Origin of the sequence: Pleomorphovibrio marinus, from assembly GCF_003347495.1 — a bacterium.
Taxonomy (GTDB): Bacteria; Bacteroidota; Bacteroidia; order Cytophagales; family Cyclobacteriaceae; genus Pleomorphovibrio; species Pleomorphovibrio marinus.
Window position 1 is genome coordinate 115,344 of sequence record NZ_QCXY01000002.1, and the last position, 57,671, is coordinate 173,014.

Annotated in this window: 42 protein-coding genes and 1 pseudogene (2 of these 43 cut by a window edge); 25 read left to right on the forward strand and 18 right to left on the reverse strand. The window is 41.6% G+C overall.

Annotation, left to right across the window (positions count from 1 at the left end):
- Positions 1-207: the 3' end of an OsmC family protein gene (locus tag DB520_RS06510; RefSeq protein WP_114748900.1), read on the forward strand. The gene continues 231 nt to the left of window position 1, outside the view; only the last 207 of its 438 coding nucleotides appear in the window; its start codon lies beyond the left edge, outside the window; its stop codon occupies positions 205-207.
- A gap of 228 nt (positions 208-435) precedes the next feature.
- Entirely contained in the window at positions 436-2,715 is a 2,280-nt protein-coding gene (locus DB520_RS06515; protein WP_114748901.1) for a patatin-like phospholipase family protein, read from the forward strand.
- Positions 2,716-2,720: 5 nt separating this feature from the next.
- Here DB520_RS06515 and DB520_RS06520 read toward each other — a convergent pair whose 3' ends face one another.
- The 5 genes from DB520_RS06520 to DB520_RS06540 all read right to left on the reverse strand — a co-directional run bounded on the left by DB520_RS06520 (position 2,721) and on the right by DB520_RS06540 (position 8,163).
- Positions 2,721-4,739: a cation:proton antiporter gene (locus tag DB520_RS06520; RefSeq protein WP_114748902.1), complete on the reverse strand. Its 2,019-nt coding sequence runs from the start codon at positions 4,737-4,739 to the stop codon at positions 2,721-2,723.
- A gap of 103 nt (positions 4,740-4,842) precedes the next feature.
- Positions 4,843-5,322: an Mpo1 family 2-hydroxy fatty acid dioxygenase gene (locus tag DB520_RS06525; protein WP_114748903.1), complete on the reverse strand. Its 480-nt coding sequence runs from the start codon at positions 5,320-5,322 to the stop codon at positions 4,843-4,845.
- A 222-nt stretch (positions 5,323-5,544) separates the two neighbouring features.
- Positions 5,545-6,849, reverse strand: a complete 1,305-nt coding sequence (locus tag DB520_RS06530) for a hypothetical protein (RefSeq protein ID WP_114748904.1) — start codon at positions 6,847-6,849, stop codon at positions 5,545-5,547.
- A gap of 115 nt (positions 6,850-6,964) precedes the next feature.
- Positions 6,965-7,687 carry an iron-sulfur cluster repair di-iron protein gene (gene ric, locus DB520_RS06535; protein ID WP_114748905.1) on the reverse strand — a complete coding sequence of 241 codons (723 nt, stop codon included), beginning with the start codon at positions 7,685-7,687 and terminating at the stop codon, positions 6,965-6,967.
- A 29-nt stretch (positions 7,688-7,716) separates the two neighbouring features.
- On the reverse strand, positions 7,717-8,163 hold the full coding sequence (locus DB520_RS06540) for an RrF2 family transcriptional regulator (RefSeq protein ID WP_114748906.1): 447 nt from the start codon (positions 8,161-8,163) through the stop codon (positions 7,717-7,719).
- A gap of 337 nt (positions 8,164-8,500) precedes the next feature.
- Here DB520_RS06540 and DB520_RS06545 point away from each other — a divergent pair, with 337 nt between their 5' ends.
- Positions 8,501-9,886: a M14 family zinc carboxypeptidase gene (locus DB520_RS06545; RefSeq protein ID WP_232834870.1), complete on the forward strand. Its 1,386-nt coding sequence runs from the start codon at positions 8,501-8,503 to the stop codon at positions 9,884-9,886.
- 58 nt (positions 9,887-9,944) lie between these two features.
- Positions 9,945-10,490, forward strand: a complete 546-nt coding sequence (locus tag DB520_RS06550; protein WP_114748907.1) for a hypothetical protein — start codon at positions 9,945-9,947, stop codon at positions 10,488-10,490.
- Here DB520_RS06550 and DB520_RS06555 read toward each other — a convergent pair.
- The 7 genes from DB520_RS06555 to DB520_RS06585 all read right to left on the reverse strand — a co-directional run bounded on the left by DB520_RS06555 (position 10,487) and on the right by DB520_RS06585 (position 18,331).
- Positions 10,487-11,278 (reverse strand): tRNA pseudouridine synthase A, encoded by a 792-nt coding sequence (locus DB520_RS06555; protein ID WP_114748908.1) that lies wholly within the window; start codon positions 11,276-11,278, stop codon positions 10,487-10,489. The genes DB520_RS06550 and DB520_RS06555 overlap by 4 nt on opposite strands.
- Positions 11,279-11,302: 24 nt before the next feature.
- Positions 11,303-12,511 carry an MFS transporter gene (locus DB520_RS06560; RefSeq protein ID WP_114748909.1) on the reverse strand — a complete coding sequence of 403 codons (1,209 nt, stop codon included), beginning with the start codon at positions 12,509-12,511 and terminating at the stop codon, positions 11,303-11,305.
- Positions 12,512-13,651, reverse strand: a complete 1,140-nt coding sequence (locus tag DB520_RS06565; RefSeq protein WP_317047750.1) for a mannonate dehydratase — start codon at positions 13,649-13,651, stop codon at positions 12,512-12,514.
- Positions 13,648-14,853, reverse strand: a complete 1,206-nt coding sequence (locus DB520_RS06570) for an alpha/beta hydrolase family protein (RefSeq protein WP_114749398.1) — start codon at positions 14,851-14,853, stop codon at positions 13,648-13,650. Before DB520_RS06570 ends, DB520_RS06565 begins: the two co-directional genes overlap by 4 nt.
- 443 nt (positions 14,854-15,296) lie before the next feature.
- The gene (locus DB520_RS06575; protein ID WP_114748911.1) at positions 15,297-15,827 is read right to left on the reverse strand and encodes a hypothetical protein; all 531 of its coding nucleotides are present in this window, start codon (positions 15,825-15,827) and stop codon (positions 15,297-15,299) included.
- 2 nt (positions 15,828-15,829) lie between these two features.
- Positions 15,830-16,366, reverse strand: a complete 537-nt coding sequence (locus DB520_RS06580; protein ID WP_114748912.1) for a YfiT family bacillithiol transferase — start codon at positions 16,364-16,366, stop codon at positions 15,830-15,832.
- A gap of 105 nt (positions 16,367-16,471) precedes the next feature.
- A complete protein-coding gene (locus tag DB520_RS06585) occupies positions 16,472-18,331 on the reverse strand; it encodes an SLC13 family permease (protein ID WP_198675255.1) in 1,860 nt (619 codons plus the stop codon).
- Positions 18,332-18,676: 345 nt separating this feature from the next.
- Here DB520_RS06585 and DB520_RS27200 point away from each other — a divergent pair.
- Positions 18,677-18,853: pseudogene (locus DB520_RS27200) on the forward strand (Uma2 family endonuclease); the annotation flags it as partial.
- On the opposite strand, the gene DB520_RS06595 reads toward DB520_RS27200, so the two are convergent.
- Together DB520_RS06595 and DB520_RS06600 are read right to left on the reverse strand one after the other, a co-directional pair.
- Complete coding sequence (locus DB520_RS06595) at positions 18,853-21,660, reverse strand: TonB family protein (protein ID WP_114748913.1); 2,808 nt, start codon at positions 21,658-21,660, stop codon at positions 18,853-18,855. The pseudogene DB520_RS27200 and the gene DB520_RS06595 sit on opposite strands and share 1 nt — an antisense overlap.
- A gap of 3 nt (positions 21,661-21,663) precedes the next feature.
- Positions 21,664-22,029 (reverse strand): BlaI/MecI/CopY family transcriptional regulator, encoded by a 366-nt coding sequence (locus DB520_RS06600; protein ID WP_114748914.1) that lies wholly within the window; start codon positions 22,027-22,029, stop codon positions 21,664-21,666.
- Positions 22,030-22,357: 328 nt separating this feature from the next.
- Here DB520_RS06600 and DB520_RS06605 point away from each other — a divergent pair, with 328 nt between their 5' ends.
- Positions 22,358-24,454, forward strand: a complete 2,097-nt coding sequence (locus DB520_RS06605) for a penicillin acylase family protein (protein ID WP_114748915.1) — start codon at positions 22,358-22,360, stop codon at positions 24,452-24,454.
- Positions 24,455-24,457: 3 nt separating this feature from the next.
- Here the strand turns inward: DB520_RS06605 and DB520_RS06610 are convergent, their stop codons facing one another.
- Positions 24,458-25,159 carry an SIMPL domain-containing protein gene (locus DB520_RS06610; protein WP_114748916.1) on the reverse strand — a complete coding sequence of 234 codons (702 nt, stop codon included), beginning with the start codon at positions 25,157-25,159 and terminating at the stop codon, positions 24,458-24,460.
- A 361-nt stretch (positions 25,160-25,520) separates the two neighbouring features.
- Here DB520_RS06610 and DB520_RS06615 point away from each other — a divergent pair, with 361 nt between their 5' ends.
- Both DB520_RS06615 and DB520_RS06620 read left to right on the forward strand, forming a co-directional pair.
- A complete protein-coding gene (locus tag DB520_RS06615) occupies positions 25,521-26,783 on the forward strand; it encodes an NAD(P)/FAD-dependent oxidoreductase (protein ID WP_114748917.1) in 1,263 nt (420 codons plus the stop codon).
- Between the two features lie 73 nt (positions 26,784-26,856).
- Positions 26,857-27,054 (forward strand): hypothetical protein, encoded by a 198-nt coding sequence (locus tag DB520_RS06620; RefSeq protein ID WP_114748918.1) that lies wholly within the window; start codon positions 26,857-26,859, stop codon positions 27,052-27,054.
- Between the two features lie 69 nt (positions 27,055-27,123).
- Here DB520_RS06620 and uxaC read toward each other — a convergent pair whose 3' ends face one another.
- Positions 27,124-28,551 (reverse strand): glucuronate isomerase, encoded by a 1,428-nt coding sequence (gene uxaC / locus DB520_RS06625; protein ID WP_114748919.1) that lies wholly within the window; start codon positions 28,549-28,551, stop codon positions 27,124-27,126.
- Between the two features lie 175 nt (positions 28,552-28,726).
- Here uxaC and DB520_RS06630 point away from each other — a divergent pair, with 175 nt between their 5' ends.
- On the forward strand, positions 28,727-29,647 hold the full coding sequence (locus tag DB520_RS06630) for a sugar phosphate isomerase/epimerase family protein (RefSeq protein ID WP_157971958.1): 921 nt from the start codon (positions 28,727-28,729) through the stop codon (positions 29,645-29,647).
- A gap of 45 nt (positions 29,648-29,692) precedes the next feature.
- Here the strand turns inward: DB520_RS06630 and DB520_RS06635 are convergent, their stop codons facing one another.
- Positions 29,693-31,072 carry a 3-keto-disaccharide hydrolase gene (locus tag DB520_RS06635; RefSeq protein WP_114749400.1) on the reverse strand — a complete coding sequence of 460 codons (1,380 nt, stop codon included), beginning with the start codon at positions 31,070-31,072 and terminating at the stop codon, positions 29,693-29,695.
- Between the two features lie 142 nt (positions 31,073-31,214).
- Positions 31,215-32,168, reverse strand: coding sequence for a sugar phosphate isomerase/epimerase family protein (locus DB520_RS06640; RefSeq protein WP_114748921.1), 954 nt, complete (start codon positions 32,166-32,168; stop codon positions 31,215-31,217).
- A gap of 167 nt (positions 32,169-32,335) precedes the next feature.
- On the opposite strand from DB520_RS06640, the gene DB520_RS06645 reads away from it, so the two are divergent.
- The 16 genes from DB520_RS06645 to DB520_RS06735 form a co-directional block, all read left to right on the forward strand.
- On the forward strand, positions 32,336-35,551 hold the full coding sequence (locus DB520_RS06645) for a UvrD-helicase domain-containing protein (protein WP_114748922.1): 3,216 nt from the start codon (positions 32,336-32,338) through the stop codon (positions 35,549-35,551).
- 1 nt (position 35,552) lies between these two features.
- Entirely contained in the window at positions 35,553-38,432 is a 2,880-nt protein-coding gene (locus DB520_RS06650; protein WP_114748923.1) for a PD-(D/E)XK nuclease family protein, read from the forward strand.
- A gap of 345 nt (positions 38,433-38,777) precedes the next feature.
- Complete coding sequence (locus DB520_RS06660; RefSeq protein WP_232834871.1) at positions 38,778-39,605, forward strand: helix-turn-helix domain-containing protein; 828 nt, start codon at positions 38,778-38,780, stop codon at positions 39,603-39,605.
- 169 nt (positions 39,606-39,774) lie between these two features.
- The gene (locus tag DB520_RS06665) at positions 39,775-40,149 is read left to right on the forward strand and encodes a VOC family protein (RefSeq protein ID WP_114748924.1); all 375 of its coding nucleotides are present in this window, start codon (positions 39,775-39,777) and stop codon (positions 40,147-40,149) included.
- A gap of 978 nt (positions 40,150-41,127) precedes the next feature.
- A complete protein-coding gene (locus DB520_RS06670) occupies positions 41,128-41,643 on the forward strand; it encodes a hypothetical protein (protein ID WP_114748925.1) in 516 nt (171 codons plus the stop codon).
- A gap of 56 nt (positions 41,644-41,699) precedes the next feature.
- Positions 41,700-42,047 (forward strand): hypothetical protein, encoded by a 348-nt coding sequence (locus DB520_RS06675; RefSeq protein ID WP_114748926.1) that lies wholly within the window; start codon positions 41,700-41,702, stop codon positions 42,045-42,047.
- Positions 42,048-42,146: 99 nt separating this feature from the next.
- A complete protein-coding gene (locus tag DB520_RS06680; protein ID WP_114748927.1) occupies positions 42,147-42,365 on the forward strand; it encodes a hypothetical protein in 219 nt (72 codons plus the stop codon).
- A 177-nt stretch (positions 42,366-42,542) separates the two neighbouring features.
- Positions 42,543-43,166 carry a hypothetical protein gene (locus DB520_RS06685; protein WP_114748928.1) on the forward strand — a complete coding sequence of 208 codons (624 nt, stop codon included), beginning with the start codon at positions 42,543-42,545 and terminating at the stop codon, positions 43,164-43,166.
- 692 nt (positions 43,167-43,858) lie between these two features.
- Positions 43,859-45,655, forward strand: coding sequence for a type I restriction-modification system subunit M (locus tag DB520_RS06690; RefSeq protein WP_114748929.1), 1,797 nt, complete (start codon positions 43,859-43,861; stop codon positions 45,653-45,655).
- Positions 45,652-48,729 (forward strand): TrlF family AAA-like ATPase, encoded by a 3,078-nt coding sequence (locus DB520_RS06695; protein WP_114748930.1) that lies wholly within the window; start codon positions 45,652-45,654, stop codon positions 48,727-48,729. The genes DB520_RS06690 and DB520_RS06695 overlap by 4 nt, the downstream gene beginning before the upstream one ends.
- Complete coding sequence (locus DB520_RS06700; protein ID WP_114748931.1) at positions 48,726-50,021, forward strand: restriction endonuclease subunit S; 1,296 nt, start codon at positions 48,726-48,728, stop codon at positions 50,019-50,021. Before DB520_RS06695 ends, DB520_RS06700 begins: the two co-directional genes overlap by 4 nt.
- Before the next feature lie 134 nt (positions 50,022-50,155).
- The gene (locus DB520_RS06705; protein WP_114748932.1) at positions 50,156-51,412 is read left to right on the forward strand and encodes an AAA family ATPase; all 1,257 of its coding nucleotides are present in this window, start codon (positions 50,156-50,158) and stop codon (positions 51,410-51,412) included.
- On the forward strand, positions 51,405-51,959 hold the full coding sequence (locus tag DB520_RS06710; protein ID WP_114748933.1) for an RloB family protein: 555 nt from the start codon (positions 51,405-51,407) through the stop codon (positions 51,957-51,959). Before DB520_RS06705 ends, DB520_RS06710 begins: the two co-directional genes overlap by 8 nt.
- Positions 51,956-55,246 carry a type I restriction enzyme subunit R domain-containing protein gene (locus DB520_RS26970; protein WP_198675256.1) on the forward strand — a complete coding sequence of 1,097 codons (3,291 nt, stop codon included), beginning with the start codon at positions 51,956-51,958 and terminating at the stop codon, positions 55,244-55,246. The genes DB520_RS06710 and DB520_RS26970 overlap by 4 nt, the downstream gene beginning before the upstream one ends.
- Before the next feature lie 230 nt (positions 55,247-55,476).
- Positions 55,477-56,145, forward strand: coding sequence for an Nmad2 family putative nucleotide modification protein (locus tag DB520_RS06725; RefSeq protein ID WP_114748934.1), 669 nt, complete (start codon positions 55,477-55,479; stop codon positions 56,143-56,145).
- 537 nt (positions 56,146-56,682) lie between these two features.
- A protein-coding gene (locus tag DB520_RS06735; RefSeq protein WP_114748936.1) for a hypothetical protein crosses the window boundary here: on the forward strand, positions 56,683-57,671 show its 5' portion. Its footprint extends 106 nt past the window's final position; the window shows 989 of its 1,095 coding nt (coding positions 1-989); it begins with the start codon at positions 56,683-56,685; its stop codon lies off the right edge, out of view.

Sequence of the window (57,671 nt, forward strand, 5' to 3'; positions counted from 1 at the left end):
GAACTAGACACCACTGCCACTGTTACCATAGAAAAGCAGGAAGGAGGTTTCAGTATTACCGGTATTCATCTGAACCTTAAAGGAAAGGTACCGGGCATGGACGAAAAAACCTTCAAGGAACTTGCTAATGCAGCAAAAGAAGGATGTCCTGTAAGCAAGGCACTAAAATCCGTGCCCATCACACTGGATATTTCCTTCAGTTCTTAAAAAAAAGCAAACTAGGATTGTGCCTAAATTATTGGTTTTTCTCATTCTGTGGGGTAACCCTTATAAGGCACAATCCTTTTTTAGGATTTAGTAAACTCCAGACCAATAAAGGATTACCGATATTCCACCTTGGGCAAGTAATATCGGCATAAGGGTGGAAAAAAGAAATATCGCAATTGGATTGCTTTTTCACCAGGTATTGCTGTATATTATTTTTTAATTTGAGGTATGTGGCAAAAGGTAGCGTTTAGTTTTCCGGTTCAGTTGATATTGCTCCACCTACGCAAGAACCTACTTATGGTGGCACTCTGGGCATTGCTTGTCGCCATTGTGCTTGGAGGTTTTGGTAAGGTTTTAGGCATTCCCTATTTGTTTTTGGATCCCGAATACTTGAACCAGGTGTCTTGGTTAGGTTTTTTCGTTATGGGAGTAGGATTAGCCATTTTTACAATGGCTTTTCATATGACTACCTATATCATGGAGGGTAGCAGGTTCAAGTTTTTGGCGATTTTACAAAGGCCTTTCTTGCATTATTGCCTTAACAATGGGTTTTTCCCCATGATTTTTTATACCATATATATCATAGCATTTATCGTGTTTCAGTCCCAAAATGAACTGGACAGCAACTGGGAGATTTTTAAGTTTGTACTCGGCTTTGTGGGGGGGTCTTTCATTACTTACTTGCTTTTGTTTTTATATTTCCAGTCTACAAACAAAGATTTTTTCTTGCTTTTTGCAGATACTGTTGATAAAAGGCTGAAAAAAACCAAAATACCCAGGGCAAATGTGATGAACCGATATAAGGAAGGTCAAAAGCATGAAGGAGAGGTGGGATGGTACCTGGGAACGGATTTCCGTCTTAAAATGACCCGACCTGACTTGGCAAGGTTTGATAGAGGGAAGTTGCTTAGGGTGTTTGACCAAAATCATCTCAACCTATTCATCATTCAAACCGCCCTGATAATAGGAATGATAGGAATAGGCTTATTTAAGGAGGTCTCTTGGTTTCAGTTTCCGGCCGCTGTAAGCGCAGTTTTGTTAATGGCCATAATCACCATGTTATTGGGTGCAGTGAGTTTTTGGCTCAGGGGTTGGACTACCACCTTCTTAATTGCATCGTTGATCCTTTTCAACTATTTTTCCAAAACCTCTTTTTTTAACCGTCCACATGCTGCATATGGCTTGGACTATGATACTGCACCGGCACCATACAACCTGGAAAGGATCTATCAGCTTCTTCATCCGGATACCATAGAAAAAGACATGGGTAATACGTTGGAGATTCTGAACCATTGGAAAGAAAGGCAGCAGGAGGAGAAGCCAAAAATGGTAATCCTATCTACGAGCGGGGGAGGGCAAAGAGCAGCTCTTTGGACCTTGAGAGCCATGCAGGGGATGCAGAAAGCTACCCAAGGCCGATTTTTTGAGCGGTGCCAATTGATCACCGGGGCCTCGGGAGGAATGATTGGTGCTGCCTTTTTCCGGGAACTCTACCTACAGTCTTTAGAAGACCCCAATTTGGACCCTATGGACGAAAAATTTCTTCATCAAATAGCCTCCGATAATTTGAATCCCATCATTTTCACCTTGCTGGTCAACGACTTGTTTATCCGAAGCCAGTACTTTGAATATGGAGGAAGGAAATACCTTAAGGATAGGGGGGGAGCTTTTGAAAATCAACTGAACCGAAATATTAAGGGGGTTTTGGACAAACCCTTGCTTGAATATTGGCAACCTGAATTTGAAGGAAAAATACCCCTAATGCCAATCACTCCATTGGTGATTAATGACGCCAGAAAACTTTTTATTTCGCCGCATTCCATGAGCTATATGGGCATATCACTATCTAGGGCTGGAGGGGTTACGGAAAAAAGCCAAGCCATAGACTTCATTCGTTTCTTTGGACATCAGGATGCCCAAAACCTGCGATTTCTCAGCGCATTGCGAATGGGGGCATCTTTTCCTTTTATCACCCCTAATATCTCACTGCCCTCTGCACCCCCTATGGAAACCATGGATACCGGGTTGGCGGACAATTTTGGGATTCAGGATGCCTTCAGGTTCATGCATGTTTTCAAAGAGTGGATAGCAGCAAATACCTCTGGAGTGGTTTTGGTAGCCATAAGGGACTCAGAAAAAATCACGGAAATAGAGCATAAGGCACCTCCAACTCTTTTTCAAAAAATGATGATCCCCCTACAGAACATTTACCGGAACTGGGACCATGTACAAACCTTGAATAATGAAACTCTGTTCCATTATATGCACGAAAATCTTCCTTTTGCCTTACATAGGGTGGAGTTTGAATATACCACAAAAGAGATGGTAGGAAGGAGAGCGTTACTTGTAGAAGCCACAGAGGGAGGACTTCAACAGGAACTGGAAAAAGAACGGGCATCCTTGAACTGGAGGCTAACTGCCAGGGAAAAGAAAGCCATACTCGAAAACTTTGATAGCAGACAGAACCAAATGGCCCTTAGCGAATTTGTCGAATTGCTCTATCCTTAAATTTTTTAACTTACGGAAACCTCCTCCTCAAAGGCTTCCAGTGCATCTGACTTCCCTACAACGAAAACAATATCACCCAACTTGAGCTTGGTGTCCCCAGTGATTTCGGTTTTGGTTTCGCCTCCTCTTTTTATGGCTACTATGTTTACTTTGGCATTTTCCCTTAGGTTGGTGTCTTTGATGGACTTACCGATATAAGAACCTGAATCCTTTTCTATTTTCAAACTTATGAAATTGATTTCCGGAACATCCAAAGTGACCCCACCTTCGCTGTTTCCTGAAAGCAAACGAAACATCTCATAATTTTTGGACCTTACTTCTTCGGTAAAGGACTGGACGTCCCGCTTCGGAACAAGGTATTTCCCCAGCACCCGGGTAAATATCTCTATGGATGTTTCAAATTCTTCAGGAATCACCTCGTCGGCTCCCAATTGCCGAATGGCCTCGATTTCGTTTACATATCGGGTCCTTACGATGAGAAATGCATTATGATTGTGATGACGAATCTCAATCACTATGCCTTTAGTGGCATCGTTATTGGAAATGGCGACTACTACGACTCTTGCCTTGTGGATATTCACATGTTCCAAAACCGACGGGTTTGCGGCATCCCCAAATACTATGGGCTCCCCATTGGCAGCCTCAGTACGTACAGTCTCTGGGTTCATTTCTATAATGGCATAGGGGATTTTTGCACTCTTTGCTGCCTTTGACAAGTTCTTTCCGTTCAATCCGTAGCCTATGATTATCAAGTGATCACTAAGCTCATCCTTGTCAATTTCTCCCATGGGTACATCCACCTTATCCCCAAAGCGCTTTTTGATTTTAGAAGGTACCGGAATGTTGAGCATCCTACAGGCCAGATCCTCCCTTTTCTTTAAGATAAAAGGCGTTATGGTCATAGTAAGAATGGAGATCGCCAAAAAATATTGATAGGTAATATTATCCAATAACTCATAGCGTAAGCCCTCTTTGGCCAACAAAAGGGAAAATTCACCTACCTGGAACAAGGAAAGCCCTACAATAAAAGCTTCTTTAAAACTGGATCCTATGGATTTGACCGCAATGGTGGTGATGGTGAATTTCACCACGAAAGTAAGAAGTACAAGCGCAATAATGGTAAAAAAGTGTTCAAAGAGAAAACCCACATCAAACAGCATTCCTACTGAGACAAAAAAGAAGCTGAGGAAAATTTCCCGGAATGGGAGCACTTTTCCGGTAGCATGGTGACTGTATTCGGATTCACTGATGATAAGGCCTGCCAAAAACGCGCCTAAACCCAAAGAAAGACCCAATAAAGAAGTGGCGTAGGCCACGGCAAAACAGGTTACGATAATGCTAAGTAAAAACAACTCCTCATTTCTGGTTTTTGCGATCCTGAATAGAAGTTGGGGGATGAGGTATTTTGCACTCAATATGGTAAACAGGATGACCAGGCCACCCTTTAGCGCTAGGTATACCAAAGAAAGCAAAATATTGTCGGATTCACCCGCCAACATAGGGGTAAAAAGTACAAAAGGAACGATAATGATGTCTTGGAAAATGAGAATTGCCAAGGTGGTTCTTCCGGAAATAGTGTTCACTTGGCCTGTTTCCTGAAGGAGCTTTAGCACTATTGCAGTGCTACTAAGTGCAAAAAGGAAACCGAAAAATACCGCAATATTCCAATCGAAATTGAAAAAGGAAGTAAGTGCTGCAGTAGCTACAATAGTAAGGAAAACCTGAAGCGTCCCACCGATAAATACAGCTTTTTTAATGGCCATAAGACTGCGAAGACTAAACTCCATTCCGATCACAAAGAGCAAAAGGATCACCCCAATTTCTGAAAGCACTTCCACGGCAACACTGGCTCCCACCAATGATAGGCCATAAGGCCCTGCAATAGCACCCGTTAGAAGATATCCAATGATGGTGGGCAATTTGAGCCGCATAAATAGCAGGATTACCAACATTGCCAGGCCAAAAATGACGACAATATCGGAAAGCAACGGTATTTCAGCGGCCGCAAGAATCAAATGGATCATGTTTATGGCTAGTTTGACTTGGGTTTTACCAGTAAAATTACAACAAGTTGGCAAAAAGCCTAAATTTTATTTGAAAGGGGTTAGCACTAAGCTAGGTGTTAGATCAATAAGCTAGCCCTAAGCGCTTATAGATGAAATGCATCAACCAGGCCGGGCCAATAAGGAGAAATTGCAGATCTTGGAAAAAGGAGGGTTTCTTTCCCTCTATTTTGTGGCCATAAAACTGGAACACCCAGGATACGAAAAATAGAAACAAGGAGAGGGCCCACAATGGGATTGGGCTTACGATGGTCAGTAAGTTAGCAACCAACAGACACATTGAGGAAAACAAAAACATCCCCAAGGCTAAGGGAGGAGATAATGACATGTAATAGAAAAGCACTATGGCCAGTATCAACGTAGCCCAATTGGCGAAACTGCCCAGTAAGAATGATAGGTTCACAAGTGGTCCAGGAGGGATGCTATAAATCAGTCCAACTATGCTGAAAAATATCAAGGGTACACAAACCCAATGGATTGTTTTATTGGTGGCATTTTGATGACTACTGCCGTATTCCTGTAGTAATTGCTCAATCTTTCTCATATGGGAAAATCTCCATTACAAGATAATAAATTTCCCTGAAAATTTCATAAAGTGTAAAATCAGTGAGCGATGTAAGTTTTGGGGAGATTTCTGGCTGAGGGATGGATGTAGACGGTAGTGCATGATTTTTTTGAACCATAAAAGGCATATCAGGGCATAGGAGAGGTTTTCCTTTCCTTATATGTCCTTATATATCTTATATGGTTTAATTTTTTTGCCCTATTAATGAACCAGTACTGCTTTTTCGGTTTTTGGTGACAACTTTGAAAATGATTTGGAGGGTGTTGCCCTTAAACTTCCCAACCCTATCAAGCCCAATGAAACAGGGAAAAGGGCGGAGGCATAGAAGATTAACTTATGGTAATTAGGGAGGGTGCCCCATTGTTGCCATTGCATTAACCCTTGGGTAAAGAGTAGGAGCTCAGAGAATACAAATGCAGCCAAAAGCAGGGTCCATCCCCATCTGCTTTCCATGGAAGAGGGTAAAATTTTTCTCATCAATAAAATACCTCCCACACCGAAACTTATGGCTCCTAGCATGATAAGGTGGATAAATCCTATTACAAATCCCCTTACCTCATGTGAAGCCGCTGCAGCGTCGGGAAAAACCAATGTCAGTTGGATAAGAGCCTTCAAACCCAAAAATAGAAGTCCTGCATAAAGGATTTTTTCTTCATATACTATGGGGAGGCCGGAGAATGGGAATAGTTTTTTAAAAACAGGGTAAAGTATACTAATATAAGCCAAGAATTGCAGGCTTACCCCAATCGCATTTATGGACAATAACCCCGCTGTGGGAAGGTGCCAGGTGACCGTGAGGGCATATGTACATATCAAGGAAAGATGGAGTGATACCATCACCCAGGGGTTTACCTGAATACGCATGCTCCTTCCTTGAGCCAGATAAACCAGCATTCCCAATAAGGCATAGATAAACCACCCATTAAACTGAAAATGCAAAAACCATTGTACACTCAAGGTATATAGTGGGTGCAATTTCCCTAAAATGGCACCAATGGGAGCAATAGCCCAAAGCCCCAAAGAGGATAGAAGCATCCACCATATACTAAACCGGATCAGGGTCTTATCCAACTTGCCTTTGCTTGACCCCAAGTCTTTTAGAAAATGATAGGCAAAGCCGTAACTGAATAGTAAATGAAGGGTGCTGAACGTGATGCTATATAATCCATAACCCTGAACGGGAAAGCTAGCCATCATCCCGAGCGTGGAAACAATACTTCCTGTAAACAACACCTTGTAGGTTTTTGTCCGGGTCGGGTTCTTGACATATAAACTTACCAAACAACCTGTCACCAGCAAATAGCCCCATCCTAGTAATGCAATATGTGAATGGGCATGCAATAAATGGGTGTACTCAAAATATGGCAAATCACCAATGAAAAAATACCTCATGGCAAGCCCAAAAAGAGACGCCATGAGAAAGAAAAACAATGCCCACCTCATCCATTTGCGGATCAGGCCTTCTGAAGACCACTGATAGGGTTGATTGAGGAGGGCAGTTTTCATCTGATGATAATTTGATTTTTAAAGGCCATATAGCCTGCCCCAAACTCGCTTCGGGGGAATCTCGCAATTTATAATCATCCCTGTGTGTGAGGATCTCGTCCTGCTCGATTTCATTTTATTGCTCGTTCAGTTTTTGGAACAATTCCTTTGTCTTTGGAAACAAAATGTTGTTTTCCAGATGGATATGAGTGTGAAGGTCTTCCTCAAACTCCTTGAGCATGGCAAAGGCAACCCTATAGGTTTGGCAGCCATCCTTTGGGGGTTCGTATCCATTCGACAGCTCCGAAATTTTCCTAAACCGCTCTCCCTCAGTGTCGTGCTCGTGTTCCATCATGGCGATGGGGTTGTCAATATGCCCAAAGTGAGGCTGAGAGAGATTATAGCTGTTCTTGTCGGCCTCTTCCATCGCTTTTACATAGGGAAACAGAACAAGTTCCTCTTTTTTCATGTGCATCGTAAGGGCATCTGAAGCCGCAAAAAACTCCTCTTTGATGGCGTGTAATTCAGGGTGCCTTTCCCCATGGACCATGGATAGTTTAGTGAGGTAAGCCTTTAAAGGTGGGATACTGTTTTCCACGTACTGATGGTGTTGTGTGAGGATGTGGTCTATCAGTTGGCTTAACCCAAAGTTCCTGTAATCCGTGGATCCATTGTTTTCCTGGGATAGTTCTAGGTCATCTAAAAGACTTTCTAAGGAAACCCCATTTTTTTCACATGCTTCGGTGACACTTATGCCACCTTTGCAACAAAAGTCGATACCGTATTTGGTGAAGACTTGGGCAGTTCGGAAGTTGGCGGCCACTATGCCTCCTACTTTTTTTTCAGCGAGAGCGTTCATAATTCAATTAATTAGCGTTTAATATTCTTTTATCTTTTATTAGTTCCTGTTTTTAAGAAACTCAGTCCCGTAATCACCCTGTCGGACACATCTTCTAAGTGGGTGGTCTGGAGCATCCCAGTGAGGTGGTCCCTCACTGCCTTGAACTTGTAGTGCACCGCACAGGGGTGATCTTCTGTGCATTTTTCCAGGCCCAGAGCACATCCTATGAAGAGTTGATCACCATCTATACTTGCAACAATTTCGGCAAGAAATATCTCAGCAGTAGGCCGCTTGATGCAGAATCCTCCATGAGGCCCTTTGGTGGAACTCACCAAGCCGTCCTTTACCAAGTTTTGGAGAATTTTAGCCGTAAAGGCTTGTGGAGAATTTATGGCCTCCGCAATCTCCTTTAAGCCGGTTTTCTCTCCTGCAACTGACCGGGTAGCCATGTAAATCATGGCATTTATTGCATATTTACAAGTCTTTGATAACATGCCTCTTTGTTTGAGTTAGGCAAATGTAGGAAAAAATAAATAAGGATAAAAATATCCTTTAATATTTTATGAAAATTATCTTTTTTATTTCTTACAACAAATCTTAAATTACTATCTGAAATCGAGCCTGTCCTGACGGCAGTCAGGGCATGTCGAGCACGTCACACACCGGGATAATTATCGTAGCGAGATTCCCCCGAAGCGAGTCCCCCTAAACAAGTTCGGGGCAGGCAGGGGCAAGTTATGACCGCTGAAAAAAAATATAAATACATGCAAAGGTATTGCCTACCCCCCAGTAAAAATAAAATAGTGTCTTACTGAAAACTCAAATAAACCCATGCGTAATCTTGTTTTCCCCTTTTGGGTCTTTTCCTTTTTTCTTACGGCAAGCCTCTTCCCATTAGCTGCTACTACTTCTCAGTATCCAACCATTTACTCCCGATACCAGGATTCCCAGCTCATGGACCGGTCAGAGTCCTATAAACTTTTGGAGTACCCAACCCTTGAAAAAGGAAGACTTTTCTTTATGGAAAAAGATACGCTAGACCACCTGGATAGCATAGTACCCGGTTTATCCACGATTGAGCTTTCGGCAGCTATTCCGGCAGGAAACGCCTCCTTTGTGGAGGTAAGCAGGGATACCGTATATTTCAAGCCTGACCTTAGGGACACTGAGGGGCATTGGTTTTATTGGCATTTCAAGGCAAGCGCACAAAAGCAAAGCACCTGGTACTTTAAATGCATGGAGCCCAATACCCTTACCAACAAAGGAGCTGCTTTTAGCAAGGATGGAGGAAGGTCTTGGCAGTGGATTCCCAAAGAGGATCATCTGGGGGAGGACCTTTTCCGGTTTCACTTCACAGTTCCTGGAGAATCCGTACAACTAAGTATGGGAATGCCTTATACGGAAAGTGATTTGAATGCTTTTTTGGCAGGTTTTCAAAAGAATTACTTTTTGCGCCTGGAAACGCTTACCCATACCGCAAAGGGAAGGTCAGTGGAAAAAATCCTTCTGTCGGATTTTTCCAAATCCCCAAAGGTGAAGGTTTTATTTACGGCAAGGGCTCATGCCTGTGAGATGATGAGCAATTATGTGATGGAGGGGATGATCGAGGCGTTGTTGGGGCAATCCAAAACCTTGAAAAACCTATTGAAAAATGCAGAGATAATGATGATCCCATTTGTGGATAAGGATGGGGTAGAAGAGGGTGACCAAGGTAAAAACCGTAGGCCTAGGGATCACAATAGGGATTATGCGGGCGAAAGCATATATGCCAGTACGGCTGCCATCAGGGAGCAGGTTCCAGAGTGGGTAGGTGATACCCCATGGATAGGAGTTGACTTGCATAACCCTTGGATCAAGGGGGAGAACAACGAGTGGATATATCTTGTAGGCAATGCAAACCCAAATGTGGAAAAGGCACAAAAAGAACTTGTCGACATCCTGGTAAAGGAGATCCGGGGACCATTAAAATTTTCGAGGGAGGAGGGGTTTCTTCCATTCGGTACGGCATGGAATACCGGAACCAACTATGACCAAGGCGCATCCTTTGCCCAATGGGCTTCTCAATATGAAGGAAAAGGGCTACTGCTGACCACTACCTTGGAGTTCCCCTACGCCCTCAATCACGGGCAGGTCATTACTGCCGCTACTGCAAGAGCCTTCGGTTCAGACCTGATACATGCATTGGCTTCCTTTCTTGCTCCTTATATCGAGAAATAAATTTGTGTAAAGGAAAAAAAATAGGTTAGTTTAAGGGTTATTTAACCACTAAAGACCGATGATAAAAAAAATCACCCTTCTATTTCTTTGGGTACTTGTATCCTGTACTTCCACAAGCGATCCTGTTAGCAATCCGAAACAAGGATTTTTTGATCAATTGAGTTTACTTTGCGGCCAGTCATTTCCTGGATATATCGCTTTCCCGGAAGGCAGTGATGCTCAATTGCGGATGGAAATCCAAAGTTGCAACGATACCGAAATTCGCATTCCATTTCAAATTGACGAGAATAAATCCAGAACATGGGTGATCCAAATTTCTGAAAAAGGGCTTTTGCTCAAGCATGACCACAGGAAAGAAGACGGAAGCTTAGATGAGCGTACAGATTATGGGGGGTGGGCCCATGATGCAGGAAGTGTGGAGCAACAGTTTTTCCTCGCAGATGCCTACACGGGGAAGTTGATTCCAGAAGGAATAAGTAACCAGTGGTACATGCAGGTTAATAAAGAAAAAAAGGAGTTTGTGTACTATTTGGAAAGAGAGACCGGTCCCAGGTTCAAGGCTGTTTTTGATTTAAGCCAGGCAGTTTGGGGAGAAAAACCCTAAAAAAGATTTCCTTTAAACGTTAGATTTTCAAGTACCAGACCTTGCGCAGGAGCCTTGGGGCTAAGTGGGTGTTTTTCTAAATCTCCCAAAGCAGTCGCAATGTCATTAACCTTTAGCTCCCCCCAGCCAACCATCCATAAAGCATAAGCCATTCGGCGTATCTGGTGCATTAAAAACCCAGGCCCCTCTACCCTTAAAACGTAAACGGGGAAGTCTGCATTTGGGCACCATTTGGGGTACTCCTTTAGCACCTGAAACGTTGAGATTTCTCTCACAAAGTCGGTTATGTTTTTGCCCTGTGTGCAAAATCTCCTAAAGTCATGACGACCCTCAAATGACCTTGCGGCCTCTTTTAGGGAATCCATTTCTAAATGGAGACCTGCATAGGCCAAATAACCCATATAAAATGGATGGGGTTTTTCCCCAAAGGTGAAATAGTAGCCATATCTTTTCTTCTCCACATCCTGTATGATGTTGAAATTTTCGGGAGAGGTGGTGGCGTTTAGGAGTTTCACATCTGAGGGTAGGGATTTATTTGCCTTAGGAATGAACTCATTTATATCCAGCGGCTCTTTAGTATATAGGGCAAAGGCACCATCCAAACTGGAAACACCGCTATCTGTGCGGCTTGCCCCCAAAACGGCGAAGTCTGAATTCCCCAATGTGAACCTTATTGCTCGCTCTAGCACGCCTTGAATAGTTTTCACCCCTTTCTGCACCTGCCACCCATGGTAACGTAGGCCTAGATACTGGATTCGAAAAAGGTAGCAATAGGGTCGGGATTTCATGAATCAGATGGTTTATGAGTGGTTTTAGTGGTCTTTTAAGTTCGGTAAACCCCAGGTTACCAATCCCAACAAAGGCAAAAAAGAACAAATCATAAAAACGAAATCTATACTGGTTTGATCAGCTAAACCTCCTAGCAATGCGGATCCAAGCCCCCCCATTCCAAATGCAAAACCAAAGAACAAACCGGAAATCATTCCCACCTTTCCGGGCAGCAGTTCTTGGGCATATACCAGTATGGCCGAAAAAGCCGATGCCAGAATGACTCCGATAAGGATGGAAAGTATAACCACCCAAAATAGTCCCACGTGTGGAAGCAGCAATGTAAAAGGGGCAGCACCCAAGATGGAAAACCAGATCACATATTTCCTTCCATACTTATCCCCCAATGGCCCACCAAGAAAGGTGCCCACCGCTATCGCGGCGAGGAAAATAAAAAGTAATACCTGAGACTGGGGAATGCTTACAGAGAATTTTTCAATAACATAGAACGTGTAATAACTGGTCATGGAAGCCAGGTAGAAATATTTGGAAAATATCAACAGCAGTAAGATGGCTACTGCCAGATGTACTTTTCTTTTGGGAAGCAAAAGGGCTTGTTTGTCTGCGGCAGTACGCCGGGGCAAAGCTTTCATTTCCAATCGGTGTTTGTACCAGGCCCCCACACGGCCAAGTGCTATAATGGCGATTAAGGCCCCTATTGCAAACCAACGAATATAAACTTGACCATGTGGCATTACAATAACTGCCACCAGCAATGGGCCTATGGCCGAACCAGCATTTCCACCAATCTGAAAAATGGATTGGGCAAGACCCCTTCTTCCTCCAGCGGCAAAATAGGCCACTCTTGCCGATTCCGGGTGGAAGACAGAACTTCCCATTCCCACCAGTCCTACGGCAAAAAGAATACTGGCATATCCCCCAGCCTGAGCCAGGAGAAGCAAACCCAAAAGTGAAAATCCCATGCCAATGGCCAAGGAGTAAGGTTGTGGGCGCTTGTCGGTTATGGTGCCCACTATTGGTTGTAGCAGGGATGCGGTACATTGAAAAGTAAGGGTGATAATGCCTATCTGGGTAAAGGTAAGGGTATAGTTTTCCCGAAGTAGTGGATAGACCGCAGGTATCACAGACTGTACCATGTCGTTCAGCAGGTGGGCAAAACTGATGGTAAAAAGTATGGGGTACACCGTGGCCTGTCTATCCAGGCTAATAGTACTGGTCTTGGTCTGACTCATTTATATGCTTTGTTTTTGCACCCCTTCCATCAATCCACGCATATACCCAATGGCAAAGAGGGTACCAATGGTACTGTAGCCAGGTTTTTCATTGCTGTCCCCTGCCATGGTGGGCACATGGTCGGGTCGAATGGGACCCTTAAACCCGATATCATAATAACATTTCATGGCCTCAAACATATCTGTTTTACCATCATCGTGAAAAGTCTCTTCGAAATTGGTGTTATGACCTTTCACATCCCTAAAATGCACAAAGTGAATGGTTTCCCGCTTTCCAAAATATCGGATGGCCTCAGGAATATCCTCCCCCTCTCCCTCTTTTCCCATGGAGGCAAAACTCCCCTGGCAAAAGGTAATCCCGTTACTTGGACTTGGATACAGGTCTATCAATTTTTTAAAAGCCGCTACGGAATTCATGATTCTGGGTATGCCTCGTAGGCCGTCTACAGGAGGGTCATCCGGGTGAAGGGCGAGTTTCACCCCATATTTTTCAGCCTCAGGAACCACCGCATTTAGAAAATAGTCCAAGTTTTGCCACATCAACTCATGCGTCAGCTCTCCATATTCGGTGATCTTTTCCTGATTTTCAATGTCCTCTATATCAAATGCACTTACCAATGCACCTCCCCTACTAGGACGGTCCATAGTGGTTCTTGCCCAATTAATTACCGGCATCCAGTTGTAGCATATAATGTGGATGTCTTCTTCAGATAGGTTTTTCATCAGGGTAATGAAGTTTTCGATTTCTTCATCCCTGCCGTCTAAGCCTAGCTTGGTCTGGGTGCCAAGACTGGGAGGCCCCTCAATCACTTTTAGCGATAACCCCTCTTTTTCCCATGCCGCCTTTACCCCCCTTATCACTGCCTTTTCCCATGGTTTTGTACCTTTTAGCCCAGCCATGGTCGGATTGATGCCCCCTACCGCTCCCAGCACGTCCATCTGCCGGGCAAGTGCGGTCTTCCTAGGTTCTACACCCCAAAAGTAAGCAAGACACATCTCCATTCCCAAGTCTCTTTCGAAAGTTGGGTTTCTTTTGGGAGTAGTGTAGGTTTGGTTGGCAAGTATGTTTTGACCAGCCAGGGAAAAAGCAGCAAGGGATGCACTTTTTTTGATAAACTTCCTTCGTTGATTTTTCATCATTTCCTCTGATAAAGTTGATCTGCAAAATCCATAAAACGTTCCCAATCGTAAAGCTCCAAATTATGCTTCCCTTCCCTGATATGATGTCCTACATTGGGCTTATGCAAGGGAACTTCCACCTCGGGCAGGCGATCCGGCAAGTTTATGGGGATGCCATAAATTTCATGATATACCCTGCTTCCCAATTTCAAGGAAAGAAACTCCCCTTTTGGGTCCGCCCATTGGTCTTCGGAGGCACTGGCCACATATATGGCCCTTGGGGCAATGCTGGCAATCAGTAAATGCTGGTCTATAGGCAGGGCATCCTCATTGTCGTTGAAATGGTTAAAATTATCTGTAAACCAGTAAGGGAAATTGGTATTGATCCGTTTTATGGTTTCCCCAAATTTTCTTCTGGATAGCGCTGCTCCTCCACAGCCCGAGTCATTGCTTACGGTGATGGCCCAGCGGGTGTCTTGAGCCCCTGTCCATAGGCTGGCTTTGCCTCCCCTGGAATGTCCCACCACTGCGGCTTTGCTGGCATCTATGTCCTTGTCGCGTTCGAAATAGTCCATGGCACGCATGGCTCCCCAGGCCCAGGCCCCCAGCCCCCGCATCCCATCTTCCATCTGCAGTTGTTCGGGGTACAGAGTCTCCAAAATGTCCTCGGTAAAGGTATCCTTGCTGTCATCGGACACATCCATTACATGAAAGGCCGCTGCCGCATAACCCCTTTCCACCATCTCCTCTGCCGGCCAAAAATCAATTTTCGATTCCCGGGTAGGGTCTATGTTTTCGGGGTCCCTGTGGGTGATCAGTAGAAATACGGGAGCCGGTTTGTCCTTCTTTTGGGGGACGAAAAGCAGGAGGCGCATAGTTATTGCCTTTCCGTTTCTTTCCACCCTGATATCCACTTCCTTCAGATGGGCATTGCCGCCCATGGCTTGGGTGTCCTCATTGACCAAGGAAAAAGTAATTTGGTCAAAATCCTTTGGCAGTTGGCCATATACATGTTTTTCAAATAGCTTTACCAATTCGGGTCTCCTCAAGTGCTCCCATTGTTGAGGGGTACGTATTAACTTGCCATTTTGGGATACAAAGGGATCCGGAAGCGAATACTGAGGGACTTTGGATTCGTCATAATTGAATTCTTCCTGCCCATAGAGGGCAAAAAGAGAACTTAACAGCAGTAAAAGGAAGGTGATTTGGGCGGTGTTGTACATGTTAATTTCTAAAAGGTGGTTTGAATTGAACACCTCAAATGTAAAAAATTTTTGCCAAGCTAGGTGAGATATGGATAGAATAGCGTGCATTGAGATTACAACAAAGCGCTATTGGTGCAATTAACCTTCTGATAATGGTATTCTACACTCCAAGTAGGGGATGGGTTAGGACTTTTTTCATGTCAAACAAATTAATATCGTATCACCACAAATGAGGACATCAGATTAGGTTTGGTTTTGGCCATTGGAAATGGCCTTTTCGGGCGTTCGTTTCTTTGAGAAAGAGTGGATAAAAAGGTGTAGTGGATACTACACCTAGCGGGGCCATTGCAAATGGCATTTTGGGGATATTTTTTCTGTGAAATGGTGCGGATAGCAAGGCGTGGTGGGGTATTTTTGAATTGGGCACGATGGTATAAATAAACAGCTATGACCATTAATTTTTATTCGCATTTAATCTTGTCAATATTAAACATTTCGTTCATCTCATGGTAAAACCTATCCATTAACTTTTGATATTCGGATGTAAGCATTGCCATGTTATTGGAATCTTTCGCATTTGCGAGCTTGATCAATAGTTGTGATTGCTCCCAAAATAGTTGATGAAATTTGACGGTGATCACGTATTTGTTTACAGTTAATGTTTCAAGAACCTCAGTTAGTGGGACTATATCGCTATTAACAATAAACCCATCAATTTTTTGTCCGGACTTAATGCGGTTAAGATTTGTGGCAATGGATCCTAATTTTGTTTGGATTTCCTTGATCAACGTATACCGGTCAATCAGCACTCTTTCCTCAAAACTTGAACGTCTCTCTAGCTTGAGTTCTACCTCTTTCTTATACTTATCAAACTGATGATTTATTGCTTTTTCTGTAACTTGTTTGATGATATAAATCAGTGATGCACCAAGTGCAATCAAAAGAATAATTGGGGGAGAGTAGGTGGAAACCCAATTTAAAATATCTTCCATATTTAATTCCAATGACTGCGTTTTTTCAATGTTGTAATATGAGCAAGGTGATGGTTGCAATGCCAAGCATACAAGCCAATAGTTTCATCTACCCGAAGGATTTGGCCATTTTCGGGATGGACGAATGATCTGCCGTATTCATTTTCATTCAAATTATGTAGCAAAACTGTCCACCTCTCGTGAATTCCTTCCAATATTTTTAAGGATGGCTCAATGGGCATATCCTTAGCATCGGACAGTTCTGCCCACCGCTTCTCATCATAGGGTTTGATGATGGGTTGATCTTCGGTAAGGGATAGTTTTAAGCGTGTCAAGCTGTTCATATGGCTATCTGCACAATGATGGATTACCTGCCTGATCCTCCATCCCCCGGGTCTGTACGGGGTGTCAAGTTGTTCATTGGTTAACAGTTTCACCTCGTTTTTTAGGCGTTCAGGGAAGGATGAAATATCCTGGATCCATTTTAATAAGTGGTTCCTAGAAATGATCGTTGGTTTCTCAAACTTTCCAATTGGATACTTTAATGCTTCTATGGTCATACCAGTAGTTGTTGGCCCCCATCCTTTTTTCCTGCCTGAATATAATTTAGATTCTCTGCCGTTCCAAGGGGTGAACGGCCAGTTTCTAAATTTCCATTGTTATTTTTAGAATGGTAAAATCACAGGAATCAATAGGATAGACAAAATCAGGATAAGGAAGGTAAAAGGCACCCCTATCTTAAGAAAATCCCCAAACTTGTAATTGCCGGGAGAAACCACCATGGTGTTAACCGGAGAGGAAACGGGGGTCATAAATGCGGAAGAGGCGGCCAGGGTCACTGCCATGGCCAAGGGGTAGGGAGATACCCCCAGTTCGTTCGCAATGGCTATTGCTATTGGTGCCATAAGCACGGCTGTAGCCGTATTGGAAATAAAAAGCCCTAAAATAGCGGTGACAAGGAACAAAGTGCCCAACACAACTCTAGGGGCGTCGTTTCCCACTAAGGACAATACGGATCCTGACACGAGCTCAACTCCACCCGTGCGCTGAAGGGCGATGGAAAATGGCATCATGCCCACAATTAAAATCAGGCTTTTCCACGAGATGGAATTATAAGCACTAGTCATGTCCACTATTCTAAATAAGCCCATAAGCAAACAACCCAACACCACTGCATGAACATTTGGGATTAGGCCTGTAACCATCAGCATAACTACCAACACTAAAATTGCCACTGCGTGAGGGGCTTTGTCTGCTGCGGGTAGGACCTCCTCAAATTCAGGGGGCAGGTACAGCAAGACCACATTATCGGATTCCTGGATTACCCTTTTGAAATCATCCCAAAACCCAGCAAGTAAAATGGTATCACCGACCTTCAGTTCAACTTCCAACAGATCCTGAGTAAGGACTTGGTTTGCTCGCCAGATGCCTACCACGGTAAGGCCTGTTTCGGATCGAATGCGGGCATCCTTTATCGATTTTCCCACCCAACTGGACTCGGCAGGTAAGATGGCTTCGGTCATACCCATTTCTTGTTTTATGCTGGAAAGGTACTCCCTTCCCCCTGAAAGTTTTAGAGGTTCTAATTTGTACCGATCGAATAATTTTAAAAGATTTCCTTGATTGGTGCCAGAGTCCAAGAGGAGTATATCTCCTGCTTTGAAATTCATCTGTTTTGTGGGACGGTTGAATACGGATTTAGAACCTTCTTTTCGTTCCACTGCAAGTAGGTTTACGGAGGAACTTCCAAAATCTATCTCGTTGATTTGCATGCCAAGTAATGGTGAATCCTCCCCTACGGCTACCCTGTATTCCTTTTCACGAAGGTTATATTTATCCACAAGGACTTTAAAAGTTGGCCTTTTCCTTTTTCCGGATGAATCCGTTGAATTATTTGGGAGCCACTTTTTTGCCATCAACATATACAGGAGACCCAAAATCAAAATGGCAATCCCAAAAGGGGTGATCGTGAAAAAATCAAATCCCACCTCCCCTTGCCGCATAAGTTCGGAGTTGACCACCAAGTTTGGGGCGGTGGAGATGAGGGTCATCATCCCACTTATCAATGCCGCAAAACTCAGGGGCATCATCAGTTGGCTAGGGGCAATCCCGGCATTGCTGCAAATTCGGAAAACCACGGGAATAAAAATGGCAACAATAGCTGTGGAACTCATCACAGAACCCAATCCAGCTACCGCTATCATCAGCAGGATCATTAATTTGGTTTCACTATTGGCTGCTTTTTTATTGATCCAATCCCCAATATTTCTTGCCACCCCTGTCCTTACCATGCCATCACCCAACACGAACAATACGGCAATCAAAACGATATTGGGGTCGCTGAACCCTACCAGGGCTTCTTCAATACTTATGATCCCAGTAAAGGGCAAGGCGGCAATCATGATAATAGCCACTGCATCCATTCTTGGCTTGTTTTTCACAAACATGAGAATGGCCGCTGCTAATAAGCCTAATACCAGTACCAAATCCGTATATTCCCCAAAAGGTGAGAATTTCTCCATCATAAGCCTTTAAAATAAGGCAATAAGGGGAAGGATTCAAAATAGATTTTTAAGTTTCTAGGATACAGTCATCTTAACTATAAGTTACTCAAAAAACTCTTCAGAGCCCTATGCCTTACCCCCCTACGGCATCCATGGTTGGTAATGACCGTTTTTGGGTAGGTATCTTTCACCTTTTGCAAATTCCCGAATTACCGTTGTAAGGTTGTTGGTTCATGGAAACTTCATGCAACTTGAAAATACTGGATTCCAAACTCTTTTTGAATGCGTCACGATCAAATTTAAATTGGATACGCATATGTCATCCCTATTCTTTACTTTCTTGCTCAGTTTCAGTATTATTACCCTATGGAAAAGCAGGATTTGAAAAAGAAGTTCGAAGAGCCCTTTACCGAATATGGTCACTATTCGTATGCCGATTACCAGACTTGGCAGACCGACGAAATGGTAGAACTAATCAAGGGGAAGGTTTTTAAGCCTGCTGCTGCTCCAAGGGTAAATCATCAAAGGATATCCACTAAGCTTTATTTTTTGCTGTTGATGATGATCACCCCGTGCTTTCCATCCTCTCCAAATACGTTCGTGGCCCTAGTTCCTTTCAATACTGAAATATTTTCAATTTCCTCAGGGGAAATATTATCCATAGATGAAACCACTTTTCCATCCCATACTATAAGGGGTTTTTCATTGCTGGAGGCAAAATAATTCCCCTCTTCAGCTGAGGGATTGAAATTGAGCGGCTCCCCTTCCGTGCTGGTGTAAAGCAGCCTCCTGATATCGTTATTGCGCATGGCTTCATTCACCTTGGCCACTGTTCCCATTTTAGTCTTTGCCGGTGCTGAAAGATGGATGGTCAAACTGGTAGGATCCAATTCATGCTTTTCAAGTAAACTGGCAATGGCTTTGCTGAGCTTGTCATCCAGGTCCATCCTTTTCCCGTTGAAGCTGATCTTTTCTTCATTCAATATTTCAACTTTTAGGACCCCATTTTCTTTTGGACCGAGTTTCCTGAAGGTGTTGCCGTAGCCGTGTACGGAATAAGCTACCCCAAAACGCATTTCAAGTCCATCTTTAGGGTGTTGGGTACCATTTAGGTTATAGGAAATGGCAAAAGTGCCTTTGTAACTTTGCTGTTGTTCTTTAACCTCCCAGGAAGGGGCATTCTGGAGTACTTCTTCCAGATTCTTGTCAATTTCCTCATGAAGCCCATTTTTAATCCGGTAGGATTTGATATCCCCTTTCTCATTAAAGGCTAATTCTACCAATACAACCCCGGTTTTTTCCTCATCCCGCGCTTCAATGGGGAACTTAAGCTGGCTGAGAAGGTGTTTTTTAAAGTCTTCAGTAGGAACGACTTTCTTATCCTTGATGTCATTTTGAAAGGAGTGGGATTTTTCTTCCTCAGGTTCCAGGGAAAACCGGATTGGAACCCTCATCCTGGTGTTCACATTCACCCCTTGCTGAATTCCGGGTTGCCAGGGAGGGGAGTTCTCTACCAGCCTCAATGCCTCTTCATCCAGACCATCCCCAATTCCTCTGAGAATCTGTGCATCCCGGGTCGATCCATCCTTGTTGATAACAAAACCTACATAAACGGTTCCTTGTGTACGGTTTCTTCTGGCAGACTCAGTGTAGGACAAGTTTTCGTCAATATATTGCCTCCAGCCTTCCATGCTCCCATTGGGAATGGGCATTTGTTCTACCACTTCAAATACATCATCAGAGGCCAATTTTGCCATGCCATATCCCAGAGGGGTGGGGTAGGCCTCTCTGGGCGAGGAGAAGAAGGGTTCTGGTTGCGATTCTTTCTCTCCAAAGGAGATGGTAATGGGTTGGGTCACGATGGTGGCCACTACCTCTCCCGCTTTGGTTCCAGGTGTCCACAATGGCGCATTGCTGCTGCTAAGTGCACGAAGCACCTGTTCATCCACTCCACCCCCGAAACTGCGCTTGATGGAAGGAGAATGAATTTGTCCTTTTTCATTCACCACAAACTCAAGCTCCATGGTACCCGAAAGACCAATTTCATTTTCCTTTTTGGGGAGGTGTATTTCGGAGAGAAGATAGCTTTTCCATTGTTCAAAACCCTCTTTCGGGCTGGGGCGTTCGTCTACCGCATAAGAGGAGTGAGCCCTGCTGTAGGATTTCTGGATACTTGCGTTTTTACCAATTATCTTTATCAATTCCCGGACTTTCCAATAATCCTGTTCGGTTTGTATTCCGGCAAATTCATATTCCAAGTTCCCTACTTGGGCTCTCAGTGTTCCGTCTTGCCAGATACCGACTTTCTCGTAATGTTGGGGATCCTCAATTTGTCGAACTTTCATTCCCACATCCAGGGAATCCTGGATGCTCCGGGCTTGTTCGGGGCTAATTTTGGCTTGGTTGTTTTGTTGCCAAAAGCTGAGTCCGCGATCCGATTTCATAGCCACCAGGCCGAAAAGCATGGCCGTCAAGGGTATGACCATGCCCATTTTATACCAGTTTATTTTTGCGGGCTTTTTCATCATGATGATTCGTTTTAAGGTTGTAGATCGGATAAAATAGTTGCCGATGGGTAGATCCAGTCCCTTAAAAGCCAATTTCACGATTAGTTGGTGGTAAGAAGTCTTATTCTCCACCTTATCAAGTACCTTGGCGTCTGCCATATATTCATGCAGGTCCACCAATGCCATTCTCATTAGGTGAATGACGGGATTAAACCAGAACACTATGCACAAAACCTGATAATAGAGCACATCGTAACTGTGTCTTTGCCGGATGTGCTCCAGTTCGTGTTGGATGATCTGTCGCTCTTCCTCTGCAGTCAAGGTTTGGGTGTCATCCCAAAACAGCTTGTCGAAATAGGAAAACACTGGCGCCAGCCCGAATGTGGGAATAAAATAATAGCTGCCTTTCAGCTTGTAAACAGCCTGATACCAGCCTCTGTGCTTCAGCTCCCTGAGTTGAAATAACTGCCAAATCAATTTAGAACTCAGGAAAAGGATAACCAGAGCGTATCCCAAAAGAAGGTAATCCTTCCACTCCCAAATTAAAGGGAGCTTGGTGTCGGTCACCGTAACAGCAGGCAACCCATATATTCCTATCGGCTCCTCCAATTGCTCCAATTGCAGGGATTTCAGGAAGGCGGTGTTTTCTAGTGAAATACTGGGCTTATCAAAATTCACTGGCACCTCTATGAGAGGGAAGAACAACGCCAAGATTGGTGCTGCCAATAGAAAAAATCGGTTAAACCGAAATACCTTCTCATTTCTGAGAAACACCCAATACAGTCCAAAAAGGAAGGTAAGGCAAAAAGTGCTTTGCCAGGTATAATTGATAAACTCAGCCATCCCTTATTTTTTTACGTCATCCTTGACTTCCTCCATAATCTTCTCAAGCTGCTTGAGATCCAGGTTTTCCTCTTTAGCAAAGAAACTGGCCAGTTTGGAAAAGGACCCACCAAAATACCCTGCCAATAGCCGTTTCATGGAATAACTCCTGTATTCATCCTTGGTGACAATTGGGTAATATAAATGAGACTTGCCCACTGGATGGTGTTTGACAAATCCCTTTTTCTCCAAAATCCGGATAAAGGTGGAAACGGTGTTGTAAGCAGGCTTTGGGTCATCCATGCGTTCCAGGATGTCCTTAACATAGCCCTCTTTGAGGTCCCAAAGGATCTGCATAATCTGTTCTTCTGCTCTTGTAAGTGCTTTCATGGCTTTTTTTGTTTTTTTTCCAACTTAATCATTTAGTTTCATTTATGCAACTAAATTCGGGACGGAATCTAACCCTCGGCATTACAAAGTTAATAAGAATTATTTAGTTTACAACTAAGTTTTAAATAAATATTCATTATGAGGAGGTTAAGAAGATTAATTCAGAATTTAACCCATTAGACCAATATGGGTAAATGAAGGATTGCCTAACCAAATTGTAGTTTTTTGTTCACTATTAGGGCTTTGATCTCTATTTCAACCCTTGATTAATTCTGTTTACAAAAAATACTTCCTAACTTTTAGCCACCTTTAACCACTAAGATCACCTATGAGAACTATTTACCTAGCATTTTGCATGCTATTGATGGGCAAGTTTCTTTTTGCCCAAGACACCGCCGATGTGGAAATTTTATGGGATAAATGGGGAATTCCCCATATTTATGCACAAGATCACAACAGGCTATTTTATGCTTATGGTTGGGCGCAGGCCCAAAATCACGGAAAACTTATCCTTGAACTTTACGGCCAAGCTAGAGGTAGAGGAGCGGAATACTGGGGGGAAGAATATCTGGAGGCAGACAAGTGGGTGCTTACCAATGAGGTATATGAAAGATCTGCAAATTGGTTTTCTGGGTTTGATAGTGAATGGCAGGAGTACCTTAATGACTTTGCCGCGGGGATAAATGACTATGCAACGCAAAACCCTGATCAAATAGGGGATAAATTTAGGCAGGTGCTTCCAATAAGTGGGATAGATGTTTTGGCACATTGCCATCGGGTAACCCATTTTGCTTTTTTGGCTTCCCCGGCAAGGGTGAATGCTGCCTTGGCCCTGTCTGGTGATGACTTAGGTTCCAACGCTTGGGCTATTGGGCCATCAAAAAGTGCTTCTGGTAACACCTTTTTGTTGACAAACCCTCACCTGCCTTGGACAGGCTATTTTACCTACTTTGAAGCCCATTTGAACAGCCCACAAACCAATGCCTATGGTATTTCTAGGATTGGCTTTCCAGTGTTGACCATGGCTTTTAATCCGGATGCAGGGTACGCACAGACTGTCAACACACACGATGGCCAGGATTTGTATGCGCTTTCCCTACATGGGGCTGGATATCTCTGGGATGGGGAGGAACGGGCATTTGAGACCCATAGCACCTTTATAAAAATCAAAAGGGAGGATGGGGAAATGGACTCCATTTCCTTTCAGGTCGAAAAAAGTGTTCACGGTCCAGTCGTGGAAAAGAAAGGGAACAAGGCCTTTGCGCTCAGGGTGGTGGGTCTGAACCAATCTGGAATGTTGCAGCAATATTGGGACATGTGTAGGGCAAGGAACCACGGGGAATTCATCTCCGCCATCCAGGGCCTTCAAATCCCAATGTATACCTTTATGTTTGCGGACAGGGAAGGCAATATTTTCAATTTGTTTAACGCTAGGGTGCCTAAGAAACCCATGGGGGACTGGGCATTTTGGGAGGGAGTAGTCAGGGGTGATACCAGTGCCACCTTATGGTGGGATTACCATGCTTTTGAAGATCTTCCTCAGGTGTTGAATCCGCCTACAGGTTGGCTGCAAAATACCAACGAGCCACCTTGGACAGCCACCTGGCCACCCATTAACCGGGCTGAATATTTTCCTGATTACATGGCTCCGGAGATGAAAATGTCCTTTCGTACCATGAGGTCCATCCAGATGCTGATCCAGAATGATTCCATTACCATGGAAAGTCTGGAAGCCTTAAAACACGACAGCTATTTGTTGTTGGAGAAACATATCTTGGAAGATTTGATTGAAATAGCAAGGGGTACCGGCGAGGAGTTTCTGATAAAGGCAGCAGATGTGTTGGAAAAATGGGATAAGTTGGCAAAAGCAGAAAGTGAGGGGGCAATTTTGTTTGACCATTTTGTGAGGGAATGGGTAGGGGGAGCGACAAACTTAAGGCTATTGGACAACCTTTCTGAGCGCTTTGAACATCCCTGGGATGAGCATGATCCATGGAATACGCCAAGAGGAATTGAGGACAAGGAAAAGGCTCTGAAGTCTTTGAAAAAGGCAGCTCAAGAAGTGGAAAAAAGATACGGTGATTTGTCCATTCCCTGGGGAGAGGTTTTTAGGTTTCGATGGGATGGCCAGGATTTACCGGGAAATGGTGGCCCAGGTCCCATGGGGGCGTTTCGTACAATGACCCTAAGGGAAGATGAGGATGGGAAATTTATTCCGGCCCACGGAGACACCTACGTGGCTTTGGTGGAATTTGGTGATCCCATTCGTGTCAGAGGCTTGACCAGTTATGGAAACGCATCCCAACCAGGGAGCCCCTTTGCCGGGAAACAGTTGCCCCTGCTCCGGGATAGGGTTTTGAGGGATGTTTACTTGGATCGGGAGCGGCTAGCTCCGGAGATTGTGGAGGTGACTCGCTTCGACTAGGGGTTACTCCGCCAAAAACACCACTTTAACCTGGTCACTGATGGTCTGTTCCTCAGGCACCAAAGTGGGAGCCGTACGATCCTCGCTGTCCTTCATCATCATGGCTTCCATTCTATAGGGAACAGGCTGGAAGGACCTTTTGCTTCCATAGTCCACCTCGTTTACTTTTGTTTGTGCAAGCCCCATGGTTTCGGCGATCAACTTGGCTTTGCGTTGGGCATCCTCCAGGGCCATCTTCAGCAATTGATCTTGGTAATCCCTGGTTTTTTCCCTGCTTAACCTGAAGTTGAGCTGAAACCCCATATCCGCGCTTTGATGCAGGGCTTCTACGATCTTTATTAGTTCTTCTGCAGTGTCCTTTACCGTAATTTCCAGGGTTTGGGCAGCCACGTAGCCACTGTCCTTAGCACTTCCCCTAGTGTATATACGGTTTACGTTGACATAGTAATTTGCGGCTTTGAAGGTATAATTTTCACTTCCGGTTTTCTTTAGGGAAGCTTCCACCGCCTTTGTTTTGTCATTTAGGGCCTGTGTGGCCTCGCTTGTTTTAAGGGCTTTGGTGCTGAGGTTTACCCTTATCAGGGCTTCATCTGGCATTACCTGCAATTCGCTTTTGCCTTCCACTGTAATCGTGGTAGGGCTTTGGGCCAAAGTAACTTGATGCAGGGAAAACAGCATCGACAAAAGGAGAAAAGGAACCTTCATGTGCTTACATTTTTTTTATTTACCATATTGCCTGCCCCAAACTTGATTCGGGGAACTCGATTCAGCGAACTCGTTTCGGGAGAATCTCGCAACAAAAATCATCCCAGAGTGTGACGATCCCCTCATGCTTGATTTCTTAGCTTGAAAATTACACAAATAACTCGTGTCTTCACTTTACTGAGCTGTAGGTTTTGCACATCAGTATTCAAATCACCCTTTTCTACAACGCCATTAAGTTGCTGATACATTTAAGGCACTGATTCTTTCATTTACTCCACATCGGTTTAAAAGCCTCCTATGTGACATCTATCACTGTCCTTTTTGGGGTTTTGAAATACCTTCATGTCAAAAAAATTGGGTTATGAAGCATTTTCAAGTGATGATTATAGGAGGGGGTACCGGAGGAATCATGGTTGCCTCACAATTGAAAAGAAGGAATAAAGGCCTATCCATAGGCTTAATTGAGCCTTCGGAGTTTCACTATTACCAGCCGGCATGGACCTTGGTGGGGGCAGGAACCTATGATTTTAAGGATACCAGGAGAAAACAAGCCGACTATATCCCCCAAGGAGTGGAATGGATACAGGATAAGGCCGGTGCTATTGACCCGGAGAATAACACAGTTTCAACGGCAAGCAGTGGGGCATTTACCTATGAATATTTGGTGGTAGCACCGGGGTTAACCATAGACCTTAGCCTACTTCCTGGTTTGGAGGAAGCCATGCAGACCTCATCAGTGGGCAGCGTGTACACCGATCCGGACAAGGTATGGAGGATGCTAAGGGGGTTTAAAGAAGGCAATGCCATATTTACCCAAGCCAACACCCCCATAAAATGTGGGGGTGCACCCCAGAAAGTCATGTATTTGGCAGAGGATTATTTCCGAAAGCAGGGGGTTAGGGATCAGATAAACGTGGTTTTTGCCACCCCCGGTTCGGTAATCTTTGGGGTGAAGGAAATAGCAAAAACCCTGAGCAAAATTGTAATCGACCGGGATATTGCATTAAAGACTTTTTATGCACCCATTAAAGTAGATGCTCCAAAAAGGGAAATCACCTTCAGATTTATGAATAGCCATCTTCAAAACTGTGCTATGGTAATAGACAAGGGGTTAGGAGAAGAAATGGTTGGGGAAACAGATATTAAGATTAAATATGACATGCTCCATCTGGCACCACCCCAAAGAGCCCCTGATTTTATCCGAGACTCTTCCCTTTCCATCCAAGAAGGGGCAAATCAAGGTTGGATGGAGGTGGATATACATTCTTTGCAGCACAAGCAGTATCCCAATGTATTTGGTTTGGGGGACGTGGCGGCCTTGCCTACTGCCAAAACAGGTGCAGCTATTCGCAAACAAGCCCCGGTGGTGGTGGATAATATCCTTGAAATGATTCAATCTAAGTCAATAGGGACTAAAAAATACGAGGGTTATTCTTCCTGTCCTCTGGTCACACGATATGGCAGAATGGTACTTGCTGAATTCAAATATAACAACGTAAGAGACAGCGACCCCTTGCTCTCCAAGCTGATGGATACCACTAAAGAACAATACAGCATGTGGCTGCTGAAAAAGTACGGATTGCCATTCCTGTATTGGAACATGATGCTGAGAGGTAGAATGTAAAGAATTAAGTAACCAGAGGGACAATTGCCACAGATTTACGGAAGGGAACCTAGGAAATAACCACAGTTGCCCAATGAACGGAGGTGAAGAAGAAACTACAGCAGTCCTTCAGGATTTGGGTTGCGAAAATCATGAAGGGCAATACTTTCCAAACCCACATTGGTACTGCCTAAATCAAGGCTTTCGTTTTAACCACCCCAAGCCCCTCCCTATTTTTAAGGGAGGGGTTTGTTACCTTTTGGAGGTGGGAGGTAAGTTAAATGGACAATAAATAAGAGTATTTCAACCCTGGCTTAATCCTTTTCAAGACCGCCATGGAAATCAGTTTTTAAGCCATTTACTAGATATCATAAAACCCGAAATATTCTCGGGCATTGTTGTAACATATGTCCTCCACCATTTGTCCCAGCCACTCTTCATCCTCGGGTAGCTCCCCGTTCGCCACGTCTTGGCCGATAAGGTTACAGAGTATGCGCCGAAAATATTCGTGTCTTGGGAAGGAAAGGAAACTACGGGAGTCGGTAAGCATGCCCACAAAACAGCTTAAGATGCCCATATTGGAAAGGGCATTGATCTGCTTTTCCATGCCATCTTTCTGATCCAGGTACCACCATCCTGAACCAAACTGCACTTTGCCTTTAACCGATCCATCATTAAAATTCCCCACCATAGTGGCCATTATTTCATTATCGGCAGGATTGAGATTATAGAGTATGGTCTTGCACAACTGGTCCGAGCTGTCCAAGTTATTGAGGTACTTGGCCAAAGCTACACTCTGGGGATAATCTCCAATGGAGTCAAATCCCGTATCGGGGCCGAGGACGCGCAGCATCCTTTCGTTGGCATTCCTCAAAGCACCCAGGTGATATTGCTGTGTCCATCCCTTAGCATGGTACATCTTGCTTAAGGCAGTCAGGGTTTCGAATTTGAAATAATTGATTTCTTCTTGAGTTAGTCTTTTACCCCCTTTAAGCTTGCTAAACAATTGGTCCACTTCAAAGGTGCCTTTTTTGAAGAAATAGAGGTGTTCCAGACCATGGTCCGAGAGTCTTCCTCCATTTTCATGGAAATATTCCACCCTTTTTTCCAGGGCACTGAGAAGATCAGAATATTGATCTATGGTTATCCCACTGGCCTGTTCCAGTTTGTCCAGGTATTCCAGATAGCTGGAGGGATCTTCCACCGCGTAAGCCTTATCCGGTCTAAACGCTGGTAATAGTTTCAAATCCAGTCCTTTGGCTTCTTGATGAAAATTAAGGTCATCAATAGGGTCGTCAGTAGTGCAGACTACCTCTACATTCATCCGCTTTAGCAACCCTCTAGTGCTGTAGGAGGATTTTTGGAGTAAGGAAGTGGCTTCTTCATAGATATCACTACCTGTTTCGGCCGACAGTAACTGATCAATGTCAAAATACCTGGAGAGTTCTAGATGAGTCCAGTGGTACAAGGGGTTTCTCATGGTATAGGGGACCGCTGTCGCCCATTTTTCGAACTTTTCCTTATCCGAGGCATCCCCTGTAATATACCGTTCGTTTATTCCCAAGGTCCTCATGGCACGCCATTTATAATGGTCGCCCGCAAGCCATACCCGGGAAATATTTTCAAACTGTCTGTTGCTTGCAATATCCTTGGGAGACAAATGACAGTGATAATCTATGATGGGCATTTTTTTGGCATGATCATGATACAGTCTCCTTGCAAACTTGCTTTTCAGGAGAAAATCATCGGTCAAAAAAGTCTGTTTTGTAGGCTTAAGTGTATTTTCCATGCTGCTTTCGTTTAATTGACATAATATTAAAAATTAATTATGTCAATTGCCAATTTTTACGCAATCGATTGCACAGGTTTCCTGAAAAATACCCGGATCTTGCAAAATGTTGCATTTTTCAGGGGCTGTATCGAATGGATTAGTTAACTTGTACTTTTCAGCAAAAATAAACCCAATGAATACAACTAGAAGGAAATTTCTAAAAACAGCCACAATCTCAGCTGTGGTTCCTTTTGCATCCCTTACTGACTCTCCATGGCTTTCTACCTACGAAGTTCCAAGCAATAACTTGAAATTGAGCCTTAATGCCTATTCCTTTAATGGGCCTCTTACCAAGCAGGAAATGAGCCTAGCGGAGTTATTTGACTTTTGTGCCGAGCAGGGTTTTAGGGGGGTGGATTTAACTGCCTATTACCTTAAAGGCTACCCTGAAGTCCCGTCGGATAGTTACCTCTACGAGGTTAAGCGACAAGCATTGGCTAGAGGCCTTCACATCAGTGGCACTGGTGTGAGAAATGACTTCACCTACGATGATGCCAATAAAAGGGAAAAAGATAAAACCCTAGTCAAAAATTGGATAGTGGCCGCCGCAAAGTTGGGTGCCCCTATACTCAGGATTTTTTCCGGGGTGCAAAAAATAGTGGAGGAGCAATGGGAAGCTGTGGCCGCTTGGATGGTGGAGGACATAAAGGAATGCGTAGAGTTTGGAGCTGAACATGGGGTACTGGTAGCAATGCAAAACCACGATGATTTTATCACAACCGCGGAGCAGGTCAATTACCTTTCCCAAAAGGTCAATTCTCCATGGTATGGCTTGGTGCTTGATATAGGAAGCTATTCAGTCCATGATCCCTATAGCGAAATTGAAAAAAACATCCATCATGCGGTTAGTTGGCAGATCAAGGAGTTGGTGAACCATTATGGGGAGCCAAAGCCTGTGAACTTGGGAAGGCTGTTTCGTATTATTGCGAATAGCAACTACCATGGATACTTGCCCATTGAGACTTTGGGGCCTGGTGACCCAAAGAAGAAAGTTAGCCATTTTCTCACACAAGTGAGGCTGGCCATGAAGGAAAGTGGCTTAAGGGCAGGGTAAAAAAAACCGAGACCCTGGGGCCCCGGTCTGTTTTGGTTTGGCGGTTTATAATTCTTTGATTTTTATACTTCGAAAGTGGACTTCATCCCCGTGGTCTTGAAGCAAAATATGCCCCTCTTCAGCTTCGCCGAAGTTTTCCCAGATTTTGTATTTACTGTCAGCTACTAATTTACGGTACTCTTCCGATCCTCTTTCGTATTCAAGGACTTTCAACCCATTCAAGAAATGCTCGACCTTATTGTTTGGGTGTACCACAATTCGCCCTTTGTTCCATTCCCCTATTGGCTGTACGAACCTGCCTTCTTTTTCTGCCGGAATTAGGTCGTATAGGGAGGCTAAGGTGCGGTTGCCATCCTTGCCCTGCTTGGCGTCGGGGTGCTTTTCATCATCCAGAACTTGGTATTCCAAGCCTATGGCGGAACCCCTCGTACCTTCGTTGAGGGTGACAAAATATTTCACGCCACTATTGGCTCCTTCGGTGAGTTTAAAATCAAAGGCCAGATCAAAGGCACTGAACTTCTCTTCCGTAATGATATCTCCCGCATTGGTGGATTCCCCACCTCCAGAGGCTTCTATAGTCAATACCCCGTCTTTAATGCTCCATCCTTTCTCGGGGAATCCTTCTTTTCTTGCGCTTCTCCAGCCTTCACTGCTCTTTCCGTCAAAAAGCAAGCGCCAACCCCTTTCTTTTTCTTCTTCAGTAAGGTGGTTGGGAACTGTGCTTACTACAAAAATATCCGAATCAAATGGCTCTGGGTCAAAGTCTTCGGTTTTGATCCTAATGTTTCGGAAAAAAGTACGTCTTCCCGCGTCGGCCTCGTCTCTGATGCTGTGTACTTGCAGGCCGATAAACCCGCTTTTGTCCATTTCGTCCACGAGATGGGCTACTTCTTGACCATTTATCCAGGTCTTTATCGTATTGCCAAGAAATTCAATCCTGTATTGGTTATATTCCCCAAGTTTAAAGGCGCTTTTCGCATCTGGATTAAGGGTAAGGGGGTATAGCCAGCCTCTTCTTGCCTCATCATAGATTCCTCCCGACCAAGCTCTTTCCTTGGGGTCGGTTTCTACCTGGTAACCAAAGACCCTTCCTTGTCCATCTCTGGCTTCGGGGTCATGTTGCCCCCTTACCATGACTCCGGAGTTACTAGATTCATGTTCCACTTTGATTTCGAGTTCCAGAATAAAATCCTCGTACTTTTCATCGGTGACAAGGAAAGTGTTGGGCGTATTGGCCACTGCTGTTCCTACGATGGCTCCGTCTTCAATCGTGAATTCGGCTTCGCCGTCCAGCCTAGTCCATCCGTTTAGTGTGCGTCCATCAAACAAATTGGTCCAGCCTTCTTTGGATTCTACTTCCTGATCATTGCAGGAGGTCGCTACAATGGCTAACCCTGTGAATAAGGCAAGAATAGTTCGCTTCATAATTTTTTTGGTTTTGCTTTTTGTCAAGTATTGGGCTAAATAGTAATCAAAATGAGTTGGCAATATAAGAAAATTTTTAGGCAACCGATTGCACTAAGTCATCTATTTCACAAGCAACTCCATTTTTCCAACATATCTAGGGTTACCCATGGATGCTTTCTTCCAGAAGCTTTTTTGTGGCCTTGATGGCTTCTTCGGCGTCCATCTTCTTGCCATATCCACCTCCCCATTCTATGCCCACAAACCCTTCGAATTCGAATGCAGCAACAATCTGCATCATCCTTCCAAAATCAATGGTGGTGTCCTGGCCATCGGGGCCGAAACCCATGGATTTGGCACTTACCCCTTTGGCATAAGGCATAAGCTCTGCCACACCAATGTAGGGATCATAGAAAATCCCGGATTCCAGATTGATACGGAAGTTGCCAAAATCGGGCAAGGTTCCACAATGCTCATGGTCCACTTGCCTCATTACTTCAGCAAGCCACCTTCCGTTAGAGGATAAACCTCCGTGGTTTTCCACCATAATGGTGATGTTGTTTTGGGCACCGTATTCCACCAGTTTGGCAAGACCATCGGAGAAATAGCCCAAGGCATCTTTATAACCGGCATCTCCATATCCAGAGGCATTTACCCGTATGGCATGGCAACCCAAAAACTTGGCTGCATCCACCCACTTGTGGTGGTTGTTTGCGGCTTGGGTACGCTTGTTAGCTTCAGGGTGGGCCAAGGCCCCGTCATCTCCCCACATATCCACCATGATCATCACGTTGGTCACTCCGTGATCATCACTTCTCTGCTTAAGTTCTTTGAGGTACTGCTGGTCGGTTTCCTTTTCCTTGAAAAAGCTGGAAACATATTCCACAGCATGAATGTCGAAAACGTTTTTAGCGGTTTCGGGAAATTCCAGATTGGAGATTTTCTCGCTATTTAACCAGTCCCTCAATGACCACTCCGCCAGTGAGATCGTGTAGGGGTTGTCTTTACGCTTTTTTTTTGGAGATGAAGCAGAGGCATATGTACTTATCCCTGGCAATACAGCCAATCCCAAGCCCGCGGCTAAGGATTCCTTGAAGAATTTTCGTCTTTGGGTCATTTTTATTTGGTATTATGTTTCGCTCTTAATTGAAGTTCGGAATTAGATAGGCCTTTTTTAAGTAAACTTAATTAGGATTGGGAGGCTTTGCAAGGAAAAACAGAGGTAATGTGGGCGAGAGGAATCTGGATTTTTTTATTATCTTCAACTTTTAACGGTTTTTTCTTATGCAGCCGACCCTTACTCCCTTTATCATCTACAAATCTTCCGCAGGTTCTGGAAAAACCTATACGCTCACCATGGAGTACCTGAAGCTGGCGTTGAGACAACCAGGTGCATTCCGGCAAATATTAGCGGTGACCTTTACCAACAAGGCCACAACGGAAATGAAGGAGCGAATTTTGAAGGAGCTCACCCGGCTTACCCGGGAGGTAAATCCTCAAGAGAAGATGGATGCTGAAATCCTTTCTTTTTTACAGGTGGATGCGGTGCAGTTAAAGGCATTGGCCAAGTCCACGCTGACCTCCTTGCTCCACGATTATGGCTCCTTTTCGATAAGCACCATCGACAGTTTTTTTCAACGTGTGATCAGGGCTTTTGCAAGGGAGATTGACCTTCAGGCAAGATTCGATGTGGAGATGGATCAGGAAGGCGTTTTGAGCAGGTTGGTGGATCGCCTTTTGGTAAGGGTCATGGAAGACGAGCACCTGCATCGTTGGTTGGTAAGCTATGCCATAGACAGGATAAGGGAAGGAAAGACCTGGGACATTAAATCAGCCATCGGAAACTTAGGCAGGGAACTGTTTCAGGAATCCTTCAAGACCCATAAACTAGAAATTAGGGAGTTTCTGAAGGAGAGGGAAAACCTGGATGGTTTAAAGCAATACCTTCAGCGGCAAAAATCCAATATTGCCCAACAAGCAGGAGAAATTAAAACCAAATCAAATGCCATAAGGGAAAGGCACGGTTTGGACTGGACAGATTTTAAAGGCGGTACTAGAACCTTTTCAAAATATTTTGACCTGCTGGGGGACCCTAGGGAACCCCTTCCCAAACTCACCGCAGCACAACTTACCCCAAAGGATGAAGTGGTAGATTGGGTCACCAAATCATCCAAAAAAAAAGAACAAGTAGAGGAAGCCTTTAGGGAGGGGCTAGGCGAGCTTTGGGGCCAATTACTCTCCTTGTACCCCCCTTACAAAACCATAGAGGCAATACGTAAAAATTTCTATGTATATGGTGTTTTCAGGCAGTTGTTGGAGGCTTTAGAGGAACTCAAAGAAGATGAAAACATCATGTTGATTTCTGATGCCAATGATTTTCTGAAATCCATTACTGCAAACAATGATGCCCCCTTTATTTATGAAAAGGTGGGTAACCGGTTCAAGCATTTTTTAATAGATGAATTTCAGGACACTTCTGGGTTTCAATGGGCCAGTTTTAGGCCACTTCTGGTAAATGCGCTTGCCCAAGGAAATGTAAACCTCCTGGTAGGGGACGTAAAACAGTCGATCTACAGATGGAGGGGAGGAGAACTACGTCTCCTTTTAGAAACGGTGGAATCGGAATTAGGGCATTTCGGTATTGATGTCAAGCCATTGGACACGAACTTTAGGAGTTTACCCAAAGTCGTAAACTTCAACAACACCCTTTTCTCCTTGCTTCCAAAGCAATTGTCAGCTGTGCTCCAAGATTCACATGGAGTATCCAATACGGATATCTTGGAAAGTGCCTATAAGGAAGTCACCCAAAAGATATATGCCAAGAAGGAAGCTTTGGATTTTCATGGGAAGGTAAAACTTGAGTTTTTGGATGCAGGGGATGAGGAGCAATCGATGTCTGAACTTATTTTGGATCGTATACCTGAAATGGTTATCCAGCTTCAGGAAATGGGCTATAGACCCAGGGATATCGCATTTTTGGTGAGAAAAAACCAAGAGGGTCAACAAGTTGCCGACACCTTGCTTAGCTATGGTCTATCGAACCCAAATAGCCCCCATTCTTTCGACGTATTGTCAGAAGAAGCCTTGCTTATTCGAAAGGCGGAAAAGGTAAAATGCCTAGTAGCTGCAATGAAATACCTTAAAGATGGTAACCCCTCCCATCAACAGTCCCTATGGTTACATTATGCCCAGGTAATGGGAAAGGAAATTACACACCGGGTTTTTGATAAAGAGAATTATCCGGATTTTATATCCCAAAGAATTGCCGAATTCGAAAATAAAAAGCTGCATTGGTTAAAGCTTCCCCTGGTGGAAATGGTCAACGAATTGGCAGATTGGTTTAGTTTTCACGACCAAGGTAAGGAGAAAGCTTACCTTGCGGCCTTTAAAGAGGCCGTCATGGATTTTTCTTCCAAATTCAGGGCCGATTTGACAGGTTTTTTGAAGTGGTGGGAAGAAAAACAGGACAAGTTGACCGTAAGGATTCCGGAGGGACACGATGCCATACGCATACTCACTATCCATAAATCAAAGGGACTGCAGTTCAAGGTGGTCCTGATGCCCTTTTTGGATTGGAAGATAGTAGATCACTCGAAGGGCACGGTGGTTTGGACTCCTTTTACCTTGGAAGAAGAACAGCTCAGTAGTGTGGTACCGATAAACATGGGGCCTGATTTAATGGATTCCCTTTTTGAACCTGTATATCAGGAGGAGCTAATCATGGCTTATTTGGATACCATCAACATGGCCTACGTTGCATTCACACGTGCGGAAGAGGTTTTTTGGGGACTTTCACCATGGAAGGACACCAGTAAGCACTCGATGGGGAATTTGGGAATAAACATCTTAAAGGTATTGGAAACAGAGAGCCTTAATGGAGAAGAGATGAGTTTAAGTGAATTTCTGGATGAAGAGAAGAAGGTTTTTGAATACGGAGAATGGCCTGCAATAAAGAATAGAGAAATGGGAGTGCTTTTACCCCCTCGGCTAAGGTGGTCTCAGCAGTCTTGGCAAAAGAAGCTCAAGGTGAAAACATCCTCTTTGAGTTTTGATGATCAGGTTGAGGGTAGAGTGGAAAAATTGTGGTTTGGGCAGTTGGTGCACAGCATTTTGGAAAGGGCAAGGAATGAGCATGAAGTCAAGGTTAAGCTCGAAGAACTTTATTTTGAAGGCGTTTTTCAAGAACCAGAAAAAAATCGGATAGAAAGTCAAATAAGTAAGCTGTTTTCTTTGCCAGTTTTTGCCAATTGGTTTTCTACTGAAGCAAAGATCCTGACAGAACAGGGTATAATGCTGCCGGATGGCAGCCAAAAGAGACCAGACAGGGTGGTAATTTATAGAGATCATGCAGAGGTAGTGGATTTTAAAACAGGCCTGGAGCACCGCTCCCACCAAGGGCAGGTAAAAGATTACATGCAACTGGTCAAAACCTTACTAAAACTTCCCACTGAAGGATTTATATGTTACCTGGATACCATCACCATAAAAGAAGTAACTTGATATGGATCGTTTTTTAAGACAAACGGCCGCATCCCTTTTGGCAACTCATAAGGGTGGGCTCCAAGAGCTTACTGTGGTTTTACCCAATAGAAGGGCAGGTGTTTTTTTTGTAAAGGAACTATCAAGTTTGGTTAACGAACCTACTTGGATGCCCAGGGTGATCACTATTGAGGACTTGTTTTATGACCTGGGAAGCCAAGTTCCAGCCGATAAGCTGACTTTGATTTTTGAATTGCATCAAGTATATGTGCAGCTCATAAAGGATCCTGAACCATTGGATCGGTTTTATTTCTGGGGGGAACTGATGCTCAAGGACTTTAACGACATTGACCAGTTTAGGGTAGATGCAAGTAAACTTTACAGCAGACTTGCCGAAATAAAGGCTTTTGAAAAGGATTGGAGTTTTTTGACTCCCGAACAGGTGACTTTAATTCAGACTTTTTGGAGCTCTTTCTCCCAGAGAGAAACGGAGCATCAGGAGCGTTTTTTGAGGTTTTGGGATAAGCTTAGCTTGGTATATGAGCGTTTTAAGGCCAGGCTTGTTTCCATAGGGATGGCCTATTCCGGCATGATATATAGAAAGGTGGTCGATGATCTTGATGGCTTGAAATGGGATGGGGGTAAAATAGCTTTTGTGGGTTTTAATGCCTTTACAGTTTGCGAGGAAGCATTGGTCAAGTTTTTTATTAGGGAACATCATGCTTTGCTCTTTTGGGATATAGATAGCTACTATGTGGAGGATGTCCAGCAAGAGGCTGGTTTTTTTATTCGGGATTACATGAAGGATAAGGTGCTTGGTCCTACTTTTCAACACCCAATTCCTGAAAGGATTGGTACAAAAAGGACCAAAATAAAAACCTATACCACTCCCTTGAGGATAAATCAAGCAAATATTGTAGGCAAGATTTTGGAAGGGAACAAGGAAACGGAGGCTTTAGAGGACACTGTAGTGATTTTGCCCAATGAAAACCTGCTATTTCCGTTGTTGGGTCACTTGCCTGATCAGGTATCTGCGGTAAATGTCACTATGGGTTACCCAATTAAGAATACACCGGTGTATACTTTTCTGGAGGCCGTTTTGGAATTGCAAAGGTTCAGGAAAGCAGAAGACAAAAATGTGGTTTATTACCATAAGGCAGTTATTGATGTTTTGGGATCCGTATATATGCAGGCTAATCAAAAGCGGCATTGTGAGGAAGCCCTGTCTTATATTACCTCTACTAATGTAATTTACGTCAGCGAAACCTACCTTACAAAGTTTGGGGGGTTGTTTGCACTTGTTTTTGAAAACATCACAGGTGTGGCGGGCTTACTAGAGAGGATGGGAAAAATCATGAATGCACTATACGAACAGGCTTCAGAAAACATCCTGGAATCCACCTATCTTGGCCAGTGCTACAAGCAATTAAACAGGTTCCGGGAATTGTTGTTGCCACAACAAGGGAAGGAAGCTCTGCCTCTAGACTTTGTCATTCGGCTTTTTAAGCAAATATATAGGGAGCTTAAGTTGCCATTTGAGGGGGAGCCACTTTTGGGATTACAAATTATGGGTGTGCTGGAGTCCAGAAACTTGGATTTCAGGCGAGTAATTATTTGCGATATGAACGAGGGCAGCTTCCCCCCTTCCAACAGCCTAAACTCCCTGGTGCCCTATAACCTCAGGAAGGCTTTTGGCTTGCCAGTTCAAGAGCAAAATGACGCTATTTATGCCTATACCTTTTACAGGCTACTACATCAATCCGAAGAGGTCCACCTTATTTATACCACAGCCGGGGAGCAGGGCAGGGTAGGGGAGAAAAGTAGGTATATCATCCAAGTAAAGGAAGAAATGGGCATTTCGGAGGAGGAAAAGGCAGAGGAAGTGGTATTCATTCCCGTAGATCTCGGAGAAACCAAGGCTATCCGTATAGCCAAGGATGGGGCGATCTTACAAGTCCTTGACCAATATTTGGGAGATGGCTCAAAGCAAAGTGACAGAGCGCTATCTCCTTCGGCCATCAACACCTACCTGGATTGCCGACTTAGGTTTTACTATAAATACATTGCTAAGGTGGAGGAGGAAAAAACGGTAAGCGAGGATGTGGATCCCGCTGTTTTTGGAAATCTAGCCCATGCTGCTTTAGAATTTCTGTATGTAGGGTTTATGGAGAGAAAGAAAAGGAGGGTGGTTCATGCTGAGGATTTTTCAGGATTGAAGGATTATGTCTATCCTGCCATTGAAATGGCCATACGGCAGTATTATTTTATGGAGGAAGACAAGGAGTTAAAACTGGGTGGGCATTTGGCCATTGCCAGGGATGTCTTGCAGAAATATTTGCTTCAGATACTGGAAATAGACCGACAAACAGCTCCTTTTGAAATAGTTTCCCTTGAAAAATCGAAACGCTACAACGCAAACTTCGAGATTTTTCCATCTGGAAATGCCAAATCCGTATTGCTGGGTGGGATAATTGACCGGGTAGATTTGCACAGGGGCTCCATCAGGTTGATTGATTATAAATCCGGGGGAGACAAAAAGGTCTTTCCCGGGGTTAGGCAGTTGTTTGACAGGGATATAAAAAACAGAAACAAGGCAGCCATGCAAACCCTATTTTATGGGTTGCTTTATCAATACAGCCACCCGGAAAACGAGCTTCCCTTGAAACCTGCCATTTTCAACCTGAAGGAGCTATTTAACCCGAATTTCAGTCCTTATTTGGAAAAGAAGGAATCCAGGAAGGATGGAGTCCTGGTGGAAGATTATTCCGATTATAGCCTTGAGGTGGAAGAGGTACTTCGTGAGGTATTGGAAGAGCTTTTCGACACAAAGGTGCCCTTTGATCAGACTGACGATTTGGAGCGGTGCAAGTGGTGCGCGTATAAGGAGCTGTGCGGGAGGTAAGGATAAATGAGAGGAAGGGAGCCATATTGAGACAGAGTTTTGGGTTTGCAGTAAAGGTCTTGGGCCTTCATAAATATTTATTGGCTGAAAAAAAGGAGTTTGTATTGAGCAAGCAGCTTTTACGGTCAGGAACGGCTGTGGGGCTTTGGTTCGGGAAGCTAAGAATGCTGAAAGTAAGGCAGATTTTATTCATAAATTGGGTATTGCTCAGAAAGAAGGTATCGAATTGAAAAAAGGTAGAAAAAGGAGAATTAAGCGAGACCTCAGAAGTAGGTGAAATTTCGACTGAAATGGTTGGAAGAGCAGTTTGGGGAATTTTGATTATATTCGTATATACTACTGATTATGAGCTCTATGTTGAAGTACCACACCTATTTACCCTCAAAAAAACTGGAAGGACTAGTCCGTTTTTTCTGGGTTTTTGAGGGTGATCAACTTGATGAGACTTATACCTACCGTTCCATGGCTGATTATTGCTCCGAACTTATTTTTCACTATAAAGGTCGCTTTGATGAGCTTACGGAATGCGGAAATAGAAGCGAATCCTTCCTGTCAGGGATTCATGCGCAGACCGACCGGTATCGGCGGTTCGTAACCGAAGGATCATTCGGTATATTCGGCGTCTATCTGTATCCTTTTGCAGTCCGGCATTTGCTGAAAATTTCTCCTGTCGAACTCACCAATGTGATGCCTGACCTATTTTCAGTTCTCGGTAATGCAGGATCGGAGTTGGAAGAGCGTGTTTTTTTAGCCTCGGATACAAACTCCCGCATTCAAATTGTGACTGCTTTCCTTGAAAAGCAGCTTAAACTAGGTGAAGTGTATGACCATCCCGCCATCTCGGCCATCAGGCATGTGGTCGACTCCGGCAAGTACTATACTATTCGTGAACTTGCCAATCATTATAACCTATCGGAACGGCAATTTGAGCGTAAATTCAAAGAGTTTTCGGGCTTTCCTCCAAAAAAATACCTGAGGTTGGTTCGCTTCGGTGAAACCTGCAATCGGTATGAGCAAGCCATGCAGGTAACGCTGACCGAAATTGCCCTATCCTGTGGCTACTACGATCAATCCCACTTCATCAAAGATTTCAAAAGTTTTTCGGGGTACCATCCCTCGGAATTCTTTTCCGGAAATGCGGAAGGGATTGAATGGAGGGAAACAGTACAGTGATTTAACACCTTTTCATTTCATATCTAAGTACCATCCCTTATAGTAGCATTAAGCGGAATATCAGACCGTAAAAGTCACTATGAATACGTCGGATTTTTACAATTCACAAGATTTTGCACCTGCTATATTTGCTATTGTCTTGAAATGGAAACCTTAAAATACAAACACAATGAAAAATCCTGACTATTACCGAACCGTAATGCCCTACCTGATCCTAAAGGACGTGACGGCCTTTTTGAAGTTCACGAAGGAAGTTTTTGATGCAGCCGAAAAACAAAAACACACTGACGACGGCGGCCGAATAAGGCACGTTGAAATTATGATCGGTGACAGCACCATTATGGCTGGCGAAAGTAACGAAAATTGGGAACCGCAACCGGCAGGGCTCTATGTAAACGTGGATTCAGCGGATGAAACCTTTCAAAAAGCACTGGATGCAGGTGCCACTGTCGTAATGGAGCTTTCCAACCAGGATTACGGACGAACAGGGGGGGTAAGGGACCTCAATGGCAATACATGGTGGGTTACTTCAGTAGAGGGTTAAAACATATCCGATGGAAGAAAAACGATTAAGGCAAATTAACCGCCAAAATGATCATGATATGGAATTTTTGGACAATTCTAACCCCATGGGAAAGCGTTGCTGTCCAATTAACGATAGCTAAAATGGCCATACTATTTCGACTGTCAAAGAGGAAATAAGCTAACACAATAAGAGGCAAAGGAGCTTTAAAATCAGGAAACAGGTGGAATTCAAAAGGAACGGGAATTATTTATATTTCCAAAATCAGGACCTTGTCCCAGTTACAATGCATTTAACTTTGGCGACTTTGCCCAGCTTGAAATTAAAATTCCAGAGGACATTAAAATCAGAGAAATTAAAACAGTAGATCTTCCTAAAAAATGGAACAGTCATCCCGCAAACCCAAGGCCGTTCCCGCAAAAGACAGGAGCGGCTCTTTGTCTTTTGGGAAAAGGACATCAATTTAGAAAAGAGAGAAATATGGATATCAGGGTTCGGATTTGACTGTGATTACTTACTAAGATTGGCCGGGCAGTGTGAATGGAGTTTTTGTGTTGCCAATAGGAAATACCACATTAATGATTATTCTAAAGGAATCATCTTTGATTTAGGGAGTCATGCAATAATTGGTCAAGCCAATAATATAATAGGCACTTTCCGTATTTGTCGAATTTTGTATCTACCCAACGAAAAAAATCTAGAGAAAATTTGCAAAATTCATTCCGGAGCATTAATTTTAAATATTAGAGTAATCGAGTGGAGTTTTTTGAGAGTTTTTGGATATTGCCCTATTAAGAATGTCATTTAGGGTAAATACAATTTTCTATTTTGTATTTCAACCATTCTATTAGAGTTTAACAATTTCAGGTTCCTCTTCATGTGTTAATAGGTGGTTTTGTGAATTATATAGTTATTTATTAAAAAATTCATAACAACAGGTTGGGTTTTATAAATTCAGCTCTGGCAAGAGTGGTTTGTTTAAAATTTAATTAAAGGTATATGTATGATGGTGATAAAATTGTTGAAAAATTTATAAATGATATGTATGGCCTCAAACAGACCTACCATGAGGAGCTTGATCATATTGTTGAAAATAATAGGTGGTTGACCACTCTTGTTTTAGCTGAGATTTGGGGTATAGCGGCCTATAGGAACTTTTTAGGGGAAGCATCTTTGTCAATATTTGCTGCTATAATAATTGTTATTTTATCTCTTACTATTTCCTGTTTTATGATATCAATACTATCATCAAGATATGCGAGAAGTAAGGTATCAACCATTATTACTGATAATGTTTTCAATCTAAAAAAACACTTTGATGACTCAAAAATTTCTTTAGATAAAGCGTTATCTGATGCTACTTCTGTTCGGTTAGCAACCTTTGAACAAGTCTCAAAAGAACCAAAAAGTTCAAGAGTGTGGGAAGGAATCGGTATTGGCCTATTTATAATCGGATCTTTACTTGCTATTTTTAATGTATTTATTTTGGAATTGATGAAATTATTTAATTTATAGAATAAAATTGTAGTAAAATCAACTGTGGTAGTTTCAGGTTTAAAATCTTTGGTAAAATGAAAAATTTAACAATTATTCTTGCTACGGTTTTATTATCCAACGCCATCGGTTGTGCAAAAATTAAAATTATCAATGATGAAGGTACAGAAAAAGGATTAAAATTTTACTACCCTAAGCCATATTTATTGGTGGAATATAACCCTGCTAAGGATGTTGCTGTTAAAACCAGCATCATTTATTTGCCAGACAGGAATGATTATTACTATGCCAAATCTCGATCAGGACTGGGCAAAGCTGAATTAAAAGTTGACTTTCAAAATGGATATATGACTTCCTTTGGAAATACTTCAGATTCAAAAGTTTCCGAAACCATTAAATCTGTAGCAGATTTGGCAGGCTCTTAGGGACCCTCCTATAAGTCTATTCTTGAAGCTGGACAAATTAAACTAGAAAGTTCAAAATCTGATATTCGAGGTGATTTATCGCGGAAATTAAGTGGATTAATGCATAATATTGAAGAATTTGAAGAGTCTATTAATGGAGCAATTGATTCAACAAAGGTTATAAATGAAAGTAAAATTCTTAAGGAAAGAGTTCAAGGAATTTCTCAAGGAATATATAGCTTTGGGTCTTTAGACGATGAGCCCAATATAAATAAAATTGTAGATTATTTAAATTCTCAAAAAGTTGAATTGAAAGAATTAAAAAAAAACAGATCCTAATATAAATGATAATTGGAACAAATATAATAAATTCATTAATGAAATAATCAACCTAATTTCTCAAGCAATTAAAAAGTTTGAAAATATTGATAATATTCTAGAAAATAAAATAGTGTTTAAATTATATGAAGTTAAACAAGTTAGTGGAGTTACTACACTAAATGAGATTTTAATTGAATGAATTTTAGAAAAATTTATGCTGCTGGTGAAGGTACTCTTACCGGATATGTTAGGAGAAACGGTAAATTTTTTGGTTTAACAACATTCCATATCACATTTGGTGAGGTTTATTACGGATATGGTTCTAAAATTCGATTTGATATTTTTAATACCATAACTAAAATCTGGCATTTGTTTGGTTTTTTAAATGAGGATTTACCTGTTAATACAGATAATAATAGGCGCATGGATTATTCTTTCATTGAGGTTGAAGCAAAATTTTTTGAGAGAATTAGTAATTGTCTATATGATTGCCATTTTCTAGATAGTATTAATTTGGGCCGTACTGGAAAATTAATCGGGTTATTTGTTAAAGGATTTAGTACCGTTCATAATATGAAAATTCGGGGAATGGTTGATGCGTATAACCTTTATGAAGATGGTAAGCATTATGATGTGAGAATTATACTTCATGATGGGAGGACTGATGAGGGGGATTCTGGTATGTTATGGTCAGATCTTTCCAATAATGGATTGTGTATGCATATTGCGGGAAAGGATTCCAATGGAATTAAATATTCTTATGGGATTTTTTTGGACCAAATTATTAATAAAGATAATTTTTTGATTTCTGATATTTAAATTAAAACATTGTAAAATCAGGGAAATATGAAAATTTTATTTACTACACAAAATTTAATTTGTCTTTGAATATCTAAATTTAAGATGTATTAACTAATTAAATCATTGCTGTAAAATTGACATTTAGGAGGGGAGATTGACAATTAGTCTGGAAATCTTATTGGTTTCCGCATTCAATACTATATTGGATTATGAAAAGACCAGGGTAAGGAGGAAAGTACTTGCACCTTTGAAACATGTCTTTCACCTTAGCGACATCACTTCCAAGAACCCACTTATCGGTAACACCATTCAGGACAGACCCTTTATAGGTAAACGGGATTGTTTCGGTCATCAGAACTAAATTACAAGATTTTTTTTTTAGTGCAAAATCATCAAAAGTGACTGATTATTATGATTAGGTCTTAGGAGATCGAATTTAGGGGTTCTCAATTATTTGTTTAAATTTGATACGAGAGCTTAATAATTTTACATTTTAATAAGGATTTCCTTGTTTATTTTAAGGTTATCACTTCTTTTGTTCTTTTAAAAATTGTTTGGTTCGGGATTTTCTAGGGTTTAAAAATTAAAGCAATAGGAAGGACCTTCAACGGCCTTTGCTTACGCACAGCGCCAAAATTAATAGGGTTTAATTTTCACCAGTGCTCGGATGAAACAGGGTCCTAAAATTGACTAAAGATTAAAAACAATAAATGAAGAATTTTAAAGAAAAGGCTGACCTGATTTGGCGGGTGGCTGACTTACTGAGGGGTGATTATAAGCAGTCCGATTATGGGAAGGTGATCTTGCCAATGACTGTCCTCAGACGGCTGGACTGTGTGCTGCAACCCACCAAACAGAAAGTGCTGGACTACCTGCCCAAAGTGGATGCGCTGAAGGATAGTGCCAAGGACATTGCCCTCAATAAAATTGCAGGATTCAACTTCCATAACAGGAGCCAATTTAATTTTGACAAGCTGATTGCCGATCCAAATAATGTTGCTGTAAACCTGAGAAACTACATCAATGGGTTTTCGAACAGTGCCCGGGAAATCATCGAGTATTTCAACTTTGACGACCAAATTGACCGCATGGATGGACCACAGGCTGACATTCTTTTTCGCGTTGTCAAGTCCTTTCAGGAAATTGATCTTACGGATATGGATTCCATGGAAATGGGATACACCTTCGAAGAACTTATCCGAAAGTTTGCGGAACAATCCAATGAAACTGCCGGGGAGCACTTTACGCCAAGAGAGGTCATCCGTCTGATGGTAAATGTTCTTTTTATTGAGGATAAAGATATCCTGACCCAGGAGGGCATTGTAAAAACCCTTTATGATCCTGCATGTGGAACGGGTGGAATGCTTTCTGTGGGTGAGCAGTATGTAATGGAACTGAACCCCAAAGCAGAACTGAAAGTGTTTGGACAGGAAATAAATCCGGAATCCTATGCCATTTGCAAATCAGACATGTTGATTAAAGGGCAAAACCCCAGCAACATCAAGTTTGGCAATACCTTTACCGTAGATGGACTGGAAGATGAAAAATTTGATTATATGCTTTCCAATCCGCCGTTTGGTGTGGACTGGAAAAAAGCCCAAAAAATCATCAAAGCCGAAGCAGAAAGCAATGGCATGAGTGGGCGATTTGGTGCAGGATTGCCAAGAATTAATGACGGTTCTTTACTTTTCCTGCAACACATGATTTCTAAAATGAAACCAGGTGGTACCCGGATTGGCATTGTGTTTAATGGGTCTCCTTTGTTTACAGGAGCTGCCGAAAGTGGGGAAAGCAATATCCGAAAATGGATCATTGAAAATGACTGGCTGGAAGCCGTGATTGCACTACCTGACCAATTGTTTTACAATACCGGCATCAGCACTTATATCTGGATTGTAACCAACAACAAAAGTGCAGAGCGAAGGGGTAAAGTACAATTAATAAATGCCACGGGTGCTAAAGATGAAGAATTATGCAAAGAAGGCAAACTGGATTTCAATCGCTTTTGGCAAAAAATGGATAGGAGCCTGGGGAACAAACGGAAGAAGATAGCTGAAAACGGCAATGAAAAGGGTATTGGTTTTATTACCCAGCTGTACGGCAACTTTGAAGAAAACGAATTTTGTAAAATCCTACCCAATGAATTTTTTGGCTATTGGCGAATTACGGTGGAACAGCCGCTCAAAGACGAAAAAGGCAGAGTGATAAAGACCAAAGGTCAACCCAAGGCTGATTCCTCACTTAGGGATTATGAAAACATCCCTTTCCTTGTAAAAAGAGGGGAGGGCCTGTCTGCACAGACCATTGAAGCCTACTTTGAAGCGGAAGTAAAACCCCACCTGCCCGGAGCATGGATCGATCACAGCAAAACCAAGATTGGTTACGAAATCAATTTTACCAAATATTTCTATGAGTTTAAGCCATTGAGGCCATTGGCTGATATCAAAGCGGATATTTTGGCTTTGGAAGAAAAAACTTTAGAAAAAGAGAAATCGATATTGCTATGATTGGGAAATTTGGTAGAGGATCAGAATGGAACAAATGGGATTTACATGTCCACACACCAAAATCAATTATTCAACATTATGGGGGTGATACCCCTGAAGCATGGGATAAGTATATAGCAGATTTAGAATCACTTCCTGAGGAAATAAAAGTTCTTGGTATTAATGATTATATATTCTTGGATGGATATAAGGTGGTCAAGAGGAGAAAGGAAGAAGGAAGATTAAAAAACATTGATTTGATTTTGCCTGTAGTTGAGCTAAGGGTTAATCGATTTGGAAATTTATCCGCTGATGATGGATGGAAAAGAGTCAATCTACATGTTATTTTCTCGAATGAATTGTCTACCGAAGAGATAGAAGAACAATTTCTTAATGCCATTCAACATACCAAAAAGTTATCTCCCGATACCGAAGGAGTAAATTTTGTTGGCGTTGCTTCAAAGGCAAATTTGGAAAAATTAGGTATTGAAATTAAAGCTGCGGCACCACAAGGAAGAATAAATGGCACTAGTTTAGAGATAGGATTTAATAACATTAACTATGATTACGATATAGTATATTCAATAGTTGATGGTTATTTTAAGGGAAAATGCCTTACTGCGGTGGGCAAATCAGAATGGGAAGCATTAAGATGGGTAGGGTCCGCAGCAGAAAAGAAAAATATAATTAATAACGCATCTTTCACTTTTGTTTCACTTGAAAACCCAAGGGTTTACAAGAATCATTGTAAAAAATTCGATGAGGTAGGCGTAAGAAATTTTTTACTTGACTGCAGTGATGCACATTCTTTTTCTAAAGAAAAAAAAATGAAGGATAGAATAGGGAATTCATTTACTTGGTTGAAGGCTGATTTGACCTTCGAAGGATTAAAGCAAGTAGCCAATGATAGAAGTAGAATTTTCGTGGGTGAAACACCTCCTTTGCTTCAACGAACAGTAACCAATCCGACAAAATTTATTGAAAGTCTTGAGATCAAAAAGGTAGGAGGCACAACTTTTTCAGAAAAATGGTTTGAGAATTTCAATTTAACACTAAACCCTTCTTTAGTAGCTATCATTGGCAATAAAGGACAAGGTAAAAGTGCAATTGCAGACATAATCGGGTTGTTGGGTAATACCCCAAATTATGAGGACTTTTCTTTCTTAAATGACAAGAAATTTAGAAAGAGAAAACCAATTAGAAAATCAGATTTTTTTAGTGGAAGATTGACTTGGATGGATAAAAGTTCTGATGAGGAAAGAATTCTTACAGATAATCCAGATCAATTTTCAGTTGAGAAGGTAAAGTACCTTCCACAAGATTTTATTGAATCTCTATGTAATAATGAGGATTCAATGGAATTTGAAACAGAGCTTCGAAAAGTGATTTTTTCCCATATTACTTATTCAGATAAACTTGGAAAGAATAATCTAGATGACCTCCTCGAGTTTCAATCTGAAATAATAATGAGTGATATTGAAGAAGTAAAAAGCAAAATTCAAATCACCAATAAAAAAATTATCGACCTCGAAAAAAAGAAATCGGCATCCTATAGAAAAGGGGTCGAAGAGCAACTTAAAGAAATGAAAAACGAGCTTGTTGCTCACGAAGCTTTAAAGCCAACCCCAGTTGAAGTGCCTTCAGACCCAGAAACTGCTGAGAAAAATAAGCTTGATTTAGAACGAATTTCTGTAATACGTCGAGATCTAGAAGATCTAGAGAATAAAATTGGAATCGCACACAAATTTCTGTCTACTACTAAATTTGAAATTGCTCAATTAGAGAAGACAATTCAAATTATCGATTCACTTGTAAAACAAGTTGAGGAAGTAAAATCTGAAATCAAACCTATCTTTGATACTTATTCTCTTGATTTAGATTTGGGTGTTTCTTTGAAAATAGACAAATCTGGAATTGAAAAGGTATTAATTGAGAAAAGATTACGTTCTGCTGAAATTAATTATTCTCTTTCAAACGAAGATCAAAACGGCTTCTTGGAACGTAAGGCAGACCTTACAGTTGAACTCAAAGGGATTCAAGCCAAGCTAGATGAGCAATCTCAATCGTATCAAAGGTATTTGGATTCCATTAAAGAATGGAAGGAAAAGCAAAAGCTAATTATTGGTGAAGAAGGTAAGGAGGAGTCAATTTCTGGACTTGAAAATCACCTTAAATATTTGGATGAAAAAATCTCACTGGACTTGACAGTGGCCAAAACTGAAAGAGAAAAACAGGTCACCATATTGTTTGAAAGAAAGGAAGAGGTAATTAAACTTTACGAGCGACTTTTTAAGCCTGTTGAATCGTTCATAGAAAGTTATGGCGAACTATTGTCCGAGTATAAAATTCAGCTTGATGTAGATTTTAGAATTTCAGGTCTAAGTGAAAAGTTTTTTGATCATGTAAGTTTAGGTAGCAAGGGAAGTTTTATAGGTAATCCTTCGGGCTATGAAAAATTAAATCAAATTTTAGAGAAGCATGATCTAAAGACAGCTGGGGGCGTCATTAGCTTTTTGGATGATGTAATATTGCATCTTCAAAATGACTTGAGAGAGGGACAAAATAATGAGGAGAAAGAAATTGAAACCCAACTGAAAAAGGGTTACACAACGCTTGACCTTTATACCTATTTGTTCAACCTTGACTATCTTATTCCTGAATACAAGCTAAAGTTAGGGAGCAAGAATTTAACTGAGCTTTCACCAGGTGAAAGGGGGGCTTTACTCCTAATCTTCTACTTAACCCTTGATCAAGGTGATATTCCCTTAGTGATCGACCAACCCGAAGAAAATCTTGACAATCAAAGTGTTTTTAAGATTTTGGTTCAGTTTATTAAAAAAGCGAAGGAACGTCGGCAAATAATAATTGTTACTCATAACCCAAATTTGGCTGTAGCGTGCCATGCAGAACAAATAGTTCATATAGAAATGGACAAAGAGAACGGCAATCAAGTACGTTTTACAAGCGGGTCACTTGAAAATCCAATGATAAATAATTCGGTAATTAAGATTTTAGAAGGAACATACCCGGCTCTAACCACCCGAACCAACACCTATGGAATAATTTTAAGGACCTCAAAAGAGATGTCAGAATGAAAATCTACGACTCTTATAAAGATTCCGACATTGAATGGATTGGAGAAATCCCGAGCCATTGGGAGGTCGAAAGATTAAAACATTGTTATAAATTCGTCAATAAAAGGTCTGAAATGGAATTCCCTAAAATAGGGTTAGAACATATAGAAAGTTGGACAGGGAGGTTAATTGAAAACGATAGCGAATTTGAAGGCGAAGGAACACTTTTCAAAAATGGAGATATACTTTTTGGGAAACTTAGACCATATTTGGCTAAGGTTTACCTTGCCAATTTCTCAGGAAAGGCTGTTGGAGATTTCTTCGTATTTAGACCAGATTCAAGCATTTATCCTAAATTTGGACATAAGTTCATGTTGTCACGAAATTTCATAGAAATAACCAATAGTTCAACTTTTGGTTCAAAAATGCCCAGAGTGTCCCCTGATTTCATAAATGAATTAAAAACGATAGTACCTCCTATTCCTGAACAAACTGCCATAGCCTCCTACCTCGACCGCAAAACAGCCGAGATAGACGAACTGATAGCCGACAAAAAACGCCTGCTTGAACTTTACGAAGAAGAAAAAACCGCCATCATTAATGAGCTGGTTACAGGCAAAAAGGTATGGAATGGCCATTCCTGGACTGAGCCTGATGAAGCTAAAGATTCAGGTATTGAATGGCTGGGAGAAATACCAGAGCATTGGGAAGTGAAGAGGCTTAAACATATAACAAATAAAATGATTTCAGGACCATTTGGTTCTTCTTTGAAAAAGGAAATATATTCTGAATCGGGATATAAAATTTACGGGCAAGAGCAGGTTATCAAAAATGAAATTTCGTATGGCAATTACTATATACCAAAAAAGAAATTTGATGAAATGTCCAATTATAGGGTGGCTAAAAACGATATTCTTATAAGTTGCGTCGGCACTTTCGGAAAAATACTTATGGTTCCTGAGGTGTTTGAAGAAGGTATAATTAATCCAAGGCTAATTAAAGTATCTCCTAGTAAAATGATTAATTCAAAATACCTGACTGAGGTTCTTAAAAGCAGTTTAATCTTTGAACAGTTTTCCTCAGTGAGTCGAGGTGGTACGATGGGGGTAATTAATTTAGATTTATTAAATCAATTGATTATACCTACTCCACTAATAGATGAACAGCCAATAATACTTAGCAAAATCGAAACCGAATGTGCTAAAATTGATACTAAAAAAACCAAAACCCAAAAATTGATAGCACTATTAACCGAATACCGCACGGCGTTGATTAGCGAGGTAGTAACGGGCAAAGTGAAAGTGGTAGATTGAAATAGATTACCAAGATTTTAATGTTCCTGAAAAGTTAATTTTTGAAGTCAAATAAGGACTTAATGCAACCAATCAATTGTTTGAATCGTTTTAATTGCTAGATTTGAAATTATTTTACAAAAACGTCAATTAAAATGGTTCTTGAAATCCGCATCAGTAATTTTTACTCCATTAAGGATGAAGTCTGCCTGGATTTTCGTGCCGCCAATATCAAATCGGCCAATGCAAGGGCTTTGGAGGATAACGTATTCAGCCACGAGAAAACAGATGTGCTGAAATCAGTGGTCATGTACGGTGCCAATGCATCTGGTAAAAGCAATGTGATCAAAGCCATCCGTTTTTGCCATGCTTTGGTATTTGAATCCCATGTGCACAATGAAAATACGGTTTTCAATTTCCGCCCATTTAAATTTGATGGATTTGCCCATAAACCGAGCAAGTATTTTATTTGCTTTATTTCCAATGGAATTGAATATGAATACTCCTATAGCCTGACCCGAAATGAGATCATCGAGGAAAGCCTGTATTATTATCCCAAGGGTAGGATAAAGGAAATATTTACCCGGGACGAAAGAAGGGGAAAAGAAAAAAGTGAAATTTACACCTTTGGAGATGTCATCAAAAGGCCCATGGATGTGGCCGAAAACACCTCAAAAAAAACCCTGTTCATCAGTAGAGCCAGCCAGCTGGACAGGGAAATCCCAAAAGAAATTTTTAATTATTTTCACAAGACCTTTATTCTCCAATACCTCGGCTTTGGTATGTCCACCATAGAGCGCTTAAGCTCAGAAAATAAAAGACAATTAATAGAAGCCCTTAAAATTGCCGATAGTGATATAGTGGATGTAAAAATCAAGTCACTTAAACAACCCAGTAAAAATTTCAATGCTAACCTGGATACGTTGACATTGACTGTCGAAGAAGTAGTTCAGGAAAAGCTGCAGATTACCGCATTTCACAAACGGGATCCAGGCAAAGGTTTTGATTTTATGACTGAAGAGTCGCAGGGAACCATCAAGCTGTTTTTCATTATGTTGACTATTTTGGACGTTGTAAAACACAACAAGGTCCTATTGATAGACGAAATTGAAGAGAGCCTCCATCCCAAAATTATAGAATATATCTTCAATTTTTTCAGGGCAAGTAAGGGGGCACAATTGCTTTGCACTACCCACAACACCAAATTTCTCGACCTCAAAAAAATGAGGAAGGACCAAATTTATTTTGTCAATAAAAAGGATGATGCTTCTACTGATGTATATTCCCTCTACGATTACAGTGATTTCAGGGATACCATGGATTTGGAAAAAGCTTATCTCCAGGGCAGATTTGATGCAGTCCCGATTTTAAACGATTCTTTGGAAAACATCAAAAGCATATTGAATGAGTAAACGGAACAGGCCTAAAGGCAGACGGATTAACCCAACCTATTGGGTATTTTGTGAAGGCAAGACCGAAGCAGCCTACGTTTCCTATTTACGCTCAAAATATCGCTTACCAATCGAAATTATTCCCAAAGTAGCCGGTTCCAATATTAACGAAGTATTTATTAAAAAGTCAAAACAAGGGAAGCCCACCCACCAGAAAGACAAAGATTTTTTAATGTTTGATGGGGATGTTGCCGCTACCGTTGATAATTTAAAAAAAATCAATAATGCTCAGTTGATTGTATCCAATCCATCAATAGAGTTGTGGTTTTTGTATCATTATAAAAACCAAATGGCCATCCTAAGCTCGGACGATTGTATTAGAGAATTGTCTAACAGGAATAAAAATACTTATAAAAAAGGATTGATTGACAAGAAATTAAAATCTAAATTGGATGCTGATTGTCCTAAAGCATGCGATCGTGCTAAAAAATCGATACTTTTTGAAAACCCTTCTTCAAATGCTTATATTTTAGTTGAAGAATTGGAAAAGATAAAAAAGGAAAAGTGAGCATCACTACAGAAAATACTTTTGAAACCGCCTTTGTGCAGTCGCTGGTAGAGCAGGGAGGCTACACTGCAGGCAACGGCCCTGATTACAGCCCTGAACTGGGCTTATTTAAATACGAGGTAATTCAATTTTTGCAAGCATCACAGTCCAATCGATGGGCAAAAATAGCAGCTATCCACGGAGCGGATGCCGACAACCGGGTGATTCAAAGGCTTTATAAGGAAATGGATTTGAGGGGCAGTTTAGATGTGCTTCGAAACGGTTTTGTAGATTATGGGGTACGTTTTCAGATGGCTTTTTTCCAGCCTGCTTCTGGTTTAAATCCGGATGCTGTGGAATTGTACAACAAAAACAATTTGAAGGTTTATCGCCAAATCTACTATAGTACGAAAAACAAAAATTCGGTTGATGTATTACTTTCGCTCAATGGCATTCCTGTGGCTACCTTGGAACTCAAGAACCAATTTACAGGACAAAATGTAGGCAATGCCCTGAAGCAATACAGCAGCACCAGGGATAACAGAGAAATCCTTTTTGCATTCAAAAAGCGGGCTTTGGTTCATTTTGCGGTTGACCAGGACGAGGTATTTATGTGCACCAAACTGAACGGAAGCAAAACCTATTGGCTCCCGTTCAACAAAGGAGCAAACAACGGCAAGGGCAATCCACAAAACCCAGAGGGGTACCGCACGGCTTATTTATGGGAAAATATATTGCAAAAAGACAGTTGGATGGAAATCATTCAACGCTTTGTGCATTTGCAAACCGAAGAGTTTGAATCGGCAGGCAAAATATACAAAAAGGAAAACCTAATTTTTCCTCGTTTTCATCAATTGGATGCGGTTAGGAAGATAGGCGAAAAGGTCCTGGAAGTTGGTCCTGGAAAAAACTACCTAATACAGCATTCAGCAGGATCAGGAAAGAGTAATTCCATTGCCTGGTTGGCCTATCGATTATCGAGTTTGCACAATGCTTTGGACGATCGGATTTTTGATTCCGTTATCGTAGTAACCGACAGAAAAGTGTTGGACCATCAATTACAAAACACCATCTACCAATTTGAACATAAAACAGGGGTGGTTCAGAAAATTGATAAAGACAGTACCCAACTGGCATCTGCTTTGGGATATGGCACCAACATCATTATCACTACTTTGCAGAAGTTCCCTTTTATAGTGGACAAAGTTGGGGAATTGCCGGACCGTAAATATGCGGTCATTATAGATGAGGCCCATAGTTCGCAAGGGGGGGAGGCAAGCAAAAAACTCAAAGAGGTATTGGCATCAAAATCATTGGAAGATGCTACAAAAGACGACTTAGAGGAAGACTATACGGGAGATGATTTTGTAAGAGAACAAATAGAAAAGTCAGCGGCAGCACGAGGATCACAACCCAATATTTCATTTTTTGCTTTTACCGCAACCCCTAAATATAAGACCTTACAAGTTTTTGGAGATAAGGACCTGCCTGCGCCAAGACCACAAGCGGGTCAATATTGTATTTATGTTCTCAAATGCTCTAATGACTCTTTTTATATCGGTCAAACCCAGGATTTTCCTAGAAGGTTAAAAGAGCATCACAACGGAGAGGTTAGTTGGACTTCAAAATATTTGCCGGTTGAATTAATCCATTGGGAGATATTTAATACAAGGGAAGAGGCAGTTGATAAGGAGAAGAAACTTAAAACAGGTTTTGGTAGAAAATGGCTTAAAAGAGAATTTAAAAAACAAACATTAGCGAAGTGGGCGCGGCAGGCAGGCGAAGAAGGCAAGCCCAAGCCTTTCCACCTATATTCCATGCGCCAAGCCATAGAGGAAGGGTTTATTTTGGATGTGTTGCAGAATTACACCTCCTATGAATTGTATTTTAAACTGACAAAAGCAATTCAGGAGGACCCCGAGCTCAACAAGAAAAAAGCTGCTAAAGCGATAGGAAAATATGTATCCCTGCATCCACACAATTTGGCACAAAAAACTGAAATCATTCTGGAGCATTTCAGAAACATTGTTTCCAAACAAATCGGTGGAAAAGCCAAAGCCATGTTGGTTTGTGGATCAAGATTGCATGCTAAACGCTATTACGAAGAATTTGAGCGGTATATCAAGGAAATGGGCTATGACAAAGAGATTAAAATATTAGTCGCTTTTTCCGGAAAAGTAATTGATGACAATGTTCCTGATGGGGTATCGGAACCCGAAATGACAGGCTACAGCGAAAAAGAACTGTCCACCATTTTTGAAAAGGATGAATACAAAATCCTGATCGTGGCAGATAAGTACCAGACAGGATTTGACCAGCCCTTATTGCATACCATGTATGTGGATAAAAAGCTTTCAGGTGTAAAGGCTGTTCAAACCCTTTCCCGCCTGAATAGGACTTGCCCAGGAAAAGAAAACACCTTTGTGCTGGATTTCGCCAACGACAGGCAAACCATATTGGATTCTTTCCAACCCTACTATGAAGTTACTTCCGTAACCGAAGAAACGGACATCAACCATTTGTATGACCTGAAAGCAAGATTAGATCAATTTCAAGTGTATTGGACACAAGAAATTGAAGCCTTTGCCAATGTTTACTTCCACCCCCAAACAAAGCTTAACAACCCAAAACAGCAGAAACATCTATACGGTTTTACCGACCCGGCTGTTGACAGGTTTAGGGGCATTTCCGAGGAAGAAAAGCAGGATGAGTTTAAAAAAGGACTGCGGACCTGGACAAACTTATATGCTTTCCTGTCTCAAATCATGCCCTTTACTGATTCAGAATTTGAGAAGTTTTATGCCTATTCCAAATTACTTCAAACAAGACTACCCAAACGAGAACTTTCCGAATCCTTACATTTGGATGATGAGGTGGCATTGGAATATTACCGACTGCAGAAGATTAAGGAAGGGTCCATAGAATTGGAAAAAGGGGAGGAGGGAGAACTCAGTGGAACCTCAGAAGCAGGGCTCAAAAGAGAAAAGGAAGAAGCAGCTTTGCTATCTGAAATCATCAATGTTCTTAATGACCGGTTCGGTACCGAATTCGAAGAAGCGGACAAGCTTTTCTTTGACCAGTTAGAAGCCGAATTGATGGAAGATGAAACCCTGCAAACCCAGGCAAGAGTCAATAAAATTGATACTTTTAAATTTGCTTTCAACGACAAGTTCATTGATAAACTCATCGGACGCATGGACCAAAATCAGGAAATTTTTGAAAAAATACTGGAAGACAAAGTATTTGGGGATCTGGTAAAGGAGTTGTTAATGAAGAAAATTTACAAAAAAATGAATGAGTATGGCTGATGGGCGTCAATGACATAAAATTTTAAGCTGAGTATAAAACAAGTTCAGGCTTATTGATGATTGGAAATTGGTTCCGGATTAAGTATAATAGTCCTATCGATTTATAAAGAGTGTTCCATGGAGGGGGAGTTTTACGCTCGGTTTTGGAAAATAGGTGGAGATCCAGAGCCTGTCTTGGATAGAGTGGATCGCTTGAAAAAATCATTTAATGAGGACAATAATTTTTAAAAATGCCAAGATTATTTTCTTATTGTATTCCATATGACAATGGTGCAGCGCCAAATCCATTTTGGGGAGTATGTACCCTGAATATTTGTAAACCCGTAATTCGTAGGAATGCCAAAAAGGGAGATTGGGTTGTGGGAACGGGTTCTTCCCAATACGGCTTTGATAACGAAGTTGTTTATGCAATGGAAATTACAGAAACAATGACCATGCAGCAGTATGAAAAATACTGTAATGCTGAACTTTCAAAAAAGATCCCTAATTGGGGTGGTGAAAGTTATAAAGAACGAGTTGGTGATTGCATTTATGAATTTTCTGTAGACCCAGCGAAAATTTTAAAAAGTGTTCATAATGAAGACAACCGCCAAACGGACCTAAATGGAGAATTTATGCTCTTGTCAGACCATTTCTATTATTTTGGAGAAAGGCCTGAACCTTTACCTGACCATTTATTACCAATAGTTAGACAGGGACAGGGACATAAATCCACTGCAAACCAACGCTATTTTCACGATTTTATTGATTGGATATTGACCCAAGGAAAAGCAAAAAATAAAGTTTATTCAGAACCACATGACAGACACTTATTTACATTGGACTGCGACTACATAAACCAGTGTGCAAGCAGAGACAAACAGTTTGATGATATGGATGAAAAAATTGAAGGTGAATAAAGTAACCGGAATAATGTGTGAAACAATAGTGGACTCAAGCCCGATTTTGTATTATTAGTCTGAGGCAAGGACAATTAGAATGTTTTGTAGATTAAAACAGCTAATTTACATTTACGAAAATGGCTTAGATCCCGAGGGCATTTTTCGGTAAAAATAATAATTTAGTACGTTTAAAGAAATTTTGAAAAAAGGGAGGAGAATGGTTATGGAAATTCTGTTCCACCTTTAGCCACGACAGTTACCGCTAAGTGTGAAAAGACCATGACTAACCAGAAGTCCGAGAAAACAATAAAAATTATGGGTCAAAGAGTTAAGAATCTCTATACACATTTAATTCAAAATAGAAAGCATGAGTTAATTGGATGGTATGAGAGATACAAAAATTTCTCTAAAGATATTGAGACCATCCTCTTCGAAAAGGAAATAACTCGATTAAAATCGTTAATCCGCAAGTGCAAGCAATTCAATGAAAAGGTTGAATTGAATCTAAAGTTAAAATCGATTGAAAAAAATTAAATAAATTAAAATACATAATCAATGAATAGATCAAATTATTTAGAAATAACAAAGGAAAAATTCAAAGATATTTTTAATAATGATAAATTATTTAATGTTTATAAATGTAAAACAGGTATATATAGAGCGATAAACTACGAAGTATTAGATGAATATCATCCGAATATACCCGAATGTGATAAAATATTGATCGTAACAGCTAATTGGAAATTAAATAACGATGAGGAATTTTTAGAGGAGTTAACATTTCGCTTTGATTTTACACCTCTTTTGTTGGATATAGAAGAGAGTGGAGTACTTAACGTAGATTATTTCAAAGAACAAAATTTTTCATATGAGGAAAAGATTCAGGTCATGGTATGGCTTTTGCAAAAGTACAACATTGATTTAACTGAAAATTCAGAATCAATTAATTGGCTAGGAGTTGCAAAATCCAGAGACATAGTAGTTATTGACAACCATAATTCAGCAGATAATGAAGTTAAGTTTAACTCAAAAATGCTTCCTTATCCTGATCGTAACGAAGTTGAACATGAAAGAAATATAGTATATGTACTAAAAGGTCGAAAGGACGAATCGATTAAGTCATTGTTTCCTGGATATGAAATCATTGAAATAGAGAGTGACAATATTAAAGATGCATTTAATAATGAATGGCTAAATCAAAACTATTTATTTTTGTTAGATGATACTCGTAATAAACTAAATATTCAAATGGCTGATTCGGTTTTGATTCCTGGATTTTATGATATTCGTGCATTAAGGTATGAAGATCCCAGATTAAATAAAAATAACCAACCTTATGGTTATGACTTGCCTTATCAAATTATTGGCATTGGTCATTGGATGCCACTTGAAGAAGGTATCGATAAAGATATTCTTGAGTTCAATAAGAGGCATACTATAGAAGTTAGGTTAAATCCAATATTTAATGCACATTCTGAAATAAATGGACTTGCTCCCGACTTTCCGATGGAAAAAAGAGTAGATACGTTTTATTATATTGTTAG

What these genes read in the sequence shown, in the direction of transcription:
- DB520_RS06515 (WP_114748901.1), top strand. Translation starts at nt 436, where the DNA reads ATGTGGCAAAAGGTAGCGTTTAGTTTTCCGGTTCAGTTGATATTGCTC.
- DB520_RS06520 (WP_114748902.1), bottom strand. Translation starts at nt 4,739, where the DNA reads ATGATCCATTTGATTCTTGCGGCCGCTGAAATACCGTTGCTTTCCGAT.
- DB520_RS06525 (WP_114748903.1), bottom strand. Translation starts at nt 5,322, where the DNA reads ATGAGAAAGATTGAGCAATTACTACAGGAATACGGCAGTAGTCATCAA.
- DB520_RS06530 (WP_114748904.1), bottom strand. Translation starts at nt 6,849, where the DNA reads ATGAAAACTGCCCTCCTCAATCAACCCTATCAGTGGTCTTCAGAAGGC.
- ric (WP_114748905.1), bottom strand. Translation starts at nt 7,687, where the DNA reads ATGAACGCTCTCGCTGAAAAAAAAGTAGGAGGCATAGTGGCCGCCAAC.
- DB520_RS06540 (WP_114748906.1), bottom strand. Translation starts at nt 8,163, where the DNA reads ATGTTATCAAAGACTTGTAAATATGCAATAAATGCCATGATTTACATG.
- DB520_RS06545 (WP_232834870.1), top strand. Translation starts at nt 8,501, where the DNA reads ATGCGTAATCTTGTTTTCCCCTTTTGGGTCTTTTCCTTTTTTCTTACG.
- DB520_RS06550 (WP_114748907.1), top strand. Translation starts at nt 9,945, where the DNA reads ATGATAAAAAAAATCACCCTTCTATTTCTTTGGGTACTTGTATCCTGT.
- DB520_RS06555 (WP_114748908.1), bottom strand. Translation starts at nt 11,278, where the DNA reads ATGAAATCCCGACCCTATTGCTACCTTTTTCGAATCCAGTATCTAGGC.
- DB520_RS06560 (WP_114748909.1), bottom strand. Translation starts at nt 12,511, where the DNA reads ATGAGTCAGACCAAGACCAGTACTATTAGCCTGGATAGACAGGCCACG.
- DB520_RS06565 (WP_317047750.1), bottom strand. Translation starts at nt 13,651, where the DNA reads ATGATGAAAAATCAACGAAGGAAGTTTATCAAAAAAAGTGCATCCCTT.
- DB520_RS06570 (WP_114749398.1), bottom strand. Translation starts at nt 14,853, where the DNA reads ATGTACAACACCGCCCAAATCACCTTCCTTTTACTGCTGTTAAGTTCT.
- DB520_RS06575 (WP_114748911.1), bottom strand. Translation starts at nt 15,827, where the DNA reads ATGGAAGATATTTTAAATTGGGTTTCCACCTACTCTCCCCCAATTATT.
- DB520_RS06580 (WP_114748912.1), bottom strand. Translation starts at nt 16,366, where the DNA reads ATGACCATAGAAGCATTAAAGTATCCAATTGGAAAGTTTGAGAAACCA.
- DB520_RS06585 (WP_198675255.1), bottom strand. Translation starts at nt 18,331, where the DNA reads ATGATGGAGAAATTCTCACCTTTTGGGGAATATACGGATTTGGTACTG.
- DB520_RS06595 (WP_114748913.1), bottom strand. Translation starts at nt 21,660, where the DNA reads ATGGCTGAGTTTATCAATTATACCTGGCAAAGCACTTTTTGCCTTACC.
- DB520_RS06600 (WP_114748914.1), bottom strand. Translation starts at nt 22,029, where the DNA reads ATGAAAGCACTTACAAGAGCAGAAGAACAGATTATGCAGATCCTTTGG.
- DB520_RS06605 (WP_114748915.1), top strand. Translation starts at nt 22,358, where the DNA reads ATGAGAACTATTTACCTAGCATTTTGCATGCTATTGATGGGCAAGTTT.
- DB520_RS06610 (WP_114748916.1), bottom strand. Translation starts at nt 25,159, where the DNA reads ATGAAGGTTCCTTTTCTCCTTTTGTCGATGCTGTTTTCCCTGCATCAA.
- DB520_RS06615 (WP_114748917.1), top strand. Translation starts at nt 25,521, where the DNA reads ATGAAGCATTTTCAAGTGATGATTATAGGAGGGGGTACCGGAGGAATC.
- DB520_RS06620 (WP_114748918.1), top strand. Translation starts at nt 26,857, where the DNA reads ATGAACGGAGGTGAAGAAGAAACTACAGCAGTCCTTCAGGATTTGGGT.
- uxaC (WP_114748919.1), bottom strand. Translation starts at nt 28,551, where the DNA reads ATGGAAAATACACTTAAGCCTACAAAACAGACTTTTTTGACCGATGAT.
- DB520_RS06630 (WP_157971958.1), top strand. Translation starts at nt 28,727, where the DNA reads ATGAATACAACTAGAAGGAAATTTCTAAAAACAGCCACAATCTCAGCT.
- DB520_RS06635 (WP_114749400.1), bottom strand. Translation starts at nt 31,072, where the DNA reads ATGAAGCGAACTATTCTTGCCTTATTCACAGGGTTAGCCATTGTAGCG.
- DB520_RS06640 (WP_114748921.1), bottom strand. Translation starts at nt 32,168, where the DNA reads ATGACCCAAAGACGAAAATTCTTCAAGGAATCCTTAGCCGCGGGCTTG.
- DB520_RS06645 (WP_114748922.1), top strand. Translation starts at nt 32,336, where the DNA reads ATGCAGCCGACCCTTACTCCCTTTATCATCTACAAATCTTCCGCAGGT.
- DB520_RS06650 (WP_114748923.1), top strand. Translation starts at nt 35,553, where the DNA reads ATGGATCGTTTTTTAAGACAAACGGCCGCATCCCTTTTGGCAACTCAT.
- DB520_RS06660 (WP_232834871.1), top strand. Translation starts at nt 38,778, where the DNA reads ATGAGCTCTATGTTGAAGTACCACACCTATTTACCCTCAAAAAAACTG.
- DB520_RS06665 (WP_114748924.1), top strand. Translation starts at nt 39,775, where the DNA reads ATGAAAAATCCTGACTATTACCGAACCGTAATGCCCTACCTGATCCTA.
- DB520_RS06670 (WP_114748925.1), top strand. Translation starts at nt 41,128, where the DNA reads ATGTATGATGGTGATAAAATTGTTGAAAAATTTATAAATGATATGTAT.
- DB520_RS06675 (WP_114748926.1), top strand. Translation starts at nt 41,700, where the DNA reads ATGAAAAATTTAACAATTATTCTTGCTACGGTTTTATTATCCAACGCC.
- DB520_RS06680 (WP_114748927.1), top strand. Translation starts at nt 42,147, where the DNA reads ATGCATAATATTGAAGAATTTGAAGAGTCTATTAATGGAGCAATTGAT.
- DB520_RS06685 (WP_114748928.1), top strand. Translation starts at nt 42,543, where the DNA reads ATGAATTTTAGAAAAATTTATGCTGCTGGTGAAGGTACTCTTACCGGA.
- DB520_RS06690 (WP_114748929.1), top strand. Translation starts at nt 43,859, where the DNA reads ATGAAGAATTTTAAAGAAAAGGCTGACCTGATTTGGCGGGTGGCTGAC.
- DB520_RS06695 (WP_114748930.1), top strand. Translation starts at nt 45,652, where the DNA reads ATGATTGGGAAATTTGGTAGAGGATCAGAATGGAACAAATGGGATTTA.
- DB520_RS06700 (WP_114748931.1), top strand. Translation starts at nt 48,726, where the DNA reads ATGAAAATCTACGACTCTTATAAAGATTCCGACATTGAATGGATTGGA.
- DB520_RS06705 (WP_114748932.1), top strand. Translation starts at nt 50,156, where the DNA reads ATGGTTCTTGAAATCCGCATCAGTAATTTTTACTCCATTAAGGATGAA.
- DB520_RS06710 (WP_114748933.1), top strand. Translation starts at nt 51,405, where the DNA reads ATGAGTAAACGGAACAGGCCTAAAGGCAGACGGATTAACCCAACCTAT.
- DB520_RS06725 (WP_114748934.1), top strand. Translation starts at nt 55,477, where the DNA reads ATGCCAAGATTATTTTCTTATTGTATTCCATATGACAATGGTGCAGCG.